This is a genomic window from Mycolicibacterium wolinskyi (assembly GCF_002101965.1).
Taxonomy (GTDB): Bacteria; Actinomycetota; Actinomycetes; order Mycobacteriales; family Mycobacteriaceae; genus Mycobacterium; species Mycobacterium wolinskyi.
Genome location: NZ_LQQA01000015.1, coordinates 631890 through 689560 on the forward strand (window position 1 = coordinate 631890; position 57671 = coordinate 689560).

52 protein-coding genes (2 of these 52 cut by a window edge) are annotated in these 57671 nt (G+C 67.0%); 39 read left to right on the plus strand and 13 right to left on the minus strand.

Annotated features, from left to right (window positions below):
- From AWC31_RS17450 to AWC31_RS17490, 9 genes are all read left to right on the plus strand, one after another.
- Positions 1-1412 carry the 3' portion of a xanthine dehydrogenase family protein molybdopterin-binding subunit gene (locus AWC31_RS17450; RefSeq protein ID WP_085145332.1) on the plus strand. It extends 922 nt beyond the left edge of the window, so 1412 of the gene's 2334 nt are visible here — the last part of the coding sequence; its start codon lies beyond the left edge, outside the window; it ends in the stop codon at positions 1410-1412.
- Positions 1409-2290, plus strand: a complete 882-nt coding sequence (locus AWC31_RS17455; protein WP_085145510.1) for an FAD binding domain-containing protein — start codon at positions 1409-1411, stop codon at positions 2288-2290. The genes AWC31_RS17450 and AWC31_RS17455 overlap by 4 nt, the downstream gene beginning before the upstream one ends.
- Positions 2277-2783 carry a (2Fe-2S)-binding protein gene (locus AWC31_RS17460; RefSeq protein WP_085145333.1) on the plus strand — a complete coding sequence of 169 codons (507 nt, stop codon included), beginning with the start codon at positions 2277-2279 and terminating at the stop codon, positions 2781-2783. Before AWC31_RS17455 ends, AWC31_RS17460 begins: the two co-directional genes overlap by 14 nt.
- A complete protein-coding gene (locus AWC31_RS17465; protein ID WP_085145334.1) occupies positions 2783-3793 on the plus strand; it encodes an FUSC family protein in 1011 nt (336 codons plus the stop codon). The genes AWC31_RS17460 and AWC31_RS17465 overlap by 1 nt, the downstream gene beginning before the upstream one ends.
- Before the next feature lie 85 nt (positions 3794-3878).
- A complete protein-coding gene (locus tag AWC31_RS17470; RefSeq protein WP_085145335.1) occupies positions 3879-5096 on the plus strand; it encodes an amidohydrolase family protein in 1218 nt (405 codons plus the stop codon).
- Positions 5097-5126: 30 nt separating this feature from the next.
- Positions 5127-6317 carry an acyl-CoA dehydrogenase family protein gene (locus AWC31_RS17475; protein ID WP_165765980.1) on the plus strand — a complete coding sequence of 397 codons (1191 nt, stop codon included), beginning with the start codon at positions 5127-5129 and terminating at the stop codon, positions 6315-6317.
- Between the two features lie 49 nt (positions 6318-6366).
- Positions 6367-8526 (plus strand): dehydrogenase E1 component subunit alpha/beta, encoded by a 2160-nt coding sequence (locus tag AWC31_RS17480; protein ID WP_085145337.1) that lies wholly within the window; start codon positions 6367-6369, stop codon positions 8524-8526.
- A gap of 12 nt (positions 8527-8538) precedes the next feature.
- A complete protein-coding gene (locus tag AWC31_RS17485) occupies positions 8539-9771 on the plus strand; it encodes a CoA transferase (protein ID WP_085145338.1) in 1233 nt (410 codons plus the stop codon).
- Entirely contained in the window at positions 9768-10571 is an 804-nt protein-coding gene (locus tag AWC31_RS17490) for an acyl-CoA thioesterase (RefSeq protein WP_085145339.1), read from the plus strand. Before AWC31_RS17485 ends, AWC31_RS17490 begins: the two co-directional genes overlap by 4 nt.
- Here the strand turns inward: AWC31_RS17490 and AWC31_RS17495 are convergent.
- The gene (locus AWC31_RS17495; protein WP_133060183.1) at positions 10455-13022 is read right to left on the minus strand and encodes an AMP-binding protein; all 2568 of its coding nucleotides are present in this window, start codon (positions 13020-13022) and stop codon (positions 10455-10457) included. The two genes, AWC31_RS17490 and AWC31_RS17495, sit on opposite strands and share 117 nt — an antisense overlap.
- Positions 13023-13173: 151 nt before the next feature.
- On the opposite strand from AWC31_RS17495, the gene AWC31_RS17500 reads away from it, so the two are divergent.
- From AWC31_RS17500 to AWC31_RS17595, 17 genes are all read left to right on the plus strand, one after another.
- Positions 13174-15516, plus strand: coding sequence for an arylsulfatase (locus tag AWC31_RS17500; protein ID WP_085145340.1), 2343 nt, complete (start codon positions 13174-13176; stop codon positions 15514-15516).
- A 119-nt stretch (positions 15517-15635) separates the two neighbouring features.
- The gene (locus tag AWC31_RS17505; protein WP_067854298.1) at positions 15636-16004 is read left to right on the plus strand and encodes a YraN family protein; all 369 of its coding nucleotides are present in this window, start codon (positions 15636-15638) and stop codon (positions 16002-16004) included.
- A 1-nt stretch (position 16005) separates the two neighbouring features.
- A complete protein-coding gene (locus AWC31_RS17510; protein WP_085145341.1) occupies positions 16006-17514 on the plus strand; it encodes a YifB family Mg chelatase-like AAA ATPase in 1509 nt (502 codons plus the stop codon).
- Positions 17514-18632: a DNA-processing protein DprA gene (dprA, locus tag AWC31_RS17515; RefSeq protein WP_085145342.1), complete on the plus strand. Its 1119-nt coding sequence runs from the start codon at positions 17514-17516 to the stop codon at positions 18630-18632. The genes AWC31_RS17510 and dprA overlap by 1 nt, the downstream gene beginning before the upstream one ends.
- Before the next feature lie 1033 nt (positions 18633-19665).
- Entirely contained in the window at positions 19666-20274 is a 609-nt protein-coding gene (locus AWC31_RS17525) for an MspA family porin (RefSeq protein ID WP_085145344.1), read from the plus strand.
- Positions 20275-20596: 322 nt separating this feature from the next.
- A complete protein-coding gene (locus AWC31_RS17535) occupies positions 20597-21505 on the plus strand; it encodes a polyphosphate polymerase domain-containing protein (RefSeq protein ID WP_085145346.1) in 909 nt (302 codons plus the stop codon).
- 45 nt (positions 21506-21550) lie between these two features.
- Positions 21551-22228: a DUF4956 domain-containing protein gene (locus AWC31_RS17540; RefSeq protein ID WP_085145347.1), complete on the plus strand. Its 678-nt coding sequence runs from the start codon at positions 21551-21553 to the stop codon at positions 22226-22228.
- A complete protein-coding gene (locus tag AWC31_RS17545; protein ID WP_085145348.1) occupies positions 22228-23679 on the plus strand; it encodes a CotH kinase family protein in 1452 nt (483 codons plus the stop codon). Before AWC31_RS17540 ends, AWC31_RS17545 begins: the two co-directional genes overlap by 1 nt.
- A 537-nt stretch (positions 23680-24216) precedes the next feature.
- Positions 24217-24921 (plus strand): response regulator transcription factor, encoded by a 705-nt coding sequence (locus tag AWC31_RS17550; protein ID WP_085145511.1) that lies wholly within the window; start codon positions 24217-24219, stop codon positions 24919-24921.
- Positions 24899-26431, plus strand: a complete 1533-nt coding sequence (locus AWC31_RS17555; protein WP_085145349.1) for a sensor histidine kinase — start codon at positions 24899-24901, stop codon at positions 26429-26431. Before AWC31_RS17550 ends, AWC31_RS17555 begins: the two co-directional genes overlap by 23 nt.
- 75 nt (positions 26432-26506) lie before the next feature.
- Positions 26507-26827: a hypothetical protein gene (locus AWC31_RS17560; RefSeq protein ID WP_085145350.1), complete on the plus strand. Its 321-nt coding sequence runs from the start codon at positions 26507-26509 to the stop codon at positions 26825-26827.
- A 1749-nt stretch (positions 26828-28576) separates the two neighbouring features.
- Entirely contained in the window at positions 28577-29449 is an 873-nt protein-coding gene (locus tag AWC31_RS17575; RefSeq protein ID WP_085145351.1) for a siderophore-interacting protein, read from the plus strand.
- 24 nt (positions 29450-29473) lie between these two features.
- Complete coding sequence (locus tag AWC31_RS17580; protein ID WP_085145352.1) at positions 29474-30634, plus strand: lactate 2-monooxygenase; 1161 nt, start codon at positions 29474-29476, stop codon at positions 30632-30634.
- Positions 30635-30748: 114 nt separating this feature from the next.
- Positions 30749-30898, plus strand: a complete 150-nt coding sequence (locus AWC31_RS37430) for a hypothetical protein (protein ID WP_165765981.1) — start codon at positions 30749-30751, stop codon at positions 30896-30898.
- On the plus strand, positions 30898-31731 hold the full coding sequence (locus AWC31_RS17585; RefSeq protein ID WP_085145353.1) for a DUF5995 family protein: 834 nt from the start codon (positions 30898-30900) through the stop codon (positions 31729-31731). The genes AWC31_RS37430 and AWC31_RS17585 overlap by 1 nt, the downstream gene beginning before the upstream one ends.
- Before the next feature lie 78 nt (positions 31732-31809).
- Positions 31810-32697 (plus strand): tyrosine recombinase XerC, encoded by an 888-nt coding sequence (locus AWC31_RS17590; RefSeq protein WP_085145354.1) that lies wholly within the window; start codon positions 31810-31812, stop codon positions 32695-32697.
- Between the two features lie 6 nt (positions 32698-32703).
- Entirely contained in the window at positions 32704-33573 is an 870-nt protein-coding gene (locus AWC31_RS17595; RefSeq protein WP_067854365.1) for an alpha/beta fold hydrolase, read from the plus strand.
- Here the strand turns inward: AWC31_RS17595 and AWC31_RS17600 are convergent.
- Positions 33570-34499: a TIGR03621 family F420-dependent LLM class oxidoreductase gene (locus AWC31_RS17600; RefSeq protein WP_085145514.1), complete on the minus strand. Its 930-nt coding sequence runs from the start codon at positions 34497-34499 to the stop codon at positions 33570-33572. The genes AWC31_RS17595 and AWC31_RS17600 overlap by 4 nt on opposite strands.
- Before the next feature lie 55 nt (positions 34500-34554).
- A complete protein-coding gene (locus AWC31_RS17605; RefSeq protein ID WP_207626383.1) occupies positions 34555-35034 on the minus strand; it encodes a M23 family metallopeptidase in 480 nt (159 codons plus the stop codon).
- 413 nt (positions 35035-35447) lie between these two features.
- Here AWC31_RS17605 and AWC31_RS17610 point away from each other — a divergent pair, with 413 nt between their 5' ends.
- The 8 genes from AWC31_RS17610 (at position 35448) to eccE (ending at position 42618) form a co-directional block, all read left to right on the plus strand.
- Entirely contained in the window at positions 35448-35759 is a 312-nt protein-coding gene (locus AWC31_RS17610) for a PE family protein (RefSeq protein ID WP_085145515.1), read from the plus strand.
- 1 nt (position 35760) lies between these two features.
- Positions 35761-37329 (plus strand): PPE family protein, encoded by a 1569-nt coding sequence (locus tag AWC31_RS17615; protein WP_085145356.1) that lies wholly within the window; start codon positions 35761-35763, stop codon positions 37327-37329.
- A 61-nt stretch (positions 37330-37390) separates the two neighbouring features.
- Positions 37391-37684 (plus strand): type VII secretion system protein EsxG, encoded by a 294-nt coding sequence (gene esxG / locus AWC31_RS17620; RefSeq protein WP_085145357.1) that lies wholly within the window; start codon positions 37391-37393, stop codon positions 37682-37684.
- A 29-nt stretch (positions 37685-37713) separates the two neighbouring features.
- On the plus strand, positions 37714-38001 hold the full coding sequence (locus AWC31_RS17625) for a WXG100 family type VII secretion target (RefSeq protein WP_067852580.1): 288 nt from the start codon (positions 37714-37716) through the stop codon (positions 37999-38001).
- 25 nt (positions 38002-38026) lie between these two features.
- Entirely contained in the window at positions 38027-38893 is an 867-nt protein-coding gene (locus AWC31_RS17630) for an ESX secretion-associated protein EspG (RefSeq protein WP_085145358.1), read from the plus strand.
- Positions 38894-38895: 2 nt separating this feature from the next.
- Positions 38896-40311: a type VII secretion integral membrane protein EccD gene (eccD, locus tag AWC31_RS17635; RefSeq protein ID WP_085145359.1), complete on the plus strand. Its 1416-nt coding sequence runs from the start codon at positions 38896-38898 to the stop codon at positions 40309-40311.
- 7 nt (positions 40312-40318) lie between these two features.
- Positions 40319-41698 carry a type VII secretion-associated serine protease mycosin gene (gene mycP, locus AWC31_RS17640; protein ID WP_085145360.1) on the plus strand — a complete coding sequence of 460 codons (1380 nt, stop codon included), beginning with the start codon at positions 40319-40321 and terminating at the stop codon, positions 41696-41698.
- Positions 41695-42618 (plus strand): type VII secretion protein EccE, encoded by a 924-nt coding sequence (gene eccE, locus AWC31_RS17645; RefSeq protein WP_085145361.1) that lies wholly within the window; start codon positions 41695-41697, stop codon positions 42616-42618. The genes mycP and eccE overlap by 4 nt, the downstream gene beginning before the upstream one ends.
- Here eccE and AWC31_RS17650 read toward each other — a convergent pair.
- The 3 genes from AWC31_RS17650 to AWC31_RS17660 are packed head-to-tail and all read right to left on the minus strand — an operon-like array spanning position 42574 to position 46476.
- On the minus strand, positions 42574-43782 hold the full coding sequence (locus AWC31_RS17650; protein WP_085145362.1) for an alpha/beta hydrolase family protein: 1209 nt from the start codon (positions 43780-43782) through the stop codon (positions 42574-42576). The two genes, eccE and AWC31_RS17650, sit on opposite strands and share 45 nt — an antisense overlap.
- Positions 43783-43799: 17 nt before the next feature.
- Positions 43800-45554 (minus strand): glycosyltransferase family 39 protein, encoded by a 1755-nt coding sequence (locus AWC31_RS17655; protein WP_085145363.1) that lies wholly within the window; start codon positions 45552-45554, stop codon positions 43800-43802.
- 43 nt (positions 45555-45597) lie between these two features.
- Positions 45598-46476: an amidohydrolase family protein gene (locus AWC31_RS17660; protein ID WP_085145364.1), complete on the minus strand. Its 879-nt coding sequence runs from the start codon at positions 46474-46476 to the stop codon at positions 45598-45600.
- Positions 46477-46522: 46 nt separating this feature from the next.
- On the opposite strand from AWC31_RS17660, the gene AWC31_RS17665 reads away from it, so the two are divergent.
- The gene (locus tag AWC31_RS17665; RefSeq protein ID WP_085145365.1) at positions 46523-47287 is read left to right on the plus strand and encodes a trans-aconitate 2-methyltransferase; all 765 of its coding nucleotides are present in this window, start codon (positions 46523-46525) and stop codon (positions 47285-47287) included.
- Between the two features lie 52 nt (positions 47288-47339).
- On the opposite strand, the gene cysC is transcribed toward AWC31_RS17665, so the two are convergent.
- The 5 genes from cysC to AWC31_RS17690 all read right to left on the minus strand — a co-directional run bounded on the left by cysC (position 47340) and on the right by AWC31_RS17690 (position 52991).
- Complete coding sequence (gene cysC / locus AWC31_RS17670; RefSeq protein WP_085145366.1) at positions 47340-49211, minus strand: sulfate adenylyltransferase subunit CysN; 1872 nt, start codon at positions 49209-49211, stop codon at positions 47340-47342.
- 31 nt (positions 49212-49242) lie between these two features.
- Positions 49243-50157, minus strand: a complete 915-nt coding sequence (cysD, locus tag AWC31_RS17675) for a sulfate adenylyltransferase subunit CysD (protein WP_067853015.1) — start codon at positions 50155-50157, stop codon at positions 49243-49245.
- Positions 50154-50957, minus strand: coding sequence for a trehalose 2-sulfotransferase (gene stf0, locus AWC31_RS17680; RefSeq protein WP_085145368.1), 804 nt, complete (start codon positions 50955-50957; stop codon positions 50154-50156). Before stf0 ends, cysD begins: the two co-directional genes overlap by 4 nt.
- Positions 50958-51035: 78 nt before the next feature.
- On the minus strand, positions 51036-52415 hold the full coding sequence (locus AWC31_RS17685; protein ID WP_085145369.1) for a sulfatase family protein: 1380 nt from the start codon (positions 52413-52415) through the stop codon (positions 51036-51038).
- Positions 52416-52508: 93 nt separating this feature from the next.
- Positions 52509-52991 (minus strand): hypothetical protein, encoded by a 483-nt coding sequence (locus tag AWC31_RS17690; RefSeq protein ID WP_067853023.1) that lies wholly within the window; start codon positions 52989-52991, stop codon positions 52509-52511.
- 57 nt (positions 52992-53048) lie between these two features.
- Between AWC31_RS17690 and AWC31_RS17695 the strand changes: the two genes are divergently transcribed.
- Complete coding sequence (locus AWC31_RS17695) at positions 53049-53720, plus strand: phosphatase PAP2 family protein (RefSeq protein WP_234816888.1); 672 nt, start codon at positions 53049-53051, stop codon at positions 53718-53720.
- Here AWC31_RS17695 and AWC31_RS17700 read toward each other — a convergent pair.
- Positions 53674-55137 (minus strand): bifunctional phosphatase PAP2/diacylglycerol kinase family protein, encoded by a 1464-nt coding sequence (locus AWC31_RS17700; RefSeq protein WP_067853027.1) that lies wholly within the window; start codon positions 55135-55137, stop codon positions 53674-53676. The two genes, AWC31_RS17695 and AWC31_RS17700, sit on opposite strands and share 47 nt — an antisense overlap.
- Positions 55138-55195: 58 nt before the next feature.
- Between AWC31_RS17700 and AWC31_RS17705 the strand changes: the two genes are divergently transcribed.
- From AWC31_RS17705 to AWC31_RS17715, 3 genes are read left to right on the plus strand one after another with little or no spacing between them, the layout of a single operon-like run.
- Positions 55196-55795, plus strand: coding sequence for a winged helix-turn-helix domain-containing protein (locus AWC31_RS17705; RefSeq protein ID WP_067853386.1), 600 nt, complete (start codon positions 55196-55198; stop codon positions 55793-55795).
- Positions 55786-56613 carry an SRPBCC family protein gene (locus AWC31_RS17710; protein WP_207626371.1) on the plus strand — a complete coding sequence of 276 codons (828 nt, stop codon included), beginning with the start codon at positions 55786-55788 and terminating at the stop codon, positions 56611-56613. Before AWC31_RS17705 ends, AWC31_RS17710 begins: the two co-directional genes overlap by 10 nt.
- A 51-nt stretch (positions 56614-56664) precedes the next feature.
- Positions 56665-57318, plus strand: coding sequence for a L,D-transpeptidase family protein (locus tag AWC31_RS17715; protein ID WP_085145370.1), 654 nt, complete (start codon positions 56665-56667; stop codon positions 57316-57318).
- Between the two features lie 2 nt (positions 57319-57320).
- Here AWC31_RS17715 and AWC31_RS17720 read toward each other — a convergent pair whose 3' ends face one another.
- Positions 57321-57671, minus strand: the 3' portion of a protein-coding gene (locus tag AWC31_RS17720) for a nuclear transport factor 2 family protein (protein ID WP_085145518.1). The gene runs 108 nt beyond the window's last position; the window shows 351 of its 459 coding nt (coding positions 109-459); its start codon lies beyond the right edge, outside the window; the stop codon is at positions 57321-57323.

The following is a 57671-nucleotide window of genomic DNA, read 5'->3' on the forward strand; positions in this document are numbered from 1 at the left end:
CCCGGCTCGCGCTGGACGGCGAAGGCCACATCCTGGCCTGGGCCGATGATTTCGTCGTCGACATCGGCGCCGGAAGCCTGTGGGTCGCAGGCATCATCGCCAACACCGCGATCCATCTGCTCGGCCCGTACCGCATCCCGGCCGCCGACATCGCCGGGCGGGCGGCGCTGACCAACAAGACCCTGGTCGCGCAATACCGCGGCGCGGGCCGGCCGGAAGCCACGTTCGCGCTCGAACGCAGCCTGGACGCCGCGGCTCGCGAGCTCGGCCTGACCGGTGAGGAGATCCGGCGGCGCAACCTGCTCACCGATGCCGACATGCCGTATCCGCGGCCCATCCCGTACCGCGACGGGGTCCCGATCTCCTACGACGGCCGCGACTACCGGGCCTGTCTCGAGTCGGTGCTCGACGCGTTGCCGCGCGACGAGGTGACGCGTTGTGCGGCAAGGTATCCGCAGTACCGCATCGGCTACGGCCTGGCGTCGTACCTTGAGGCCACTGGCCGCGGACCGCACGAGACCGCCCGGATGCGGCTGCTGCCGGGCGGCCGGTTCGAGGTGACCGCGGGGGCGGCATCGGCCGGCCAGGGACACGAGACGGTGTTCGCTCAGGTGGCTGCCGAGGCGTTGGGCGTGCCCATGGCCCATATCGCCTATGTCGCCGGCGACACCGAGCGATTGCCCGACGGGGTCGGGACTTTCGCGAGCAGATCGGCCATCCTGGCGGGGTCGGCCGTGCACACGGCCGCGGGCCAACTCGTCGACCTCGCGATCGATCGCGTCGCCCGCCTGTCGGGTGCCGAGCACTGCGACATCCAATATGCCGACGGGCGTTTTCATGTCGCCGCCGGTCACGCCGTCAGCTGGGAGGAGTTGGCGCGTGCCATCGCGGTGGGCGGTGACCAGGAGGGCGGTGGGGCACTGGATGTCACCGCGGTCTACCGGGTACCGACCGTGACGTGGACGATGGGCGTGCACGCGGCGGTAGTCGGTGTGCACCGCCGGACGGGCATCGTCAAGGTGTTGCGCTACGCGGTTTCTCACGAGGGCGGACGCGAGATCAACCCCAAGATCGTCGAGGGACAGATCATCGGCGGCGTGGCCCAGGGCGTCGGCGGGGCCCTGTTCGAGCACTGGGAATACTCCGATTCCGGCCAGCCCCAGTCGACCACGTTCGCCGCGTATCACCTGCCGTTGTCGACCGACGTGCCGCGGGTCCGGGTGCGGCACCTGCATGTCGACACCCCGGTGAACCCGATCGGGGTCCGCGGTGCGGGGGAGAGCGGCACCATCGCCGTCTACGCTGCGCTCGCCGGTGCCGTCGACGATGCACTCGGCGGCCGGATTCACGTGGACAGCACACCGATCTCCACCGGCGAGCTGTGTCGCGCCCTGGCGAGGACGGCCTCGTGAAACCCGCGCCGTTCCACTACCTTCGCCCCGAATCGGTCGGCGAAGCACTCGAGCAACTGGCGGCATACCCGGATGCCAAGTTGATGGCGGGTGGGCAATCGCTGCTGGCGCTGATGAATCTGCGGTTGGCGCGCCCGAGCGTCATCATCGACATCGGCCGCCTCGACGAGCTCAAGCGAATCTTCGACGACACCGATGACCTGATCCTCGGTGCGCTGGTGACCCACCGCACCGTCGAGGTCGATCCGCTGATCTCGGCGCGCACCCCGCTGCTCGCCGATGCCGCGCGATACATCGGCCACATCGGCATCCGCAACCGCGGCACCATCGGCGGATCGGTGGCTCATGCCGACCCCGCCGCCGAAATGCCCTTGGCGACATTGGTTCTCGGTGCGACATTCCATGTCGAATCGGCGAGCAAGGGGCGACGTGAGATAGGCGCCGACGAGATGTTCGTGTCCTTCTACACCAATGCCCTGGAGCCCGACGAAATCCTGACCTGGATATCGGTCCCCGCCATCCGCGCCGGACAGGGCTGGGGCTTCGTCGAATATGCCCATCAGCACGGCGATTACGGCCTGGCCGGCGCGGGCTGCCTACTCGAGGTCGGCACCGACGGACGGATCGAATCGGTGCGGTGTGCGGTGCTCAGCGCCGCGGACCGGCCGTTGCTGTTCGTCGGTGACGACGTGGTCGGGCAGGCTCCGTCGGTCGCACTGTGGGAGGAGTTGGCTTCGCGGTGGGCCGACGCGACCGAACCGTCCTCGGCTGACCCGGATTACTCGCGCCGACTGTGCGAGACGGCGCTGATCCAGGCGCTCACCGCGGCCCAGCAGCGGATCGGCGAAGATCAGGAGCGAATCCATGCAGGCAACTGAGCTGTCCGAACACGCGGCAGGGGTGGCGATATCGGTCATCGTCAACGGAAGGCTCGTGCAACGCACGGTGCCGCCCCGGCTCATGCTGGCGGACTTCCTTCGCGACGAACTCGGTTTGACGGGTACACATCTCGGTTGTGAGCACGGTGTGTGCGGTGCGTGTTCGGTGTTCATCGACGGGCGCAGCATGCGGACGTGCCTGATGCTGGCGGTGCAGGTCGACGGGCTGCGGGTGACCACCGTCGAGGGCCTCGACGAGTTCGAGGAGACCCGGCGGCTGCGGCAGGCGTTCTCCGAACGAGGCGGCCTGCAGTGCGGTTTCTGCACGCCGGGATTCCTGGTGACCGCCGTCGAATTGCTGCGGGATCCCAACACCGACAAGCCCTTGACTGAAGACACGGTGCGGGAAGCGTTGTCGGGCAACATCTGCCGCTGTACCGGCTACCAGGGCATCGTGCAGGCCGTGCTGGACGCGGCTGACTGTTCTGACTGATGCCGGTCCAGCTCCGCACGCCCGAGCTGCTGCGGCCGACCGGTAACAGCCGCTGGGGTATGGCGGCCGCGCTCGCGTTGTCGCTCGGCGCCATCCTGGTCGTCACCGCGCTCGCCGGCCACGCCGAGCTCGGATCGGCCGTGGGGCTCGGTTTCGTGCTGACCGCGGTACCCGAACTGCCGACCGCGTGGCGGCCTGGGCTTTCGGCCCTGTGCGTGCGGACGCTCACCGTGGTGGTCTGCGCCGGGATCGTCGTCCTATGCGCGCCGTACGAACACCTTCTCGGTGCCGTCACGGTCCTGGCGGCCGTGTTCGGTGCGTTGGTTCCGCGGGTGGGGGCGACGGCGGGGCTCGCGGTGGTACTCATCGCCATCGATCTCGATGTCGGCGATCTTGCGGGCACCGGACGTCTGATCGCGCTGGTCCCGTATGTGATTGGCACGGTGGTGGTGTCGGCCGCGTGGTTGGCGTGGTTCGGGGCGGCCCGGCTCAGCGGCGTTGCGCCGGATGAGGAGCCGGAACCGCGTCGGCCCGATCTCGGCCACGCGGCGCGCGTCGGTGTCGCCGTCGGATGCGCGGTCGGGGTGGCGGCGCTGCTGCCTGCCGACATGGTGGGCGGGCACTGGCTGGTGACGAGCGTGCTGCTGACGATCCAGCCCAGTCAGGGGCAGACCGGTATGCGCTTGGCGCAACGGCTTTCGGGCAACACCGTCGGTGCGGTGATCGCCGCGGTGCTGCTCGGTGCGCAGCCGCCCGCGCCGGTGACGATCGCGCTCACGGTCGGCCTGTTCCTGCTGGCGATGGCCCTGCGTCCGGTCAACTACACCTGGTGGGCCATCACCGGGCCGCCCGTGCTGTTGGTGATCAGCGAATATCCGGAGCTCTTTCCCTGGTACGAGGGTGGGGTGCGGCTCGCGATGAACATCGGCGGTGCGCTCATCGTCGTGCTGGTCGTGTTCGCCGTGCCGCTGCTGACCCTGACGCTTGTGCGGTTACGTGGGCGCCGGTGAGTGCGCGGCAGAAGGAGTCATCGCACTATGCCGCACGCGAATTATCGGATAGTGTATACAAAATCCAACTGACTCAGGGGGGTATGTGACCACACTGCTCGTGGAGGACATCGGTCTCCTCGTGCACGGCGACGCGACGATCGCACCGGTGCGCGACACCACGCTGCTCATCGAGGACGGTCGCGTCGCGGGTATCGGCGTGGAGCACCCGAACCCCGATCGGGTGCTGTCGGCAGCCGGGTTGACCGTGATGCCCGGCCTCGTGGACGGCCATGTGCACCCCACCTTCGGTGAATGGACGCCGGCCCAGAACTCGATCGGGTGGATCGGCAACTACCTGCACGGCGGGACCACGTCGATGGTGTCGGCGGGCGAACTGCACATCCCTGGGCTCGACTTCGGCTCGCTGACACCCGAACTCGTGCTCAGCATCGCGATCACGTCGAAGCACACGACCGGCCGCTCGCGGCCGTCGGGCGTCAAGGTCAACGCCGGAACGGTGCTGCTCGTGCCTGGCATGACCGAAGAGCACTTCGACCGTGCGCACCGCGAAGGTATCGAGCACCTGAAATTCATCTTCTACGACTGGAACCGGTTGGGGGACGGCGAGGCTCAGCGCTACGTCGACTGGGCGCACGACCGTGGCATGACCGTCAAGATGCATTCGGGCGGGGTGTCTCGCTCGGGATCGAGCCGGGTCGCCGGCCGCGACGTCGCGGTCGCGGTACGCCCCGACGTCATCGGGCACATCTCCGGCGGCCCCATCCCGTCACCCGACGAGGACATCATCGGCATCATCGCCGATCTGCCGTCGGCCGCCATCGAGGTGTGCAGCTCGATGAACTACCGGGCCACGAAACTGGTGGCCGAGCAGCTCTCGGCGCGTGGTGAACTCAGCCGGCTGACCCTCGGGACCGACACGCCTGGCGGCACCGGCGTCATCCCGCGCGGGATGTTGCGCAACATCTGCTTCCTGTCCTCGATCTGCGGTGTCGACCCGGTGGCCGCAGTCGCTGCCGCCACCGGCCAGACCGCCAAGGCACACGGCCTCGACACCGGTGTGCTGACCGAAGGAGCGCCTGCCGACCTGCTGGTCCTCGGACCGATCACCGGATCGACCGCAGGTGACGGGTTGGAGTGCTTTGCCCTGGGCGACCTGCCTGGCATCGCAGCCGTGCTCGTCGACGGCGTTCCCCTGGTCAAGACCCGAAGCGAACAGACCCCACCGCCCAGCCGTGCGGTGAGCTGGCGCGGTGAATCCGTGCCGTCGGCGGCTCCGGCGCCGCGCACTGGCTGCTGCTGAACCCGAACCACGACGAGAAAGATGACAGATATGACTGCGTCCCAGCGTGTTTCCGAGCCCGTGACCGCCGATACGCTGATCGGAACCGAGGCGTTGCTCAGTGCCGAGGAACGCGAGATCCGCGACACCGTGCGATCTGTCGTCGACCGCCGGATCCGCCCGGACATCGCGACCTGGTACGAGGACGGCGAGCTACCGGCGCGCGAACTGGCCGTCGAACTCGGCAAACTGGGCCTGCTCGGCATGCACCTCAAGGGCTACGGGTGTGCCGGGACTTCGGCCGTGGCTTACGGTCTGGCCTGCCTTGAGCTCGAGGCGGGCGACTCCGGCATCCGCTCGCTGGTGAGCGTTCAGGGTTCACTGGCCATGTACGCGATCTACGCGTTCGGCAGCGACGAGCAGAAGAACCACTGGCTGCCCGACATGGCCACCGGTCACCGGATCGGCTGCTTCGGTCTCACCGAACCCGACCACGGGTCCAATCCGGCCGGGATGCGCACCCGTGCAACGCGTTCGGGTGACGACTGGATCCTCACCGGAACCAAGATGTGGATCACCAACGGTTCGGTCGCCGACGTCGCGGTGATCTGGGCGCGCACCGACGACGGCGTCCGCGGCTTCGTCGTCCCCACCGACACCCCGGGTTTCACGGCCAACACCATCAAATCCAAGATGTCCCTGCGGGCTTCGGTCACCAGCGAGCTCGTGCTCGACGGCGTGCGGCTGCCCGACAGCGCGCGGTTGCCCGGCGCGACGAGCCTCGGCGCGCCGCTGCGCTGCCTCAACGAAGCCCGGTTCGGCATCGTGTTCGGCGCCCTCGGAGCCGCCAGGGACTGTCTGGAAACCGCGCTCGACTACGCCAGATCACGCGAGCAGTTCGGCCGTCCGATCGGCGGCTTTCAGCTCACCCAACAGAAGCTCGCGGACATGACGCTCGAATACGGCAAAGGCTTCCTGCTGGCGCTGCACCTCGGCAGGCGCAAGGATGCCGGCGAGCTGATTCCCGACCAGGTCAGCCTCGGCAAGCTCAACAACGTCCGGGAGGCGATCGGCATCGCCCGCACGGCCCGCACGATCCTCGGTGCGAGCGGCATCACCGCCGAATACCCGGTGATGCGCCACGCCAACAACCTCGAATCGGTATTGACCTACGAAGGCACCAGCGAGATGCATAGTCTGATCATCGGGCAGGCACTCACCGGAATCGGCGCGTTCCGCTGACGGCACAGCGACCGCATCGTTCAAACCAGCCGCGAGCTCAGGAGGCCAGGTGGCTCGTCCTCATCGAGAGTCGATCGACGAATACTTCACCACGACCGTCTCAGCGCTGCCGGCAGGCACCGAGCCCTGGCCGGCCGGATCGGCGCTGACCGACGAGAAGGCGTTGGCACTGTTCGACGCCCAACTGGCCAGCCGCCACCTCGACCTCGCGGCCCGCTGGCTGCGTTCGCAAGGCAAGGGTTTCTACACGATCGGGTCATCCGGGCACGAAGGCAACGCCGCGGTGGCCGCGGCCCTGCGCCCGACCGATCCGGCACTGCTGCACTACCGGTCCGGCGGCTTCTACCTCGCCCGCGCCGCCCAGGTCCATGGCTCCGACCCGGTGCGCGACGTGCTACTCGGCATCGTCGCGGCGACCACCGAACCGATCTCGGGCGGGCGGCACAAGGTGTTCGGGCGTCACGACCTCAGCATCATCCCGCAGACCTCCACGATCGCCTCCCACCTGCCGCGTGCGCTCGGCGTGGCCTTTTCGATCGCGCGGGCCCGCAAGCTCGACGTGACATGTGCCTGGCCCGATGACGCGGTGACGGTGTGCAGCTTCGGCGACGCGTCGGCCAACCACTCGACCGCCGTCGGCGCCATCAACGCCGCCCTGCACGCCGCCTACCAAGGGCTGCCCATGCCGCTGCTGTTCGTCTGCGAGGACAACGGCATCGGCATCAGCACCAAAACGCCGCGCGGTTGGGTCGCGCGCACCTACGCCCACCGCGAGGGGCTGGAGTACTTCGCCGCCGACGGGTGCGACGTGACCGACGCCTTCGACACCGCACAGGCCGCCGCGAACTGGGTGCGCAGCCACCGCAAGCCCGCGTTCCTGCACCTGCGGACCGTGCGGCTGATGGGTCACGCCGGATCCGACTATGAACCGGCATACCGCAGGCCCGACGAGATCATCGCCGACTACGACCGCGACCCCGTCGTGAACACCGCCAAAACGCTGATCGCGCATGGCATCCTGACACCGGCCGAGGCCATCGAACGCTACGAGGCCAAACGCGCCGAGGTGATCGGCGTGGCCCGTGAGGTGAGCGATCTGCCGCAACTCGACAGCGCGCCCGCCGTGACCAGACCACTGCGCGACACCCTCGACGAGGCCAGAGCCGTCACGGTCACCCCCGGCGGCCCGGACGGCGACGCGCTGACCCTGGCGCTGTCGATCAACCGGGCACTCAAGGACATCCTGGCCGAGCATCCGGAGGCCATCGTCTTCGGCGAAGACGTCGCACGTAAAGGCGGCGTCTACGGCGTCACGCGCGGCCTGCAGAACACCGCGGGCCCGGCGCGCGTGTTCGACACGCTGCTCGACGAGCAGACCATCCTCGGCCTTGCGCTGGGCGCCGGGGTTTCCGGGTTACTGCCGATCCCCGAGATCCAGTACCTGGCCTACCTGCACAACGCCGCCGACCAGATCCGCGGCGAAGGCGCCACCCTGCAGTTCTTCTCCAATCGCCAGTACCGCAACCCCATGGTGGTGCGGATCGCGGGCTACGGATATCAGAAGGGCTTCGGCGGCCACTTCCACAACGACAACTCGATCGCCGCGATCCGCGACATCCCCGGAGTGGTGATCGCATCCCCCGCGCGACCCGACGACGCCGCAGCCATGCTGCACACGTGCGCCGCTGCGGCGAAAAGCGCTGGGGCGGTGTGCGTTTACCTCGAACCCATCGCGCTCTATCACACCAAGGACCTGTATGAGGACGGCGATTCGGAATGGCTGGCGCCCTATCCTCAGCGGCCGGTCCAGATCGGGCGGGCCCGGACGTACGGCGACGGTACCGACCTGACGATCCTGACGTTCGGCAACGGGGTGTGGATGAGCCTGCGCGTCGCGCGCCGACTGGAGCGGTCGGACATCTCGGCACGGGTGGTGGACCTGCGCTGGCTGGCGCCGCTCCCGGTCGACGACATGATTCGCGAAGCCAACGCCACCGGGCGCGTGCTCATCGTCGACGAAACCCGCGAGACGGGCGGTGTCGGTGAGGGGGTGCTCGCCGAGCTGCTTTCGCACGGATATACCGGCCGGGTGGACCGCGTCGCCAGCAGCGACAGCTTCATCCCGCTCGGGGACGCGGCGCTGCAGGTGCTGCTGTCCGAGGACACCATCGAGGCCGCCGCGGTGAAGCTTGCAACCGAACGGGCTTGATAGCTTGGCCGGATGGCCGAACCTGTAACGCCGCCGGATTCCACCCGTCCGCTGGCCGGCGTGCGGATCATCGAGATCTCCAGCTTCGTCGCGGTGCCGCTGGCGGGCATGACCCTGGCTCAGCTCGGGGCTGAGGTGATCCGCGTCGACCCCATCGGCGGTGCCGCCGACTACCGGCGCTGGCCGGTGACCGAGCACGGCGACAGCATCTACTGGGCCGGGCTGAACAAGGGCAAGCGGTCGGTGGCCGCCGATCTGCGGTCCCCCGAGGGGCAGCAGCTGGTGTCACGCCTGATCGCCGAGAGCGGTGTGCTGATCACCAATGTCGCCGGGCGGCAATGGCATTCGTACGACACACTGAGCGCGCTGCGCGCGGACCTGATCCACGTCGAGGTGTCCGGCCGGGCTGACGGCGGTACCGGCGTGGATTACACGGTCAACGCGGGGCTGGGTTTCCCGCTCGTCACCGGGCCTCCACAGCTGTCCACTCCGGTCAACCACGTGCTGCCGGCCTGGGATGTCAGCTGCGGACTGTACGTCGCGCTCGCGGTGAGTGCCGCGCTGCGCCACCGCGACGCCAGCGGTGAGGGCGCACGGATCAGCATCCCGCTGGAGAACGTCGCGCTTGCGACCGCGGGCAATCTGGGCTTCCTCACCGAGGTGATGGTCAACGGAACCTCGCGCGAACGCCTGGGCAACACCCTGTTCGGCACATACGGTCAGAACTTCACGAGCAGCGACGGCGTCGGCTTCATGCTCGTCGCGCTCACCGGCCGTCACTTCCGTGACCTCACCGAGGTCACCGGAACCACCAAAGCCGTTGCGGCACTTGCCGAGGCGCTCGGCGCGGATTTCGGGGACGAGGGCCAGCGCTACCTCCACCGCGACGCGCTGACCGGGCTGTTCACGCTGTGGTTCAGTGAGCACACCGGCGCCGAGATCACCGCCGCCCTGTCGGGAACCTCGGTGCTGTGGGAACGCTACCGCAGCTTCGCCGAGGTCGCAGACGACGAGAGGGTCACGGCCAACCCGTTGTTCCGCGAGCTGGACCAGCCGCGCATCGGGCGCTACCTCGCGCCGGGCCTGCCGGTTCAGATCGGCGGTGCCTACCCGCCGGCCGTCGCCGCGCCCGCGCTCGGAGACGACACCGCAGCCGTGCTCGCCGAACACCTGGGGCTGGACCCCGCCGAGATCGCCGCACTGACCGAATCCGGCACGGTGGCAACAGGTTCCGCAGAGAAGTGAACACACTGCTGCAACTGCTCGACGTCGCGGGCGATGGCGATGTCTGGACCGGACGCGCCAGCGGACCGGCAGGCAAGCGAGCCTACGGCGGGCTGCTCGCAGCGCAGAGCCTGGCGGCGGCGTGCCGGACGGTGGACGGCGACCGGTCGCCGACCAACATGCACATGCAGTTCCTGCGCGGCGGCGACGCGGGAGAGCCCGCCGAATACCGCGTGCACCGCACCTATGACGGCCGCACCGCATCGGCGCGGCGTGTCGAAGCCTTCGAGCACGGAAGGATGCTGACGACGGCCACGGTGTCGTTCGCGACGCCACTGCCCGGCCCGGCGCACGGCCACCGTGCCGACCTGCCGCACGATCCCGAATCGCTGCCGCGCACCGGGCCGCCCGGCCCTGCGCCGTCACTTCCGCTGGACGAACTCGACATCCGGATCGCCGACGACGGTTCGAGTGGCGAGTTCGTGCGGCGGTTCTGGTGGCGGGTCACGACCGCCCTGCCCGATGACCCGACGCTGCACAGGTTGGCGGCGGTGTATGTCACCGACCTGTACGGGATCGATCCGGCGCTGGCCGTGCACGGCCACAGCATGCGGTCGCGCAGCCACCGCAGCGGGACCACCGATTCGTCGATCTGGTTTCACCGCCCGGTGCGGGCCGACGCGTGGAACCTGTTGGAGCAAACCTCACCGGCGGCCGCGCGTGGTCGCGGGATCATCACCTCGAGCCTGATCGGCGTCGACGGCACCATCGCCGCCACGCTGGTGCAGGAGGGGCTCGTGGCCGATCGCACGCCGGACTGACCGGCCCGCCCACCACTTCCGTGCCGAGGTCACGAGATAGGTGAGGGCACACCCGACGATCAGCGACGCCAGCACTCCGACCGCGGGGTGCCCGTCGAACAGCGGGTACACCTGGTAGTGCGTGAGGTAGATGTAGAGCGAAGCCTCCGCCAGCACCCCGCACGCGGCCGTCACCACCGGCGGGCAGCGCAATGCCGGCAACCAGATCAGGAGCGCAAAACCGGCCAGCACCAGCGCCTCCCGATGACTGTTGCCGAAATAGCCGTGCAAACCGACCGCCACTGCCACCGTGACCACCGCGCGCTGCCAGGTGTTGACGGCCTTGGCGGCCGCCCAGCCCACTGCGAAGAACCAGAAGGCCAATACCGTGAACCACGCCTCACGCCCCAGGCCGAACCCGGCCAGGTCGTAACGCAGCGCGAGCCCGAACACCAGGAACGCCGCCGCGAATGCGAAGGGCCGGTGCCGTTCCCAACGGTCGACGCCCGGTAGCCAGCACACCACGGCCAGTCCCACGAGGATCCAGACCAGCACCTCCACGAACCACAGCCGACCCGCGGTCATGCTGTCGGGCGGCCCGAGGAACTTGTTGGCCAGCAACAGATTCGACAGGTGGTAGTCATCGGTGATCACCAGGGCGATGGCGACCCACACGATCGACGGCACCGCAACCCACGCGATCGTGCTGCGCAGGTGCCGCAGACGCTGAGTGCGCGACACCGGCGTCAAGCAGAAACGCCCGAAGTTGAAACCGGCGACACCGAGCAGCAGATGGGCGCCGCCCCACAACTTGAACAGGTCGGCGTGCGAACCGACGATCAGGATGATCGCTGCCGCGCGCAGCGCGATGCTGGTCTCGACCGTCGAGGTCCAGCGGCGCCGCGGTGCGGAGAGCCGTTCGAGTTCGGCGAGCGTCATGCGATGCCAGTTCGCCGGGAGTCGGCCGAGCGCGCGCTCCAGCCGCACCGACATCGCCACATAGGACAGCGAGTTTCCGCCGAGGTCGACGAAACTGGCGTGCGGGTCGATGGCGGCGCGGTCGGTCTGCAACACCTCGGCGAACAGCGCGCGAAGGTCGGTGCCGTCGGTGCTGGTTGTCGCGCGGCCGACGAGCTTGCGCACCGCGGGGTAATCCGGTTTGCCCGAGGGCAGCGTCGGCAGGTCGGCGACCACTGCCGCGCGCACGGCCGCCGCGGGAACGGCAGCCGCCGTCGCGGCGAGCTGCTGCACGTGCCGGATGTCGTGATGGCCTGCCGCGGCGACGGCGATGGCGTCGTCGTCGCCGGTGCACAGTGCTGTCACACCGTGTTCGGACAACGCGGTCTCCACCCGCTGCAGATCGATCCGCAGACCGTACAGTTTCACGAAACGGCTTTTCCTGCCGACGATCTCGTACAGTCCGTCCGGCCCGCGGCGTGCGATGTCGCCGGTACGCAGTTCGTCGACGGTGCGGCCGAGCGCGAGGTCGTCGAGTCGTTGTGCGTAGCCGAGCATCACGTTCGGCCCGCGATAGACCAGCTCGCCGGTGCCGTCGGGCCACCCGTCGAGCGGGTCGATGCGGAACTCGCCGCCCGGTATCGGCCTGCCGATCGCCTCCGGCCGTGAGTGCGCGAATTCCGGTGGCAGATAAGCCATCCTGGCTGTCGCCTCGGTGGCGCCGTACATCACGAAGACCTGCCAGCCACGCTGCTCCCCGAGGGTCGCGAGGTCGCGGACCAGTTCGGGTGCGAGCCGTCCGCCCGCCTGGGTGACATAGCGCAGATGGGGGAGTGGCATCGCGTCGAAGCCGATGCGGTCGAGCAGGTCGAACGTGTGCGGTACACCGGCGAAGCTCGTGCCGCGATGGTCGGCGAACAGCTGCCAGAACTCATCGTCGACCACCGATCGGTCGGTGAGGATCAGAGTCGCCCCCGACAGCAGGTGGCTGTTGACGACCGAGAGGCCGTAGCAGTAGTGCATGGGCAATGTCGTTGCGGCCCGGTCGGTCTCGCGGATATCGAGGTAGTCGGCGATCGCGGCGGCATTGCTCAGCAGGTTCGTGTGCGACAAGCGCACGAGCTTCGGTGACCCGGTGCTGCCCGAGGTCGACATCAGCAGCGCGAGGTCGTCGTGCATCCGGTGCGCGCTCGTGCGCCGTCGATGGTGAACTCCGGCCGCGTCGACCACGGTGTCGGGTGAGTAGGTCTGGGTGATCGCCGAGTGGTCGCCGCCGGCCGGCACGGGCAATGCCACGTGTCCGCCGTCGAGCGCGCCGAGGTAGTGGACCAGGGTGGTGAGATCGTTGCGTGTCTCGAGCAGCACGAGCCGTCGCCCTGGCCCGATGGCGGCGACGGCCGCCGATACCCGATCGGCGAGCTCCCGATAGGTAACGCGCTCGAACTCGGTGAACACCGCAATCCGGTCACCGTGCCGGCGCAGCGCGTCGGAAAGGGAGTTCGAGGCCGACTGCATCACATCCGGCAAACCCTTCCGTGTCGCGCGTATCTATCGACTTTACCGGCGCCGCCGATACCCGGAGACGTCATGCGGGAAGCCGCTGCGACCGGATGTCCGTACGGTAGTAAGCGCGGCTAGCTAACCCGTCCAGCGCTCGAGGAGGCACATGGTGGAATTCGACGGCACGGTCTGCGAGGACATCAGGGACTCGGTGCCCGACTGGGCGCCCTACCGGGGTGCCACCGCACCCGCGGGCGCGCCGAACGTCCTGTATCTGCTGTGGGACGACACGGGCATCGCGACCTGGGATTGCTACGGCGGCCTCGTCGAGATGCCCAACATGTCGCGCATCGCCGACCGCGGAATCCGGTTGACGCAGTTCCACACCACCGCGTTGTGTTCGCCGACCCGCGCCTCGCTTCTCACCGGGCGTAACCCGACCTCGGTCGGGGTGGCTTCCGTACTGAATCTGGCCGACGGATATCCCGGGCACAACGGGCGCATCCCCGCCGAGACCGCGCTGATGTCGGAAGTGCTGGCCGAACGGGGATGGTCGACATATGCCGTCGGAAAGTGGCACCTCACACCGCTCGAGGATTGCCACGCCGCGGGGTCACGCCGCTACTGGCCGTTGAACCGCGGATTCGACCGGTTCTACGGATTCCTCGACGGTATGACCGACCAGTGGTACCCGAGCCTCGTCCGGGACAACCAGCCGATCGACCCACCGTCCACCCCGGAGCAGGGCTATCACCTGTCGAAGGATCTCGCCGACAACGCCATCGGCTTTCTGCGCGACCACCGCGCGGCCGCGCCGGACAAGCCCTGGTTCATGTACCTGTGTCCGGGCGCCGGGCACTCGCCGCACCAGGTCTTTCCCGAATGGGCCGACAAATACCGCGGCCGTTTCGACATGGGCTACGAGCAGTACCGCGAGCTCGCACTGGCCAATCAGAAGAAGCTCGGCCTGGTGCCGCCCGAAACCGAACTGTCCCCGATGAATCCGTACGCCGGAGCCACCAGCCCGGACGGCATACCGTGGCCCGAGCACGAGAACGTCCGGCCGTGGGACTCGCTGTCGGACGATGACAAACGCGTATCCTGCCGGATGGCCGAGGTGTTCGCCGGATTCCTCAGCTATACCGATGCGCAGATCGGACGGGTGCTCGACTACCTGGAAGACACCGGGCAGCTGGACAACACGATCGTCGTCATCATGTCCGACAACGGGGCCAGCGGCGAGGGCGGCCCGATGGGAGCCATCGACGAATCCGTACCCATGTTCGGCAGCGCCGACACGACCCGGGAAGGGCTGCGGCTCTACGACGAACTCGGCGGACCGGCAACGCAGCTCAACTACTCGAACGGTTGGGCGATGGCGTTCAACACGCCGTACAAGCTGTTCAAGCGCTACGCCTCGCACGAGGGCGGGATCGCGGATCCGTGCGTGATCTCCTGGCCGGCCGGGCTGTCACCGCGGGGCGCGGTGCGCGATCACTATGCCCACGTCAGTGACGTGACGCCGACGGTCTACGACCTGCTGGGCATCACCGATGTGGGCGAAGTCAAGGGCATCGCGCAGCGGCCGCTGGAGGGCGTCAGTTTCGCTGCGGCCCTGCACGATCCGGCCGGTGGGACGGTCAAGGACACGCAGTTCTATTCGATGATGGGCACCCGCGGAATCTGGCACGACGGGTGGTTCGCCAACACCGTGCACCCGCCGACGTGTGCGGGTCCGCGGGGCTGGTCGCAGTTCGATCAGGATCGCTGGGAACTGTTCCGGATCGAAGCCGATCGCAGCCAGATCCACGATCTCGCGGCCGAGCATCCCGACAAGCTGGCCGAGCTCAAGGCGTTGTGGCACGAGAAAGCTGTTGAATACCAGGCGTTTCCGCTCAGCGATCTGAGCACCGGGGAACTCATCGGCCGGGGTGCGGCCACCGCCGCGGCGCCGTCGCCGCGCGTGGTTTATTACGCAGGCACGCCGGCGGGGCACACGTCGTTTCGCGGGCTGGTCCGGGGCCGGTCATTCGTGGTGACCGCGGTGGTCACGGTCGAAAGTGACGCCGCAGCGGGAGTGTTGTTCTCGCAAGGCAACCGGTCGGGCGGCCAGGTGCTGTTCCTCCAGGGCACGCGCCTCCGATACGTCTGCAATGTCGGCGGCGTCGAGCGCGCCGTCACATCCGATGAGCCGATTACGGTGGGGCGGCATGTTTTCCGTGCGGAATTCACGCGGACCGGATCGATCGACGGAACCTTCGGCATGATCGGGGACGTCGTGCTGTCGGTCGACGACCGTGTCGTCGGCGCGGCCGAGGGCGTCGCGATCAACGGTCTCGACATCATGCAGACCGTGTCGGCGGGCCGCAGTGTCGTGTACTCGGTGTCGTCGGTATTCGACTCGCCGTATCCGCTCACGGGCGGCGTGCTGGACCACGTCACCGTCGACTTCGCCGGGGACGCCGCGGGCGCGGGCGGAGTGCTCGACGTGGCGTTTCAGCGCGACTGACGGCGAGGTGCCGATGTCCGACCCGCGAACCCTGTGGATGAAGTCAAGGTTGGGGATAACCCGGTGAGTTGAGCCCGTTTCGGGCCGGATCTGTCGGACCGTGGCCGCACGGTGTCGACATGACTTCTTTGACACGGGCCGAGATCGGCGCTCTCGGCGAACAGCTGGCGGTCGACCATCTGACGGCCGCCGGGTTGCGGACGTTGGTCCGCAATTGGCGGTGCCGGTACGGCGAACTCGACGTGATCGCGGAAGACCCGGATGCGCGCACCGTGGTCTTCGTCGAGGTGAAGACCCGCACCGGCGACGGCTTCGGGGGCATCGCCGAGGCCGTGACGGCCCAGAAGGTGCGCACCATCCGCCGGTTGGCCGCGCTGTGGCTGGCCGAGCAGGACACGCGGTGGGCCGAGGTGCGGATCGATGTGATCGGCATCCGGATCGGCCGGCGCCGTGAACCCGAGCTCACCCACCTGAAAGGGGTGGGTTGAGATGGGTTTGGGCAGGGCGTATTCGGTTGCGGTACGCGGGCTCGACGGGGTGATTGTCGAGATCGAGGCCGACATCACGTCGGGATTGCCGGGCGTGCATCTCGTCGGATTGCCCGACGCCGCGCTGCAGGAGTCACGCGACCGCGTGCGTGCGGCGATCACGAATTGCGGCAACAGCTGGCCGATGTCGCGGCTGACGCTGGCGTTGTCGCCTGCGACGTTGCGCAAGGTGGGATCGGTTTACGATCTCGCCCTGGCGAGTTCGGTGCTGTCGGCCCACACCAAGACGGCGTGGCCGCGGTTGGAGAAGACGGTGTTGCTCGGCGAGCTGGCCCTCGACGGGCGGGTACGTCCGGTCAACGGCGTCCTGCCCGCGGTGCTCGCCGCCAAGCACGAGGGCTGGCCGTCGGTCGTCGTGCCCGCCGACAATCTGGCCGAGGCCAGCCTGGTCGACGGCATCGAAGTGCTCGGCGTGCAAAGCCTCGGTCAGTTGAAGGCCTGGTTCGAGGGCAAAGCCGAGTTGCCCGGCCGGGTCGCCGCACCGGGGCGAGCGCCCGAGCCGACCGCCGACCTCGCCGACGTCGTCGGGCAGGGGCAGGCGCGGTTCGCCGTCGAGGTCGCGGCCGCCGGCGCCCATCACCTGATGCTCACCGGCCCGCCGGGTATCGGCAAAACGATGTTGGCGCAACGGCTTCCCGGCTTGCTGCCGCCGTTGTCGTATGCCGAGTCGCTGGAAGTGACGGCGGTTCATTCGGTGGCGGGCCTGCTGTCGGACGACACGCCGCTGATCACCCGGCCGCCGTTCGTCGCGCCGCACCACACCTGCAGTGTCGCGGCCCTGGTCGGTGGGGGCAGCGGGATGGCCCGGCCGGGTGCGGTCAGCCAGGCCCATCGCGGAGTGCTGTTCCTCGACGAGTTCGCCGAGATCGGCGTCAGTTCCCTGGAAGCACTGCGAACACCCTTGGAGGACGGGGAGATCAGGCTTGCCCGCCGCGACGGGGTGGCGTGCTATCCGGCCCGGTTCCAATTGGTGCTCGCCGCCAATCCGTGTCCGTGCGCACCGCCGAACCCCGTCGATTGCATCTGTTCGTCACAGGCCAGGCGACGCTACATGGGCAAGCTGTCCGGCCCGTTGGTGGACCGCGTGGACTTGCGCGTCGAACTACACCCGATGAGCGCGGGCGCGTTCGCGCCGGACGCGGGGGAGTCCAGTGCCACGGTCCGCGAGCGGGTCGCGTTCGCGCGACTCGCGGCCGAGGAGCGGTGGCGGCCATACGGTATCCGCACCAATGCCGAAGTGAGCGGTCCGCTGTTGCGGCGAAAGTTCAGGCTGCCCAAGGCGACGATGGAGCCGTTGCGCACCGCGCTGGAACGCGGCGTGATCAGTATCCGCGGTGCGGATCGTTGTCTGAGAGTGTCGTGGACGTTGGCCGATCTGGCGGGGCGCAGTATGCCCGCGTTGGAAGATGTGACGGCCGCGTTGAGTTTCCGTCAGGCCGGGAGGGTGTGATGGCCGACGAGACGCGGCTCGCGTGGGCGTATCTGTCGAGGGTGGCCGAACCGCCGTGCCCACAGCTGGCGGCCCTGGTCGAGGCGGTGGGCCCGGTCGAGGCGGCAGCGCGAGTGAAGGCAGGTGACGTCGATCCGAGCCTCGCCGAGCGTGTCCAGGCACGGCGTGAGCTGGATTGTGCGGGAAGGGATCTCGATATCCTGGATCGGCTCGGCGGCCGGTTGATCACCCCGCACGACGACGAATGGCCGCTGCTGGCGTTGCGGGCGTTCGACAGCGTGGACAAGTCGAATGCCCACCCACCGTTGGTGTTGTGGGCGGTCGGACCGGAACGTCTCGACGACGTCTCCTACCGGGCAGCCGCGATCGTCGGCACCCGCGCTGCCACCGCGTACGGCGAGCATGTCGCGGCCGAACTCGCCGCGGGTCTGGCCGAGCGCGATGTGACGGTGATATCCGGTGGCGCCTACGGGATCGATGGCGTGGCGCACCGCGCCACGCTGGCATGTGAGGGCACCACGGTCGCCGTCGTGGCCGGCGGCGTCGACAATCCTTACCCGGCCGGGCACAGCGCCTTGTTCCGTCGTATTCGCGAACAGTGCTTGCTCATCAGTGAATACCCGCCGGGTGTCGCGCCCGGGCGGTTGCGGTTCCTCACCCGCAATCGACTGGTGGCCGCGCTGTCCGGCGCGACGGTGGTCGTGGAGGCCGGGCTACGCAGCGGTGCGGCGAACACCGCGGCGTGGGCCAAGGCGATCGGCAGGCCCGTGTGCGCGGTACCGGGTCCGGTGACATCGGCTGCGTCGGCGGGCTGTCACGCATTGTTGCGCGGCGGTGCCACTCTGGTCGGCCGGGCCGCCGAGGTGGTCGAACTGGTGGGCCACATCGGTGAATTGGCCCCCGAACAACAGCACCCGGCCGGTCCGCTGGATGAGCTCGGCACGAACGAGAAACGGATCTATGACGCCTTGCCCGCCCGTGGTTCGTGCACCGTGGACGAGATCGCCGTGTCCGCGGGCGTCCCGCCACACCAGGTACTGGGCCCCCTGACGATGCTGGAGATCGCGGGCCTGGTGGTCGCTGAATCGGGCTGCTGGCGGCTGAGCAAGCGGCGGTAGCCCGTTGGTGCGTTCCCGCGAATTGGCCATCGGTCGGCGAGCCCCCGCCCTGGATCGTGCCATCTCGAGCGAACGATACGCGCATATCTCAACGTCGCCGGCCAAGACGGTGACCTCGCGCGGCTAATCTATGTCTGGGATCGAGATCTGGCGACCGCGGTCTTTGCCGACCTTGCGACTGTTGAGGTCGTTGCGAGACGCAACACACATCGCACACATCGCGCTGACATGCCATCAAGGACTGGGGCAAAGAGAACTTCACTGCTGTCACCGTCGACAGGGTGAAACTTTACGACCTCACCAAACCGTCGGCCGCGGGGTGACTCTGCGAGAACCAGTTCACAACGGCAGGAGCCCGGCACAGCAGCCGCTGTGCCGGGCTCCTGACTCGGCCCTCGTTTAGCAGGGCGTGAACGGCAGGCATGGTCCGCGCCCCGGCCCCGGTGGCGGCAGGCCCGGTCCGGGCGGAGGCATTATGCCGGGTCCACCCGGACCCGGCCCGAATCCTGGGCCTCCCGGCCCGGGCGGCCCGCAAGGCACCCCGGGCGGACACGGTGGCGGGGGAGCCGCTACGGCGACAGCCATTCCGATGGTAGCGCCGGCACTCAGTACGGACACGGCTGCCAGGGCCGATCCGAGCGCCGCCCGACGATTCGTCTTGGGCATAGTCCACATCCTTCTTTCTCAACATCTCCTCGAGGCCAGCGCCGTGGGTATGACATGACGGTGGCAACTCTCATCGTGTCCAGGCCGGCTTGGGGCGAGCTATGTCTTTGCTATCACCAGCCTATGGATAGAGATGGCTGGACAGCCGAATGGCAGAGCTTGAACTCTATGTTGCGAAAGCGAAAAAAGATGTGCCGCAACGTTATCAGTTCGAATCGGCGGTCAATCGCCGGTGTTGGCGACGAATCACGTGGTACATAGCTCGGTCACATCTTCGTCGTGCACGATTGTCGGGCGGTAAGCGCGGCCCCCGCAATCCCGTTTGACCTGTCGTGCAATCGAGACACAGTTATGGTGGTATCCCCCGTTGATCCTCAAGAAATTCATCAGTGCGTCGGCGGCCAGTGTCGGGCTTCTCCTCTTTGCTACTGGTGTTTCGCGGGCGGAGTCGATTCCCGTCCCCGACATCAACCGTTCGATTGACACGGTCGATGGCTGGCGGATGACGTTGGCGCTCACTGGAGTTCGCGTCAACGCGGTGCCCAATATGGCAGCCGCACCATTGACCAGAGAGGGCTATCTCAGCGGGCGTGTGACAGTCACCGTCGATGGTGACGGGGCTGTGCCAGTGACTACCGGGCAATTGGTGGTCGGCGCCCAACTCGGGTGCCAGGCCGACCTGAGCGAGGGGCTCGATCTCGGAATAGATTTCGACACTGACCTATTCGACGATGCTCCGCTCATCGGGGTCGGGCCGGATATCGGGTCGACACTGCACTCGGGAGGGATCACGACCGTGGGTCTCGGGGCCAAGTCGGTGAAAGGCCGAATGGCAACGATCTCGGTCATGGATGCTCACGTTGCGGTCGACGAGTGTGGCGGCGCGGTGACCGTGCGTCTGTTCGCATCGGCGCAGATGAGCACCGATACTTCCGATGACAGTGTCAACGTCTACAGCGCCGTGCTTCCGCTGTGATGCGTGCAAAGAGATTCGCCGTTGCGCTACTGACCATGGCGTCGATCTCATTGGGGTTGGCCGGCAACGCATATGCCGACGACGATGACGACGATGACGACGACAGTGCGAGCCGGTCCTCCAGCTCAGTCGAATCCTGGCCGCCGACAGCCGTCCAGTGGCCACCGTTGGTTCCGGAAAACACGTCCAATTCTGATGAACCGCCGGTGATTCCGATTCCCTAACAGATAGCTGCCCACTATCCGACACTCACGCCGCGCATAGCTTCGCACGCTTAGGTAGGTAAACAGCATGCGAACGTCACTGAAAGGCAGGGAACTTCATGGGTGTGTTCAACTGGTTCGTGAAGACCGCGACGGACCAGCGTGACCGCAGGCATGAGGACGTCCCCACTGAGCCCACCGGCTATCAACAGACGGCAAGCCGGCTGCATTCCTTCAACCGGTACGAGATCAAGTACCTGCTGGACGAATTCAAGGTTCCCGCGCTGCGCGCACAACTTGCCGAGCACATGAGCTCTGACCCATATTCGCCGCACGGTGGGTACCCGGTGACATCGCTGTACTATGACACCCCGGACCTGCGTTTCTACTGGGAGAAGATCGAGGGCCTGCGGTTCCGGCGCAAACTGCGCATGCGACTCTACGGGCAGCCCACAGCCTGCACCGACGACACGTCGGTGCAGGTCGAGATCAAGCAGCGGGTGAACCGGGTGACACAGAAGCGCAGGATTGCCCTGCCCTACGGTGTGGCACGCCAATGGCTCGATGCGCGCCAACAGATCCCGTGCGATCCAGTGCAGCGTCCGTTTGTCGAGGAAGTCACCACGCTTATCGGCAACCTCGACCTGCGCCCCATCGTCACAACCGGTTATCTGCGTGAGGCATTCGTTGGCCGTGACGCTGACCTCGGCCTGCGGGTGACCATCGACCACAAGGTGCACGGGCGCGACCGTGACTTCCACTTTGCCTCAGGGGCACAGAACCGCTACATCATCCCACCCAAACTGGCCATCGTGGAGATCAAGGCCAACGAACGTGTGCCCTATTGGGTTACCGATCTAGCTGCCCGAATCGACATGTCGGTGGTTCGGATCTCCAAGTACTGCCAGTCGGTGCAGGCCTTCGGGCATACGCCGCGGTCGAGATTCGGCGCGCCTGAGGTGGTCGACTACGTGCCGCGACCGGCCCCCACCGAGCTCTTCGGGGAATTGTCCACTCCCAGGGTCTGATTCACCCCCAGAACCGCATCCACCAATCGACAAAGAAAGCCCATCGTGACCATCAACCTGCAGGATCTCAGCGGCACGTTCACCGTCTTCGACGTGATCGCTTCATTGACGTTATCGTTCGTGCTCGCAACGATCATCGGATGGGTCTACCGCTACACCCATAAGAACGTCTCCTACAGCCAGTCCTATGTGCAGACCTTGGTGATGGTCTGCATGGTGATCTCAGTGATCATGCTCGTCGTGGGATCCAACATCGCCCGGGCCTTCGCACTCGTCGGCGCCTTGTCGGTGATTCGATTCCGTAATGCCATCAAGGAAACCCGAGATGTTGGCTTCATCTTTCTAGCGATGGCGATCGGCATGACCACCGGCACGCGGTTCTACGTCCTGGCGATCGCCGCGACGGTCGTCATCTGCCTGGTGCTGCTGATCATGTACCGGTTCAACTGGTTCAAGCTGGACGTACAGCGCCAGGTCGTCAAGGTTCAGGTGCCACCGGAACCCGAGTACACCGCGCGCGTTGAAGACGTACTGATCGAGCACTGCACCGAGTTCGAGCTGGTGTCAACGGAATCTGCTCGATCGGGGGCACTCAACGAGCTCTACTACACGGCACAGTTGAAGAAGGGCCGCAAGGCCGGTGAGTTGATCGCCGCGCTGGGAGCCGTCAATACCGGCCAACGAGTGACAGTGCTGACCGGCTACGACCAGACCGACATCTGATGGACGAAGCCGATCGAGATGTCGAGGGTGTGCAAACGAAACGACGTGTCGTCCACCGGCTACCGGTACGGCTACGTCAGCACTGGAAACTGCTCGCATTACTGGTAGCAGTTGCTCTGGGCCTGACCGTGGCTTTCGGACAGACCACGATCCGTCCCTACATCAGCGGCGACACAACGATATTGACATCGGATATCACCGAAAACATCACCGGCACCGTCGATTTCTTCGACCCCGATGTGGCACACACTCTGACCGTCAACATCACCCCGGCCGAGTACAACGACATGATGTCGGCCTACCAGAATGATGGCGAGAAAAAGTGGGTGACAGCCGATATCACCATCGACGATACGTTCATCAGCGATGTCTCCGTGCGGCTGAAGGGGAATTCGACTCTGGCGTCGATGCGTAGCGGCAAGGACCGACCGCGCGATGCGCCGACGTCGAACGACGCCATGAACATGGTGAGTGCGTCCGCCGACGACCCGACGTCACTCCCGCTGCTGATCAGTTTCGACAGGAATGCCGAAGGACGCGGGTATCAGGGAGTCACCGAATTGTCAGTTCGGCCAGGAACTCCCATAATCAACGAGGCGCTGGCTCTGTCACTCACCGCCGAAACCGGTCAGCCGACTCAGCGCTACGCCTACGCCACTTACACCATCAACGGCCAGACCACCACACGCCTCATCCTCGAGCACCCCGACGAGACGTATGCGAACGCGCTGTTCGAGTCCGATGGTTATCTGTACAAGGCCGATGCAGGGTCCCGCATGGAGTTCGTCGGTACCGACCAGTCCGAGTACGCCAACCAGTTCAAGCAGATCAACAGCGCCGACAACGGGAACCTTCAGCCGATCGTCAAGTTCCTCAAATGGCTGGACGGCGCCGACCAGGACGAGTTCGACACCCATCTGTCCGATTGGTTCGATGTCCAATCCCTGGCGCGTTACCTGGCGACTCAGCATTTACTGGCCAACGGCGATGATATGGGCGGGCCCGGTCAGAATTACTACCTCTGGTACGACCTGGAGACCGAGAAGCTCTCGGTGGTCTCGTGGGATCTCAACCTCGCGATGTATGGGGACGCCACGGTAGGACCCAATGAGGAGCTCAAGATCGGTCCCCCGCCCGGCGACAAAGAGGCAGGCATTCCTCCTGAAGAGTTTCAGGCACTCGGTGGCAGGCGCGGCCCGGCGCACGGCAACCCGCTGAAGACGCGCTTCCTCGAATCGGCGAAGTGGGTGCAGGCGTACAACGACGCGTATTGGGACATCTATGACGAGATGTACGGCGACGGGAAGGCGCATACCGTCCTCGACGGGATCGCTGCGACCATCCCGGTTACCGCCGGGCTCAGTGAGCAAGATCTCGCCGCCGTGGTGGATTCCATGCATCAGTGGATCGACGACCGGATGGCAGCCCTCGACGACGCACGCGCGGAATGATCAGTGCTGCAACGGAACTCACTGAGCAGCAGTATCAATTCCACATCTGGGACATAGCTTCTTGACAATTTCCGCCCACGATCGACCTCTAGATTCTTTGGTGCAACGAGAAATACGACCGAGAGGAGTTCGAGTTGCCAGCACAGAAGAAGCGCCGTCTCAGCTGGATCGCCACTGCCGCCGTTTCCGGGGGGCTTGCTCTGGCTACTGCGGGCATCGGGGCAGGGGTAGCCAACGCAGCCCCGCCGCCGCCCCCGCCGCCATGCGGCCCCGGTGCGCCATGCCCGCCACCGCCCCGCTGATCCTGCGGAAATGAAGCCGATCGCTTGATGGGTAGGACGTGCGGCACGTGCCCCCGAAATACACGTGCCGCACGTCCATTTCTGATGGTGTCGCCGGCAATTACATAGCTGCGCCATAGAATCAACACAGTCGGCGCCTAGAACGGATTATGAGAATTTGACAGTGCCGAATTCTGATGAACGCACGGCTACCTTGCCGGAACAGGCTGCCGGGGCAGCTGCCACACGGGCGACCATGACTCGCGCCGACGGCAGTCCAATCCAGGTCCTTGTGGTGGACGATGAGCCCGGACTGGCCGAATTGGTGTCGATGGCATTGCGCTATGAGGGATGGCAAGTCTCGACCGCTGGGGACGGTGCCTCGGCAATCCGCCAAGCCCAACAATCCCCTCCTGATGTCGTGGTTCTGGACGTGATGCTGCCTGATATGAGTGGCCTTGACGTCTTGAGGAAGTTACGCGAAGCGCAGCCCGGATTGCCGCTACTTCTCCTGACCGCCAAAGAGTCGCTCGAAGATCGAATCGCCGGACTCACTGCAGGTGGCGACGACTACGTGACGAAGCCGTTCAGCGTCGAAGAGTTGGTGCTGCGGCTCCGTGCACTCATGCGGCGGACCGGGGTGTCGGAGGACACCGGGATGGCGAAACTAGTCGTGGGCGATCTCATACTCGACGAGGACAGTCATGAGGTAACCCGGGGCGGAGATGAAATCCGCTTGACAGCAACAGAGTTCGAGCTACTCAGGTACATGATGCGCAATGCGCGAAAGGTGCTGACGAAAGCCCAGATCCTCGACCGGGTGTGGCACTACGACTTTGACGGACGCTCAAACGTCATCGAGCTGTACATCTCCTATTTGCGTCGCAAGATCGATGCCGGGCGCACGCCAATGATCCATACGCTCCGCGGATCCGGATATGTTCTCAAACCACCTCGCTGAAGTTTTCCGGCGCATTCGGCTGAGACGACCGCGCACGTGGGCACTGCAGACGCGGCTGCTCGCGGTGGTCGTGACACTTCTCATCGTCGTCTGCGCCGGTATCGGTGCCGGAACACTGCTGGCGATGAATCGCTTTCTGCTCCAGCAGCTCGACCGCCAAGTGATCGACGCAGGACTCCGGTCGACAGGGTTCTACGATTTCGGACCACCGCCATTCGAGCGGTACGCTGGCCCCGGTCCGCTGTTTCTCGACGGTCCTGGCCAGTCGGTGGACACTGTCGGTGCGGTGATCGTCAACGGCCGGGTCACCGAAGCAGCCGTGGTCGCTGCCGACGGTAATCGGAGCCAGCTGTCGCCGACCGCATTCCGCCAGCTCGCAGACATCAAGGTAGGCGACCCGGTCCGTATCAACCTGGACGGCCTTGGCCACTATGAACTGGTCGGCGTTGCCGCCAGCAACGGAAACACCGTAGTCGCCGGCCTCCCTCTGGCTGGTGTCAACAACACCCTGCTGACGATCTTCGGGTTCTTCAGTGCGGTGGCTGCGGTCGCTCTGATACTGGCAGCCGCGGTGGGAATCTGGATCATCCGCCGCCAGTTCGCCCCGCTGTCCCAGGTCGTGCACGCGGCCCATCAAGTCGCCCAGCTCGATCTCGTACGCGGTGAGGTGAACCTGCCCACACCTTTGGTTCACGTGGACCCTGACACCACTCACACCGAGGTGGGGCAGCTCGCCGCGGCGTTCAATCGGATGCTCAATCGCATCGCCGAGGCACTAGCGGTGCGCCATGCGAGCGAGACAAGGGTGCGCCAGTTCGTCGCCGATGCCAGCCACGAGCTGCGCACGCCGCTGGCATCCATCCGGGGCTACACCGAGCTGGCCCGCCGCCGACTGTCCTCCAGCCCAACTGATCTCGCACACGCGATCGACCGTGTTGACGTCGAGTCCAAGCGTATGAGCCAGTTGGTGGAGGAGATGCTCCTGCTCGCCCGCATGGACGCCGGCCGGCCACTTGACCACGAGCAAGTAGATCTCTGCCAACTCGCCGTCGACACGGTCAGTGACGCTTACGTCGCGGGACCAGAGCACCGTTGGTCGGTCAACGTGCCCGACGAACCTGTGATGGTCATCGGGGATCGAGTGCGATTACACCAAGTGCTGGCCAACCTGATGTCGAATGCTCGCGTGCATACTCCACCGGGAACCCGCGTGAACATATCGCTAACCCACTCGGGCGACGGGCGAGTTGTGTTGACTGTGACCGATAACGGGCCTGGCATCCCTGAACACCAACAACCCGAGATCTTCGAGCGCTTCGCCCGCGGTGATTCATCCCGATCCCGCCGCGCAGGCAGCACGGGGCTCGGTCTGGCCATCGTCGCGGCGCTGGTGAAGGCCCACAATGGCACGGTCGAGGTCCGAAGCGTGCCTGGTGAAACAGTCTTTGTTGTAACACTTCCCGCGATCCCGCTGACCCACCCGCGGCAGGATCTTGTTCAGGCGCATTGACCCGATGTTGTCCAGGCGGGCAGTACTTCCTCCACCGAGAAGGCGGCATCGATAGAAGAAACGGACGCTTCCACGATGACGCCGGAACTCGGTGAAGACGCTGTGGGAGAGGATGAGCCGGCTGCATCGGTTGGAGCATCGACTGAGGCGACCGACAGTCGACTAACTGCCGATGTTGAAACCGCCGCGTCCTCGGACACCAACGAGATCGACGCGACGACCGCCGACGGAACAGCCAGCTTCAAGACCGGAAACAAAGCGGAGCCGGCCGCAACGGGTGATACGTCCGCGAAGGGTGCGGGGAACGCTCGCGGATTCAGCAGGGCCAGCGGTATCGGCGGCAATACCGCCGGCGGGCACAAGGCCGACCGGAACAAGAGTAGCGCGGGCGAGTAAAGCAGGCTTCGTCGGTATCTGGCCCCGCGCATGCGGGGCCAGATGCGTGCCCGTCGATGAACGCACTACTTTGATTACATCCGCAACTCAGGGATGCTGTTTCCTATGAACATGATTCGCGAAGTCCCGCAAAGATGCTGCACTGCAAGAAGTTAACGCGATGACTGGGCGTTGCACGTCGAGGCGTTTCGAGCTGACGACCCTTCAAATCAATTGCACAGCAATAATATAACCGATTCATAGCCGGGAGTTCGTGTCCTCTTCGTGTTACGAATGTGACCGACGTGCTTCAGGGTTTTACTGGCGGAGCGGCTCACGCTCCGGACAGAAAGGAAAATCCCATGCACGTCATCTCACAGCGATTCATCGGGGCAATGGCATTGTCGGGCGGACTGGCTTTTGCCGCCATAGGGTTCGGCGGTGCGCTCGCCTCGGCCCAGCCGCCTCCTCCGCCTGGACCCGGACCGGGGCCCAGCGTGTGCCGACCGTTTCAGCCGTGCCCGCCTGGGCCGCCGGCACCGCCACCGCCTCCGGGTCCGGGAGTTCCTTGGCGCTGAACCGACTGCCATACCCATACCTGGCCTCAACGCAGGGGGTGCGATGCGCGGGTCGCGTCGCACCCCTTGTTGCTACGCCAGTCCCGCCGGATGCGATTCGAGACGGTCGGGTGCTTGCTCGCAGAGCTGTGAAGTCAGATGACGAGGTAAGGACGTGCAGCACAGTAGGATCGCTCGGGGTTGTGTGCCGCACGTCCCGCCCTCATCTACTGCAGGATCCGCCTGGGGGATATCGCCGCTGGTCGGGCGTCGAGCAGGCGGACAACGCACCGAGCGTCGGGCAGCCCGAAATATACCGAGGACATGTCGGTCTCGACCAAGCTGCGGCGCTGCTCTGCGGAGGGCAACCCGACCTCCTTTCTATTGAGCTGACCGTACGCGGAGTGAGACTAGAGACGAACGATTGGTGCCGACTGGCAGGAACATATGAGGTCGATATGGAAATGCCGGGAAGGCGCCTCGCGGCCGCCGAACTCGGATCCAGGAAGGTCCCATGCAATCGCGCGCGAGGGCCGTCTTGCCGAATCTGAGTTCTGGCCAAAGACGGCCCCCGCAGGGCGAGTGGTCAGGGAAGGAATGGCCCCAGTAGAGGTGCCACTGGTCCAAGCAAGCCGACCCCGGGGCCGAACAACGCCGGCCCGGGTCCGAGCGGCCCGGGCCCGATCGGACCTGGCCCGGGCCCCGGTAGGCCGGGCACACCAGGCGCGAACGGGGGTGGTTCAGCGGCCGCGATGCCAGCGCCTAGCACAAGCGTCGCCAACCCGAGACCACCGGTGATCGCAACACCAGCCGCAATTCGTTTCACATTCATTCGAAGCTCCTTCTGCTCGTAGGACGAACTGAACTGCACATGAAATGACGCTATCGATGGTGGGTTGGTGTGGCCTTTGCGCCGCATATCAAGTGGTTAGGTTTCATCGCCGGCAATCCGGTGAAAAGAGCGATGGACCAGCATGATCGATAAACCAAGTGTTGAAAAATGCTGCTGTGGTATCTAATTCGACATTGGCGGTGTGAATCGACTACGCGACACACTCGCCAATCGCATTGCCCCGAGACTGCGCCGCCGCGATCTCTCGCCGTTGTTGTGGTCAGCCGAGCAAGCATCGGTAGCCGCCTCCTGCACCATCCTTTTCCGTATAGTCGATGAGGTCGGCTAATGAACGACCGGCGGATGAGTTTTGGAGGCGGTATGGCGGGACGACCCATACACACGTTCGAGGTGGTGCGGCGCGAGCAGGTGACGCCCCACATGGTGCGAGTGGTGCTCGGGGGAAACGGCGGTGGCGACGGCAACGCGTTCGGCACCTTCAAGCCCAGTGAATACACCGACTCCTACGTCAAACTCGTCATCGTCCCCGACGGCGTCGACGTGGCCGCCCTACCACAGCCGCTCACGTTGGACAGCTTCGGCGAACTGCCTGCCGAGCAGCGGCCGACCGTGCGGACCTACACGGTCCGCCGGGTCGATGAAGAGCGCGGCGAGATCACCATCGATTTCGTCGTACACGGAGATCACGGTGTCGCCGGGCCGTGGGCGGCCGCGGCCACCCCGGGCCAGCCGGCCTATCTCATGGGACCCGCCGGTGCCTATTCGCCCGATCCGGCCGCGGACTGGCATCTGCTCGCCGGTGACGAAGCCGCGCTGCCCGCCATCAGCACCGCGCTGGAAGCCTTGCCCGCCAACGCCATTGGCCGGGTGTTCATCGAAGTCGCCGGGCCTGACGACGAGATCGAGCTGAACGCACCCGCAGGCGTCGAGGTGCGCTGGATCTACAGGGGCGGCCGCGCCGACCTGGTGGGTGACGAGCGGGCCGGCGACAACGCACCGCTGATCGCCGCGGTCAAGGAGTCCCCGTGGTTGCCCGGCCAGGTGCAGGTGTTCATTCACGGCGAGGCTCAGGCCGTCATGCACAACCTGCGGCCCTACATCCGCAAGGAACGCGGCGTCGACGCGAAATGGGCCGGGTCGATCTCGGGCTACTGGCGGCGCGGGCGCACCGAGGAGACCTTCCGCGAATGGAAGGCCGAGCTGGCGAAAGCCGAGGCCGGCACCGCAAGCTGAGCGAAGGCTGGCAAGGTAACCGTCATGGCATACGGCGATTACCAGCTTGAGATCTACCTCCAGGGCCTGTCGGGTGTACTGCCGACGCTGCCCATGGATTACGCGAACCTCGAGGCCAAAGCTCAGGCCGCGATGCCGCCGTCGGTGTGGTCCTACGTCGCCGGGGGAGCAGGCGACGAGCGCACGCAGCGGGTCAACCGCACGGCGTTCGACCGCTGGGGCCTGATACCGCGGATGTTCAACGCCCAACGCGAACGCGACCTGTCCGTCGACCTGTTCGGGCTCAAGCTGCCCTCGCCGTTGTTCATGGCACCGATCGGCGTGCTCGGCATCTGCGGTCAAGACGGCCACGGCGACCTGGCCGGCGCACGGGCGGCCGCGAAGACCGGCGTCCCGCTGGTGCTCTCGACCCTCACTGAGGATCCGCTGGAGGATGTCGCAGCCGAATTCGGCGACACCCCAGGGTTTTTCCAGCTGTACACGCCGACCGACCGCGAGTTGGCGGCCAGCCTCGTGCAGCGTGCCGAGGCAGCCGGATTCAAGGGCATCGTCGTCACCCTCGACACCTGGGTGCCGGGCTGGCGGCCCCGCGACCTGTCCACGTCCAACTTCCCGCAGCTGCGCGGCAAGTGCCTGGCCAACTACACGAGCGACCCCGTGTTCCGCGCCGGGCTGCCGCAGCCGCCGGAGGAGAACCCGCAGGCGACCGTGCTGCGGTGGGTGAGCCTGTTCGGCAATCCGCTGACCTGGGACGACCTGCCGTGGCTGCGATCGCTGACGAAGCTTCCGCTGATCCTCAAGGGAATCTGTCATCCCGACGATGTCCGGCGGGCCAAGGACGGCGGCGTCGACGGCATCTACTGCTCGAATCACGGTGGGCGGCAGGCCAATGGTGGTCTGCCCGCCATCGATTGCCTGCCCGGGGTGGTCGAGGCCGCCGACGGATTGCCGGTGTTGTTCGACTCCGGCATCCGCAGCGGCGCCGACATCGTCAAGGCCCTGGCCCTCGGCGCCACTGCCGTGGGCGTGGGCCGCCCGTACACGTTCGGGTTGGCGTTGGGCGGCGTCGACGGCATCGTGCACGTGCTGCGGTCGCTGCTGGCTGAGGCCGATCTGATCATGGCCGTCGACGGTTATCCGACACTCGCCGACCTGACCCCCGCCACACTGCGCCGGGTCGACTGACCGGAATTGGGGTAGTCGACTACCCGTGTCAGGAGCGTGCTGAGCAGCCGAGCATGAAATCCGACAACGACGTCAGACACCGTCGATGCGGAAGCCTGAGCTGTGGGGTATGCGATGAATGCCGGAACCGCGATCGTGTTGATCGCACTTGTGGGTCCTCTCCTGACCGTTTCCGTGACAGCGGTCGGTCTCGCCGTGGAATGGTGGCGGACCGAGCGTGACATCGAGCCGCCCCATCCGGGTGATCTGGCGCCGGAGAACTGATGGCCCAGCATCCGCCCCTCACGCCGTTGCCGTCCGCGACGACGCTCGATGAGGTCGTCGACAGGATCGATTCGGTGATCCAGTGGTCGATCGAATCATCAAGCCGGCTGGGCTATTTCGCAGCGCTGTACAAACGCATCACCATCGCGGTGCGGACTGCCGTCGCCGACGGCGTGTTCGAAGACGGTCCGCGGTTGCAACGACTGGACGTGGCGTTCGCCAACCGCTACTTCGACGCGTTGAACGGCCACTTTCACCCCGGCAGCTACGCCAAGCCGCCCCGGTCCTGGCAGGTGACGTTCGACGCCGCTACCCGGGCAGAGCCGATCATCCTGCAACACATGCTGGCCGGGATCAACGCCCACATCGGCCTCGACCTCGGAATCGCGACTCAGGAATTGGTTCCGGCTGTTCGATTGTGGCAGCTGAAAACCGATTTCGACCGCATCAACGCGGTGCTCGCGAGCCAGGTCACCGGCATCGTCGTCGACATCAACGAACTGTCGCCCGCCTTGGCCGACATCTACGCCGTTCTGATGGACAACCAGATACTCCTGATCAACGAAGCGGTACGCGGTTTTCGCGACGACGCATGGCGGTTCGCGACTGTCCTTTCGGTGCAGCCGCGTTTCACGCGTCCGGTCACGATCCGGTTGCGGGACGTGCGGGTTGCCCGGCAAGGCGAACTGATCTACGACCCGCCCGGCGTGGTCGGTCTCATCCAGTGGGCGGTCACGGCTGTCGCGGCCAGGGAGAGCCGCGACATCGTGAAGAACATCCGGGTCCTCGACGAGATCGCGAACTCGCCGGCACCCATCGCCACCGCGTTGTGACGGGGCCGTAAGGTCACGCCCCGATCGCGCACCGGCGCGTTGGATGGACACCGGTGCGACATCTGACACGGTGGGGGAGTGCAGGCTCTTCTCGATGAGTTCGACGAGTATCTCGCGCTGCAGCGTGGCCGCTCCGAGCACACCCGCCGCGCCTACCTCGGCGACCTCCGGTCGCTGTTCGAGTACACGAACGGCGGGTTGGAAACCCTGACGCTGCCTCGGTTGCGGTCGTGGCTCGCGGCGCAGGCGGCCGCGGGCGCGGCGCGCACCACACTGGCGCGCCGCACTTCGGCGGTCAAGACGTTTTGCGCGTGGGCCGTACGGCGGGGCCTGCTGGCCACCGACCCCGCGGTTCGGTTGCAGACCCCCAAGGCGCGCCGCACGCTGCCTTCGGTGCTACGCCGCGATCAGGCAGTCGAAGCGATGGAGGCGATCAATGCCGCCGCGCAGGAAGGGGATCCGCTTGCTCTGCGGGACCGGTTGATCGTCGAGATGCTCTACGCCACCGGGATCCGCGTCAGCGAACTGTGTGGGCTCGACGTCGACGACATCGACACCTCGCGCCGCGTTCTCCGGGTGCTGGGCAAGGGCAACAAACAACGCACCGTGCCGTTCGGCGACCCGGCATATCGGGCCTTGGCCTCATGGCTGTCCGACGGCAGGCCTGCCCTGGCGACACCGGATTCCGGGGCCGCGTTGCTGCTCGGGGCGCGCGGCCGCCGGCTCGACCCGCGACAGGCGCGCACGGTCGTGCATCAGACCGTGTCCGCGGTGGACGGGGCACCCGACATCGGGCCACACGGCTTGCGCCACAGTGCGGCCACGCATCTGCTGGAGGGCGGTGCCGATCTGCGCATCGTGCAGGAACTGCTCGGGCACACCACGCTGGCCACCACTCAGCTCTACACGCACGTCACGGTCGCACGGCTGCGCGCCGTCCACGACCAGGCCCACCCGCGAGCCTGATACGTGGTGACCCGGTCAAGCATCGATCTACCGTCGGGCACGGTTTCCTACCTCACCTGGGAGCCAGATGACCCGACATTGTCGGTCGTCCTGTTACACGGCGGGGGCGTGGACAATGCGTCATTGTCGTGGGGCAGCACCGCGCCGCGACTCGCCGAAGCCGGATATCGGGTGATTGCCCCGGACCACCCGGGTTTCGGGCACAGCCCTCCCGCGCGGCTGCCGGTCACTCAGGAGCGCCTGGTCACCTACGTGGCAGAGCTGACCGAAGCCCTCGAACTCGACCGGTATGCGATCGGTGGACTGTCCTTGGGTGGGGGAATGGCCATCGGCCACGTACTGGATCGCCCTGATCGCGTGACCGGCGCCATGCTACTGGGCAGTTACGGCATCATGCCGCGGCTGTCCGACGGTCGGTGGTCGGCGCTGCGGCAACTGGTCACCTGGGTCGCACTTCGTAGCGGCCTGCTCGGCGCGACCACGCGGTGGGTGGGCGGCAACCGGGCAGCGATGATGCGCAGCATGCAAGCCCTGATCAAAGATCCGGCGCAACTCACCGGGGAGCTGATGGACGAGATCATGGCCGCCGCACGCCAGCCGGGTGGTTTCGAGGCTTTCGAGCAGTGGCAGCGCGACCAGGTCAGGTGGAACCGGCAGCGCACCGACTACACCTTGCAACTGGCGTCGTTCCCGTGCCCCGCGCTCATCATTCACGGTGAACGCGACGCCGGAGTTCCGGTCACGCACGCTCGCACCGCCGCTCGGCTCATTCCGAATGCGCATCTGAAAATCGTTGCCGGTGCGGGGCATTGGGTGCAGCGAGATCAGCCCGACATCGTTGCAGAGGCGATGATCGGATTTCTCGACGCACGCTAGCGCAGCAGCTTGATCACCTCGGCGATGTCGGGCATGGCCGACTCCCGTCCTGGCCAGGCGTCGAACACGGTCCAGTAGCTGATCCCGAAGCGGCGTTGCCGTTCGGACAGCGCCTCGGCCATCTGCTCGTATGTCCCCAGCAGTACGAACGGGGATTCGAGCACGAGCTCGGGATCGGCGCCGAGCGGCGCGGCGAATGCCTCGGCCGCGGCGGCCCGGTCATCGGTTCGAATCACGACCTGGATCAGGCCGTTGAGTTCGATCGCGTCGAAGCGATCACCGGCGGCGTCGTGCACGACCGCGATCCGGTCCAGCAGGCCCGCGGGGCCGAAGTGGGTCAGCCGCACCTCGGTCGCGTCGCGGTTGTGGCTGAAACCCGCCAGCCCGGCGATGTCGGCGACGCGACCCGCCAACTGCAGGACCCTGGTGCCGTTGCCGCCGATCAGGAGCGGCACCGCGACGCCGGGCGCCGCGACGAGCTCGCCGGCACCGGCCCGCACACAGTAGTGCGCACCGTCCACGTCGACGGCCGTACCGGCCAGCAGTGGCCGGATCACCTCGACGGCCTCGATCAGCCGGTCCACGCGGACACCGCCACGGTCGAACTTGAGGCCGGCCGCGTCGTACTCGGATTTCATGTGCCCGGCGCCGAGCCCGAGCTCGAACCGGCCGCCAGAGAGCATCGCCACACTGGCCGACTCACGCGCCGTCTCCACCGGATGCCGCAGATCGTTGTTGAGCACGAGCGTGCCCGTGTGCAGCCGCGTGGTGTGCGCGCATGCGGTCGCCGCGCCCGCGAATGGGGACAGCGACGCAACGAGATGGTCGGGGATGGTCAGGACGTCGAACCCGGAACTTTCGACCTCGGCCGCGAATTCGGCGAAATCGGTGGCCCGTGGCAGTGCGGTGTGCAGGCCGAAGCGCATGGTTCTGTCGCGATGGGCCTTCGCGGCCGCCGGGGTGGTCACCTCTTCGAGGGTATTAGCCCGGCACTGGTTTGAGCCGGATCGGCGTCTCGACCAGCAGGCCGAGCGGATCGACATAGTCGGCTCGCGAGGCCGGGCCCCACATTGCGCCCCAGTGCAGACACGCCGCCACCGGACAGCCGGGATGGCCCGCCATGAGTTCGCCAACAACTGAACCGGACGCGACGAGCTGGCCCGTCGTCACCGCAGCCCGCACCGGTTCGTAACTGGTGCGAAGGCCGCCGGGGTGGGCGATGGACACCACCGGTCGGCCGGCGAGGACGCCGGCGAACACCACGGTGCCTGCCGCGGCGGCGTACACCGGTTGTCCCGGTGCGGCGGCCAGATCGACACCGCGATGCCCGCGCTGCCAGTTGGGGGTAGGGGCGTCGAAGCCGCGGGTGACAGAAGGTCGGGGCGCAACCGGCCACTTCAGCCGGTCACCGTCGGCGTATGCCGGCGCCGCCCATACCAGAGCGAGGGCCCACAGCGCCATCGACAGCAGAACAGCCAGGTATTTCACCCGTTCAGTCCACCGAAACCCGCGGCGTCGCAGTAGTCCGAATCGCGCCGGTTGTGGATAAGTACCGAAAACCGGGGGGCAGGCAAACGGGTGTACATTGCTGGGCGATGGGGTGTGGGCGGTCGCAGCTATGTATCCCGGTGCCCGTATCGCCGTTTCAGCGTCAAGCGCCGCTGTGGCCGGATTGTGGCGGTTAGCCTCGCAAACCGCGTGCCGCGGAGGTAGGGGTCGACAGCGACCGCCGCTACTCGTACAGTGGCCGCAGCAACATGGCAAACAAGAGTGGAGCCGGGGGAGGCTCTGGATTGTTGTGAGGTAGCGAATTCTCACCGGGTGTCTGGTGGCCCGGTGACCGGCGGCTTGTTCGGTGAACGGGGAGGATGACTGTGACATTGCGGGTTTTGCCTGAAGGTTTGTCCGCTGCCGGTACGGCGGTGGAGGCGTTGACGGCGCGGTTGGCGGCCGCGCATGCGGCGGCGGCGCCGGTGGTGTCGACGGTGGTTCCGCCTGCCGCTGACGCGGTTTCGTTGCAGACGGCCACGGGATTCAGTGCGCACGGTGCGCAGCATTCGGCGCTGGCCGCCCATGGTGTGGAGGAGCTGGGCCGGTCCGGCCTCGGCGTCGGCGAGTCGGGCGCGAGCTATGCGACCGGTGATGTGATGGCGGCGTCGTCGTACCTGATCGCGCGCGGCGTCTGAGATGACCGCGCCGATCTGGATGGCCCTGCCGCCGGAGGTGCATTCGGCGCTGCTGTCCAGCGGGCCGGGCCCGGGGTCGTTGTTGGCCGCGGCGGGGGCTTGGCAGTCGCTGAGCGCTGAATATGCCTCGGCGGCAGCCGAATTGACGACGGTGCTGGGCGGGGTGCAGGCCGGGGCGTGGGAGGGGCCGAGCGCGGAGCAGTACGTGGCGGCCCACGGCCCGTACCTGACCTGGCTGGCGCAGCAGGCGGCGAACAGTGCTGCGGTGGGGGTTCAGCACGAGACGGCGGCGGCAGCGTATTCGACGGCGTTGGCGGCCATGCCGACGCTGCCGGAACTGGCGCTCAACCATGTGGTGCACGGCGTGCTCGTGGCGACGAACTTCTTCGGTATCAACACGATTCCGATCGCGCTCAACGAGGCCGATTATGTGCGGATGTGGGTTCAGGCCGCGACGACGATGAGTACGTATCAGGCGGTGTCGGGTGCGGCGGTCGCCGCGACACCGACGACCTTGCCGGCGCCCTTCGTCCTCAAGCCGGGTGTGGGCGAGGCGGGCACCGCATCGGCGAATGCGCAGCAGATGGCCGCACAGGGGCAGGCTACGGATTCCGGTACCGCGCTGCAGAATTCGAACATCATCAGCGATCTGCTTGAGCAGTATCTGCAGAATGTCCCGGGCGGACAGGAGATCATCGACTTCCTGAAGGACCCGATCGGCAATCTCGGCAAGCTCATCGACGACTTCATGACCAACCCGTCGGCTGCGCTCGTCACGTGGGGGCCCTTGCTGTTCGCGGTCGCCTATCAGGTGTTCTTCAACCTCGTGGGCTGGCCGACATGGGCCATGATCTTGGCGTCGCCGTTCCTGATCCCGGCTTTGGTCGCGCTCGGCATCACCGGTCTGGTGCTGCTCATCGATCACCTCACGCAGCCGCCCGCCGACATTGCGCCCGAAGACAATCCCGCGGCCGTGACCCCGCGTGCCGAGCAACAGAACCAGTACCCGCTGGCCGGGCTGCCCGCTCCCGGTGGTGGAGCGGTTGGCACCGTGGGCGCACCCGGTGGCGGCGCGTCAGCGGCGACGGCCCCTGGCGCACCGGCCGCGCCGGCCGCTCCGTTGCCCATGTATGCGGTCGCGGGCCGCGATCCGGGTGAGGGGTTCACGCCGACGTTGCGAGACAAGTCGAGTGTGCAGGCTCCGGCGTCGGGGGTTCCGGCGGCGGCTTCTGGGGTGGCGGCGTCGTTGGCGGCGCGGCGTAAGCGGCGGCGTAAGCGTGGTGCTGAGGTCGAGGAGCATGCGTATGCCGATGCCTATATGGACTATGAGGGTCCGGGTGCTGATCCGGCGCCGGAGCCGCGGACGGGGGTGCGGGCTTCGGAGCGGGGTGCGGGGGCGATGGGGTTCAGTGGTACGGCGGCGCGGTCGGATGCGGCTGCGGCGGGGTTGACGACGTTGTCGGGTGACAGTTTCGACGATCGGCCGGTCAGTCCGATGCTGCCGGGCACCTGGGACCCCGACGCGCCCAACGTGATTCCGCCCGATCCGGGAGGGGGTTCGCGCAACTGACCGGACCGCTTCTGCACTTTCGCATGCACCACATACCGCTATCGATTCGAAAGGAACATCCATGAGCATGTTGGACGCTCACATTCCCCAGCTGGTTGCCTCTGAGGCGGCGTTCGGGGCCAAGGCTGCGTTGATGCGCAGCACGATCGCGCAGGCCGAGCAGGCGGCGATGTCGTCGCAGGCGTTTCACATGGGTGAGGCGTCGGCGGCGTTTCAGGCTGCTCATGCCCGGTTTGTCGAGGTGTCGGCGAAGGTCAATGCGCTGCTGGATATCGCTCAGCTGAACTTGGGTGATGCGGCCGGTACGTATGTGGCCCAGGATGCCGCCGCGGCCAGCACCTACACCGTTATCTGACCGGATCTCGAACGGATATAGGAGTTTTCATGTCTCAGATCATGTACAACTACCCGGCGATGCTGGCGCATGCTGCCGAGATGAACACCTATTCGGGTGCGTTGCATGCGGTGGGTGCCGATATCGCTGCCGAGCAGGCGGCGTTGGGCAGTGCTTGGCAGGGTGACACCGGGATGACCTATCAGGCGTGGCAGGCGCAGTGGAACCAGGCCATGGAGGAGCTGGTGCGTGCCTACCGGTCGATGGCGGCCACCCATGAGACCAACACCATCTCGATGAACGCCCGGGACCAGGCCGAGGGAGCCAAGTGGGGCTGATGTTCGGTCTTTCAGATAGGACATAGTGGGAGCCAACGCAGTCGAGCTGACCACCGAGCAGGCCTGGTACATCGCAGATGTGCTCGGGGCCGGGGCGTTTCCGTGGGTGCTGGCGATCACGCCGCCCTACAGCGAACCGGCTCAGCGGTCCGGCTTTGTCGCCGAACAGACCGCAGAACTGACTCGGATGGGTGTGCTCAATTCCGGTGGCGAGGTCAATCCTCTTGTCGCCCAGTGGGTCAGGCTGACCTGCCGGGCGGCGCAGTGGCTTGACCTGCGCTTCGTCTCGGGGCCTGGTGATCTGTTGCGCGGCATTGTGGGGCGCCGCGACGGTCGTACCGTCGTCGCGTTGCGCAACGCGCAGCTGGTCACGTTCACCGAGATGGACATCAGCCATCCGCACGCCCTGGTACCGGTGCTCACGGCGGGTCTGTCGCAGCGCCGGCCGGCGCGGTTCGAGGAGTTCGCGCTCCCGGCCGCCGCAGGCGCCCGCGCCGACGAGCAGATCCGCAACGGCACCCCGCTGGCTGAAGTGCTGGGATTCCTCGGAGTCCCGGCATCGGCCCGCCCCGTGGTGGAATCGGTGTTCGAAGGCCGGCGCACCTACGTCGAGATCGTTGCCGGAGAGCACCGTGACGGTCACCGTGTCACTACCCAAGTGGGCGTCAGCGTGGTTGACACCCCACAGGGCCGGATCCTGGTCTCACCGTCGAAAGCCTTTGACGGGGAATGGATCTCGACCTTTACGGCGGGCAGTGCCGATGCGATCGCCGCGGCGATCGAGCGGCTGACCGCATCCCTGCCCAGCGGCTCGTGGTTCCCCGACCATCCGCTCACCCGCGACTTCGACGAAGCCGCGGCACCTCACCGAGAAATACCCCAGAAAGCATAGGAATGTCCGAGAACACTGTGATGCCGATCGTCCGGGTGGCCGTGCTGGCCGCTGGAGACGACGGTGGCCGGCTGACCGAGATGGCGTTGCCGTCCGAGTTGCCGCTGCGCGAAATCCTGCCCGCGGTCCAGCGCATCGTGCTGCCCGCAGGCGGCGATGACGGCGCGAGCGCCCCGGACCCGGTGCGGCTCAGCCTGGCCCCGGTCGGCGGAGCACCGTTCAGCCTGGACGCCACGCTTGACACGGTCGGTGTCGTGGACGGCGATCTGCTTGCCCTGCAAGCGGTTCCGGCCGGTCCGCCGGCACCGCGCATCGTCGAAGACATCGCCGACGCCGCCGTCATCTTCTCGGCCGCCCGGCAGCATCCCTGGGGTGCCCCGCACATCGCGCGGGCAGCCGCGCTTGCCTTGATCGGGTTGATCCTCGTCGGCACGGGCCTCGCGGTCGCCCACCGAGTGATCACCGATGAGATGCTCGGGCTGTTCGTCGTGAGCGGGATCGCCGTCGCCACCGTGCTCGGTGCGCTGTCGGTGCGCGGCCGGTTCCCGGTGTTCGGCACGGCCCTCGCGGTCACCGCGCTGGTGCCCGTCGCGGCGGCGTTCGCCCTGGGCGTGCCAGGCGAATTCGGTGCGCCCAATGTGCTGCTCGCCGCCGCCGGGGTGGCCGCGTGGTCGCTGATCAGCATGGCGAGCTCCGGCGACGACCGCGGCATCGCGGTGTTCACCGCCACTGCGGTGGCCGGTATCGGCGTGCTGCTGGTGGCCGGTGCTGCCGCGCTGTGGGAACTCTCGTCGACCATCCTCGGCTGCGCACTGGTGCTGCTCGGGCTGCTCGTCACCGTCCAGGCCGCGCAACTGTCGGCGATGTGGGCGCGCTTCCCGCTCCCGGTCATCCCGGCGCCGGGCGATCCGACGCCGGCCGCCCAGCCGCTGTCGGTTCTGGCCGACCTTCCGCGTCGGGTTCGGGTGAGCCAGTCGCACCAGACCGGTGTGATCGCGGCCGGTGTGCTGTTGGCCGTGACCGGGTCGCTGGCGTTGGTCGGTTCGGCCACGGCCTCGCCGTGGGCCTGGTACATCGTCGTGGCAGCCGCTGCGGGTGCCGCCCTGCGGGCCCGGGTATGGGATTCCGCGGCGTGCAAGGCGTGGCTGCTGGGCCACTCGTACCTGCTGACCGTCGTCCTGCTGGTCGCCTTCGCGATCGACGGACGCTACGAGGCGGCATGGTGGGCGCTGGCCGTGCTCGCCGCGCTGGTTCTCGTGTGGGTCGTCGCGGCGCTCAATCCGGCCATCGCCAATCCCGAGACGTACTCGCTGCCGATGCGTCGGCTCGTCGGTTTCCTGGCTTCCGGTATCGACGCTTCACTGATTCCGGTGATGGCCTTCCTCGTCGGGCTGTTCAGCCTGGTTCTCGACAGGTGATGAATCGGTGATCCAGAAAAGCCTGGGCGTCCTCACGACGGCCGGTCTCGTACTGCTGATGGGCTGCCCGTCCGCGGGCGCCATCAGCCCGCCGGAGGTCGACCCACAAGTCGGCCCGCCGCCGGGCACCGCTGGGCCGGTGCAACCGATGATGCAACGCGGTGAGTGCACGACCACCACGACCATGCCCGGCACCGATCCCGGTGCCGTCAGCCCGAACCAGTTGGCGCTCAACCTGTCCGGTGCCTGGCAACAGAGTCGCGGGGAAGGGCAGACGGTCGCGGTCATCGACACCGGGGTGCAGCCCGGGCCGCGGCTTCCCAACGTCGAAGGCGGCGGTGACTTCATCGAGTCGACCGACGGCCTGACCGACTGTGACGGGCACGGTACGTCGGTCGCCGGCCTGATCGCCGGACAACCAGGGCCCGACGGATTCTCCGGTGTGGCACCGGCCGCCCGATTGATCTCGATCCGGCAGAACTCGCCGCGGTTCGCGCCCCGCACACCGGGGGCCGACGCTGTCGAGGCCCGCGCGGCCGGCGACGTCGTCAGTCTGGCGCGGGCCGTCGTACGCGCAGCAGATCTTGGCGCCCGGGTCATCAACATCTCCGTCGTGACGTGCCTGCCCGCCGACAAGACCGTCGACCAAACGGAACTCGGCGCAGCGCTGCGCTACGCCGCGGTCGAAAAGGACGCCGTGATCGTCGCGGCCGCCGGAAACAACCGCGGTGGCGTCTCCACCGGATCGGCCTGCGAATCCAATCCGCTCGGCAACGCGGGCAACGCCGGTGATCCGCGCAACTGGGGTGGCGTCACATCGGTTTCGATACCGTCGTGGTGGCAGCCCTATGTACTGTCCGTCGGATCGCTGAACGCTACGGGGCAGCCGTCCGGATTCAGCATGGCCGGCCCCTGGGTCGGGATCGCCGCCCCTGGCGAGAACATCACGTCGGTGAGCAATGCCCCCGACGGTGGGCTGTCCAACGCTGTTGCGTCCGAACAGGATCGGCTGATCCCGCTGAGCGGCACCAGCTACGCCACGGCCTACGTGTCGGGTGTCGCGGCATTGGTGCGCAGCAAGTACCCCGATCTCAACGCGCGCCAGGTGGTGCATCGCCTGACGACGACGGCGCAGGGCGCGGCGCGGTCGCCGTCCAACGTCATCGGTGCCGGTGGGGTCGACCCGGTCGCGGCACTGACCTGGAATGTCGCCGACATCCCGCTGGACGGGCCGACGGCTCCCGAAGGCAAACCCATTGCGGCACCGCCAGAACCCGCGCCGCGTGACAACACTCCGCGAATCATCGCGTTCGCCGGTACCGGAGCACTTGCGTTGGTGGCTGTCGCCGCCCTTGTCGCATACCGTCGGAAGGACAAGACCACATGACCGCCCGTATCGCGCTGGCGTCCCTGTTCATCGTCGCGGCGGTGCTGGCCCGGCCATGGCAGACCACCACCGAACGCTGGGTGCTCGGTGTCTCCGTCGGCGTCGTGATCGTGCTGTTCGCATGGTGGGGCGGCATGTTCTTCACGACGATGATCGGCCGCCGAATCGCGATGTGGCGGCGCAATCTCACGAAGAAGGAAACCCGGGAACGCGAGGATGCCGCGACGGTCGTGCTGCGCGTCGATCCGGCCACGCCCGCCCAATTGCCGATCGTCGTCGGCTATCTGGACCGGTACGGCATCCGGTGTGACAAGGTCCGGGTCAGTCACCGCGACGCCAACGGTGCCCGGCGCAGTTGGATCAGCCTTACCGTCGCCGCCACGGACAACCTCGACGCGTTGCGGGCCAGGTCATCGCGAATCCCGTTGCGGGACACCACCGAAGTGGTGGGTCGCCGACTGGCCGATCATCTGCGTGAGCACGGCTGGACGGTCACGATCGTCGACGGTGTCGACACTCCGCTGCCGGTGCCGGGCAAGGAGACCTGGCGGGGGGTGCGCGACGAGACGGGTTACGTCGCGGCGTACCGCGTCGCGGTGAAAGACAATGTGGATCAGACGCTCGCCGCGATCAGCGCGCTGCCGTCCGAGGAGACCTGGACGGCACTGGAATTCACCGGATCCCCGACGCATCCGCTGCTGACGGTCGGATGCGCGATCCGCACCGCCGACCGGCCCGCGGCCAAGGCGCCACTGACCGGCCTCACCGCGGCCCGCGGCACCCACCGTCCGGCTCTGGCGGCGCTCAACCCGTTGTCGACGCACCGGCTCGAAGGCAAACCGACGGCGCTGCCGAAGGCGTTGCTGCCGCGGCCGTCAGTCGAACATGAAATCCCGCAGGAAGCGGGTCATCCGGCGTAGGTAGTCCGGCTGGCTCACGTGCAGTAGGTGGTTGCCGGGGAACCAGTGGAACGCACAGCGATCCCAGTGTTCCCACAGCAACTCGGCCTGCTGCGGCGGCGCCAGCCGGTCACCGAGGCCGGTGATGATGAGCCTGCGCTCCTTGGCGACGAGCGGCCGGTAATTCAGCGGCGAGGCGTAGCGGGTCGCCGCCTCCGACAGCGCCGGATCGGTGCGCGCGACGAAACGCTCAAGTGCGACGAGCTTGTTGGCCGGGAACCACTCGTCGACCGTGCGGTCGGGCGTCACGACGGGCACGTTCGGAATCACGGCTTGGATGCGATCGTCCACGCTGGCCAGCAAGGCCGACGTGAAACCGCCGAGCGAGATGCCCGTGAGTGCCACCCGATCGACACCGGTGAACTCCAGATAGTCGATGATCGACCGGAAATCGTGCACTGCCTGGGCCATGCCCTCGGCGAATCCGCCGAAGCCGTGCGCGAAGAAGCCGTGACCGCTGAAAGGTGAGAACTTCTCGGCGCGCCGGCCGTGAAACGGCAAGGTGTACAACAACACGTCGTAGCCCGAGCGGTAGAACCACGGCAACGACAGAAACAGTCCATTCGCCAGATACGGCGATCCCATGAACCCGTGGATCACGCAGAGCGTGGGATGCGGGCCGTCATCGTGGCGCCAATGTTGGGCCCGGACAACGTTGTTACGGGCGAAGCCCGCGCACTGGTCGCGAAGCGCGGGGTTGACGGCGGTGAAGCTGCTGGCGAACCGGATGTTCTCGACACGTCCGTGCGCAATCCATTCTGCGATCGGATTGGCCGGCCGCGACGAGACACGCGGCGGTTCGGTGGGGGCCGGGAACGAAACCGCGGGGTCTCGCGCGGCGGCCAGATCGGCGTAGAACCGCATGTGCTCGTGTTCGGTTCGCGAACCCGACGGCCGCGCGATCGACGCCAGCGTGCGCGGCACCATGGACGCCGCGACGATCGACGCCACCCCGGTGCGCAGTACGAGATCGGCTGCGGCGGACGCGTCGACGATCGCGCGTTGGCGTACGGTCAGATCGACCCGTCGGGGCAGGCCACGCGAGCTCGCATCCGCCCCTGGCACATCGGGAATCGGGATGGGAGGTTCAACCGGATCGACTCGGTCAGCATGGGACGACTCCACGCTGCCGATGCTAACCGTCAGATCAGCCGGTAGACGGTAGATGAGCCCATCGGGACGGGGGTGAAATGAGCGGCGACCCAGTCGGCGATCTCGCGGGTGTGGGCATTGGTGCGGTTGGGTGCACGGATGACCTCAGCGTGCAGCCGCCGCCCGGCCTCGACGTAGTAGGTGATCCGGCCGGCGTGCACGTCACCGATGAACTGCTCCAACGTGGGCACCGGATCACCACTCCACCCGCCGACCGCCATCACGGCAGTGCCAGACGCGATCTCCAGTGCGGCCGCCGGTTGTGAGCCGTTGGTCGCCGCCGACCAGGTGGTGCGGGTCGCGGCCAGCATCTCCGCGAGTTCGCGGTTGGCCGCGAGATCACCCAGCCAGCCCGCTGACTGGTTCACCGTGACCGGCTGTGTGCCATGGTGGGGCGTCGCCGCAGTGGCCACCGCGAAACCGGTGACCGGAATCAAGCCGGCCACCCCCGCGAGTATCAGGCCCGCAACCGCCACTCGATGCCCCACGACCAACGCGGTCACCGCGAGCACCGCGACCGCGGCGATCACCCACGCCGACCACGTCGGCCCGAACTCGTTGCGGTGCAGTAGGTTCACCCCGGAGAGTGCGGCGGTCGCGGACAGCACCGCCAGGGCGATCCGGGCATCGAGGTGGGCCCGCAGCCGCCACGCCCACGCCACGCCACAGCCCAGCAGCGCCGCGATCGCCGGTGCGAGTGCGACCGTGTAGTACGGGTGCAGCATGCCGTTCATGTAGCCGAGCACGACTGCCGTGGTCACCAGCCAACCTGTCCACATCACAAGCGCGGCCAACTCCGTGCGCGGAAGACGATGCCGCGCAGCCAGATACAGCCCGAAACCGGCGGCGACCACCGCGGCGGGCAACAACCAGCCGATCTCGTTGCCGACCTCTGCGGTGAGCAACCGGGCGAGGCCATGGCCGTATCTGGCACCGGCATGGTGTTCACCACCGACGATCCGGCTGATCCCGTTGTAGCCGAACGCGAGATCGAGCTCGGTGTCGTCGGTCGATCCGCCGATGTAGGGGCGGTTGCCCGGTGACACCAACTGAACCGTCAGCACCCACCAGCCCGCCGCGACCAACACCCCGCCGGCGGCGGCCAGCAGGTGACACAGCCGTCGACGCCAGGATGCGGGTGCCAACAGCAGATACGTCAGCGCGAACGCCGGCAGCACGAGAAAGCCCTGCAGCATCTTCGTCAGGAAGGCCGTGCCCACCACCGCGCCTGCCGCGATCAGCCAGCGCCAGGATGCCGTCTCCACCGCGCGGGTCAGGCAGTTAGCCGCGGCGACCAACAGCAGCACCAGCAGGGCGTCGGGATTGTTGAACCGGAACATGAGTGCGGCGGCCGGGGTGACGGCCAGCACGGCGCCGGCAAGCAGTCCGGCATGTGTGGCGTACGGCTGCGTGGACATCGACCGCCGCACGGTCGCATAGAGCACGGCCACTGCCGCAACGCCCATCAACGCCTCGGGCACGAGCACCGACCACGGGTTCATCCCGAACAGCCGCACAGACAGGCCGGTGATCCACAGCGCCGCAGGCGGTTTGTCGACCGTGATGAAGTTGTTGGCGTCGAGCGCGCCGTAGAACCAGGCCGACCAACTCTGCGCGCCTGCCTGCGCCGCCGCGGCGTAGAAGTCGTTGCCGTATCCGTTGATCGACAGATGCCACAGATACAGCGCCGCGGTGGCCGTGAGCAACGCGAGCAGGCAGGCGTGCTGCCACCGCGATGTCGTCATGCGCAACACCGTGCCTGACCTGGCTGTAAACCGCCTGTGAGAGCTAGTTCAGGTCGAACAGCCGCGCGGCGTTGTCGTGCAGCACGTTGCGCAGCCACTTGTCGTCGACGCCGGGCAGATCGATGAGCGTCTGCACGGCCTCGGCGTAGCCGTACGGAATGTTGGGGAAATCGCTGCCGAACAGGATGCGCTCGCCCAGGGCATGCAGGCGGCCCGTATCGGCGGCGGGAAACGGCATGGTTGACTCCACGAATGGCGTGAACGCCATGGTCGTGTCGAGTCGCACCTGATCGAATTGCTCGGCGAGGTCGAGGAATTCGGAGTATTCCGGCATGCCCATGTGCGCGACGATCAGCACCAGCCGGGGATAGCGGCGCAACAGTCGAGCGATCCGGTCCGGGCCGGTGAAGTCGCCGGGCACCGGGCCCGAACCGCAGTGGATCACGACGGGAACCGCCGCGTCCTCGATGGATCCCCACACGTCGTCGAGCAATGGGTCGTTGGGGTCGTAGCGGCCGACCTGAATGTGCGCCTTGAACACCTGGATACCCGCTGCGACGGCTTCGGCGACATAGCGCGCCGCACCCGCCTCGGGATAGAACGTGGCCGTGGCCAGGCAATCGGGGGTGGCCTGCGCGAAGCCGAACGCCCACTGGTTCAGCCAGGCAGCCATGTCCGGTTTGTGTGGATACACCAGCGACGTGAACCGTCGCACGCCGAAGGAGCGCAGCGTGGCGACCCGCTGCTCCTCGTCGGCGCGGTACGTGATCGGCCATTCGCGGCCGATCAGCGGGCCCTGGCTGTCGAAGTACTGCCACACCTTGTCCATCACGTTCTTGGGCATGAAGTGGGTGTGGACGTCGACGATGCCCGGCAGGCCCAGTGATGTCCAGATGTTTTTCACTGATTGCGACTCGTCCATCGTCAGCGATGATGTCACCCCGCACGCGAGGAGGAAGATAGGGGCTGTGTGGAACCCTGACACCTATCTGGCCTTCGCTGATCACCGTGGGCGTCCGTTCTACGACCTGCTGTCGCGGGTGGCGGCGGTCGACCCACGGCGGATCGTCGACCTGGGATGCGGGCCTGGCAACCTGACCGAGACCCTGCGGCAACGCTGGCCCGATGCGGCGCTCGAGGCGTGGGACAACTCGCCGGAGATGGTGGCTGCGGCCCAGGCACGCGGCGTCGATGCCCACACCGGTGCGATCGAGGACTGGGTGCCACGACCCGACACCGATGTGGTGCTGTCCAACGCCGCGCTGCAATGGGTGCCGACACACCGCGAGATCGTGGTGCGGTGGGCGCGTGAGCTACCTGCGGGCGCCTGGATCGCGTTTCAGGTGCCCGGCAACTTCGATTCGCCATCACACGAGGCCGTGCGACAGGTGGCGCGCAGCGCGCCGTTCGCCGAGGCCCTGCGGGACATGCCATGGCGCGATACCGGTCAGGTGGACACCCCGGCGGAGTACGCGGGGCTGCTCACCGATGCGGGCTGTGCCGTCGACGCCTGGGAAACCACCTATGTGCACCAATTGACCGGCGAGACACCCGTTTTGGACTGGATCACCGGAACGGCACTCACCCAGGTCAAGAGCCGGCTCACCGAGGAGGCGTGGCAGGACTATCGCCGAGCCATCATCCCGCTGCTGGCTGCCGCCTATCCGGCCCGGCCCGACGGCACGACGTTCTTCCCGTTCCGGCGCGTGTTCGTGGTCGCCCTAGTCGAGTGATTTGTGCACCTTCCGTAACGCTGACCGTTACGGCAGGTGCACAAATCACAGGTCAGCGGCGGGTGTTGAGCAAGGCGATCACCTGATCGACGAGGTCGTCGATGTCGGCGCCGGTGGTGTCGAGCACGAGATCGGGATTCTCGGGCGCCTCGTAGGGTGCGTCGACGCCCGTCAGGCCTTTGAGCTCGCCGGCTTTGGCGCGCGCGTAGAGGCCCTTGGGATCGCGGCGTGCGCATTCCTCGACCGGGGTCGCGATGTGCACCTCGATGAACGGCAGCTTGGCCGCGTCGTTGAGCGCTCGTGCGGTCTCGCGGTCGGAGCGCAGCGGGGACACGAGCGAGGCCAGTGCCACCACGCCCGCATCGGCCAGCAGGCGCGTGAGATGCCCGACGCGGCGGATGTTCTCGGTCCGGTCGCCCGCCGAGAACCCCAGATCGTCGGATAGCCCGTGCCGGAGGTTGTCGCCGTCGAGCAGGTAGGCGACCTGGCCGGACTCGACCAGCGCGCGTTCGACGGCCACCGCCACGGTCGACTTGCCGGAGGCGGGCAGGCCGGTGAACCAGATTGTCGCGCCGCGCTGCCCGGTCTTGTTCCAGCGGTAGTCCCGGTCCAGCGATGACGGATGCCATTTGATGTCGGACCGGTTGTGGCCGCTCGGCTTGACCTCGCGGGCGTCGAGGATGATGCCGGCGCCGACGGTGTCGTTGGAGACCTCGTCGATCAGGATGAACGCGCCGTTGTCGCGGTTGTCGGCATAGGGATCGGCGATGACGACCGAGCTGGTCCGCAGGGTCACCGACCCGATGTCGTTGAGCGCCAACTCGACTGGGCCATCCACCTCGTCGAGGGTTTCCGGGTCGAGTTTGGTGTGCAACTCCTGGACGGTGGCCCGCACGGTGCGGGTGCCCTGCTTGAGCGCGAGCCGGTCGCCGGCCCGCAGCGGGTTGTCGAAGAACCAGCACACCGTGGCATCGAGCTCGCGGGCGAGTACCGGCAGCACGGCATCGTCGGAGCCGCTCACGAACACATCGCCGCGACCGACATCGATGTCGTCGGCCAATTCGATCGAAACCGACAGTGGCGCAACACCTACCGTGCGGTCGTCGTCGAGCGTGTCGACCGCGGTCACCGTCGACCGGGTGCCGGCCGGCAGGCTCACCACGGGATCGCCGACCCGCAGCGTGCCCGCGGACAACCTTCCGGTGTAGCGGCGGCGCTGCTCGGCGGTGGGCCGGGACACCCACTGCACCGGCAACCGCAGGCTAGTGGGCTCCGGATGCGGCGCGGACAGTTCGACGGCCTCCAGGTACTCCAGCAGCGTGGGGCCGTCATACCACGGCGTGTTGTCCGAGCGGTGCACGACGTTGTCGCCGAGTTTGGCCGCGATCGGGATGACCGTCAGCTCGGCCCCGGATGCGGCGAGGCCGAGCCGGTCGGCGACCTGCTGCAGTTCCCGCTCGACCTCGGCGAAGCGTTCCTTGTCGAAATCGACAAGGTCTATCTTGTTGACGGTTGCGACGAAGTGCTTGATCCCCAACAGTTTTGCGATGCGGGCATGGCGGCGGGTCTGGCGCAGTACACCGGCGCGGGCGTCGACCAGCAGGATCGCGACGTGGGCGTTGGACGCGCCGGTGAACATGTTGCGGGTGTAGCGCTCGTGTCCCGGTGTGTCGGCAAGGATGTAGCTGCGGGTGTCGGTAGAGAAGAACCGGTAGGCGACATCGATCGTGATGCCTTGTTCGCGTTCGGCGCGAAGCCCGTCGGACAGCGCGGCCAGATCGGCCACGCCCTCGGCATCCGTAACCGCTTCGAGGTGGTCGATGGGCAGGCTGTCGGTATCGTGCAGCAGCCGGCCGATCAGTGTGCTCTTGCCGTCGTCGACCGATCCGGCGGTGGTGATGCGCAGCAGTTGCCGAGTGCTCATCAGAATCCTCTGTTCTTCGCGCAAGCGCTCATCAGAAATAGCCTTCCCGCTTGCGGTCTTCCATCGCGGCCGCGGAAGTCCGGTCGTCGGCGCGGGTTTCGCCGCGTTCGGACACGGTCGCGGCGGAGATCTCGGTGATCACCCGCTCGATGTCGGTGGCCTGTGACCGCACGGCTCCGGTGATGGTGAGGTCGCCGACCGTGCGGTAGCGCACCCATTCGACCGTCGCGGCCTCGGAGCCCTGGGGCTGCGCGTAGTCCGACACCGCGAGCAGGATGCCGTCGCGCTCGAACACTTCCCGTTCATGGGCGAAGTAGATCGACGGCAGCTCAAGGTTTTCCAGCTGGATGTAGCGCCAGATGTCCAGCTCGGTCCAGTTCGACAGCGGGAAGACGCGGACCTGCTCACCCTTGCGGATGCGCCCGTTGTACAGCGACCACGGCTCGGGGCGCTGCGCGCGCGGGTCCCATTGGCCGAACTCGTCGCGGAAGCTCAGGATGCGTTCCTTGGCGCGGGCGCGTTCCTCGTCGCGGCGAGCGCCGCCGAACGCGGCGTCGAATCCGCCGGCTTCCAACGCATCCAGCAGGGTGCGGGTCTGTTGACGGTTGCGCGACGCCCCCGGGCCCGGATCTGCGACGCGGCCGCTGTCGATGGTCTCCTGGACCGAGGCCACGATCAGTTTGTGGCCCGCACCGGTGACGCGGCGGTCCCGGAACTCGATGACCTCGGGGAAGTTGTGCCCGGTGTCGACGTGCATCACGGGAAACGGCAGCGGCGACGGACGAAAAGCCTTCTCCGCCAACCGAAGCAGCACGATCGAGTCTTTGCCTGCCGAGAACAGCAGCACCGGCCGCTGCAGTTCGGCCACCACCTCACGGATGATGTGCACCGCTTCGGCTTCGAGTAACCGAAGCTCGTCGACGTGTACGAGGTCTGTCACGGTCACTGCGGCAGGCCTTCCTTCTCGGCGTCGGACCGGTAGCGGTCCACCCATTCGTCGGAACGCTGGTCGGCCTGGCGTTCGAGCACCGGCGCGGGAGCCAGTCGCGGATCCTGGCCGAGCGCCTCGAGAACCGTCGCGACGACCTGCGTGAGGTTGCGCCACAGGTACGGGTAGGAGATGTCGAGAGGCTTGACGTCCTCCTCGGCGAACCAGGCCCGCCAGCCTTCCTCCTGAGCCCGCAGCATCGTGACGACATGGGCGATCGCGCCGGCGTGGTACTCGGCGCGGGCATCGCGCGCGGGATCCGGCCTGCCCCGCCACACCCGCGTCTGCACGGCGCGCCAGAACGACACCGCCTGCGACACCACGTCGGGGCGGTACACGTGGATGAGCACCGGATCGCTGCCGACGACGTCGCGGATCGCCGACAGCAGGCCCGTGCCCGACCGGTCCGGGAGTCCCTGCGCCCGGTCCAGCAACAGCGGCGTCTGATTCCACATCAGCTTGCCGCCCCACACCCCGTTGGGCGTGCGGCCCACGGTCTGGATGTAGTCACGCCAGATGTGCGCGGGAGCGAGGTCCGGCTTTCCCTCGTCCAGCGGATCGAGCAGCCGCAGAATCGACTCGTCCTCGACCCCCTCGAACCACTGCCGCGGCTGCGGGGATTGACTGGTGCTCGGCAGGTACTGGAAGAACTCCTGTGGCTCGCCGGCTACGCCGGTGGCACGCAAGGACTCCACCAGCAAGGTGCTGCCGCTGCGCTGGGACGCGAGCACCAGATAGGCGGTCGGATGGTCGGACATGGCCGTGACTCTAACTGCCATTGATTTGCGGTACCTATTCCAGAAGCCGTCAAGGTTTTGTGTTCGCCGTGATCGAAACTATTGGTCGGCTTGCACGGCGTCGTCGATACCGCGATCCGCCGCTATCGCCGACCTACTGGTGGCGGGGCGGCCGTGGATATGCAGATATGTCTCGGTGAAACGTTCGGAAATGCGCGTGCCCGCGAAATCGGACGGTATGACGTCGTTCGTCTTCTCGCGCCAGTCGTTGAGCAGTAAGGCGAGATCGTTGGCGACCGCCTCTGCCTTGTCCGTCGCACCCGGTCCGAGCAGGTTGTTGGCCTCAGTGGGATCGTCGATCAGGTCGTAGAGTTCCCGCGCGGGCCTCGGCTCGAGCGCGTCAGCTGCGACAATCCGGCCGGGCGGGCTGTCGGCGATATCCCAGGGCAGATCCAACAATGGCCGCGCCGCGTAATTCTCGATGTAGCTGTATTCCTTTGTCCGAATTGCGCGAATTGGGTCGAATGAATCGTGATAGGTCTTTGTGGTGTAGACCGCGGTGCGTATTTCCGGGACATCTTCGGTGGCGCCCGTCAGGTTGCTGGCATGTGACAAACCGTCCACCTCGTCGGGAATCTCGACACCGAGCAGGTCGAGCAGCGTGGGCAGCAGGTCGACACCGCTGAACAGTTCGTCGTAGCGGCGGGGCGCGACGCCGGACCCGCGTGGCGGCCGGACGATCAGCGCGATGCCGGTACCCGCGTCGTACAGCGTCGACTTGGCGCGGGGAAGCGCCGGGCCGTGGTCGGTCACGAACACCACCCACGTGCTGTCGTCGAGCCCGGCCGCGGCCAGCGCGTCGAGCAGTTCGCCCACCTTCGCGTCGGCAACGGCGATCGAGCCGTAGAACTCCGCGAGGTCGGCCCGTACCTCGGCGGTGTCGGGCAGGTAATCGGGGACGGTCACGGTCTCGGCTTCTGCGGGCTCATAACGGTCCCGCGGGTACGGACGATGCGTCTCGAAGAAACCCGTGGTGAGCAGGAACGGCTCGGACGGTGCGTCGGCCAGCCAGCGAGTGGCCTGTTCGACGACGTACTCGCAGTACGAGTTCGACACGTCGAACTCGTCGAAACCCAGCCTCGACGGATACGACGTTTCGTGCTGCATGCCGAACAACGCGGTGTGCCAGCCGGCCCGGGACAAGATGTGGGGAAGTGTGCGCACCCCGCTGCGGTACTCCCAGCCGTGGTGGGCCAAGCCCATCAGGCCGTTGCTCTGCGGATAGCGGCCGGTGAACAGCGAACCACGCGACGGCGAGCACAGCGGCGCGGTCGCGTGCGCGCGGGTGAACAGGATCCCTTCGGCGGCGAGCTGATCGAGCCGCGGGCTGCTCACATCCGAATGGCCGTAGGCGCCGAGGTGGCGCCCGAGGTCATGCCAGTGCACGATCAGCAGGTTCTGCCGTTGCGGCTCGGTCACGTCACATCCTTTCCTGTCACCCACCGACCGAACCGGCTGCAGCGCAGTCGAGCAAGCGTTTGGCTCATCGAGAACAACTATCCCGCGGCGCCCTCACGGGTGGTACGGCACGCCGATCGCGCGGAACACGTACTCGGGCGGCACATCGAACGCCAGTGACCGAAGGGGCACCCGCATCAGGACATCCTCGGGTATCTCGGTCTTGTAGTGCATCGACAGCTGCCCCTGGCAGCGCGGATCGACCTCGGCGAGGTCGGTCTCCAGCGTCAGCCCCGACGTGCTGAGTTCGGCCTTGACCGCACCGGACTGCGGCGCCGCCCAGGGTTGGTCGATGCTGCGGCCGGCCAGCTTGGGAATGGTGGACATGGTCGCGAGCACGCGGTGGTTGGTCAGTACCAGTGAGCCGGCGTAACTGGCGATGCTGCCGGCGGATCGTTTGCCCGGGATGGAGCCGGTGAAACGTCTGGTGACCGGGACGTATTCGGCGATGAAGAGGATGCCTTCGGATTCGGCTTCCGCACGCAGGTCGCCCGGTAGGCCGCCGATGCGCAGCAGCTTTCGCAGGAACAGTGCCATCTCTGCACCGTAGCTCGCCGGAGTTGGAGATCTATTGGACCTGGTAGAGATGGTCGAGTGGGGACACGTACCGGATTGCTGATCACGACGGCGGTGGCGGCCGCGGCGGTGTACGCGCTGATGTGGGTCGGCTACGGCGCGTCCTGGGGCTGGGTGGTCCGGCTGGACGACGCCGGCCTGGACCGGCCGTTTCGGTATGGCTCCACTCATCCGGGCTGGGTGATGGCGTGGGATGTGTTCTGCACAGTGTTCGGGCCCATGGCGTTTCGGTTGGTGGGCGCCGTCATCATCGTGGTGGCCCTGGTGCGCCGCCACTTCCGGGTGGCACTGTTTCTGCTGCTGACCGTCGAACTCAACGGCATCGTGATCCAGCTGGCCAAGATCATCGCCGATCGTCCGCGTCCGTCCTCCGCGCTCGTCTACGCGTCGTGGTCGTCGTTCCCGTCCGGGCATGCCCTGGGCGTGCTGGTCAGCGTGCTGGGGCTGCTGGTGGTGGCGTGGCCGGCGCTGCGTCCCGCTCTGCGCCGCTGGTTGCCGATTGCCGGTGCGGTGTTGGTCATCGCGATCGGCGTCGGCCGCGTGGTGCTCAACGTCCACCATCCGTCCGACGTGCTGGCGGGCTGGGCGTTGGGCTATGCGTACTTCGTCGTGTGCCTGGTGCTGGCGCCGCCGTATCCGGCGGTCAGCGCAACGGACGAAACACCGGTAGCGCTCGGTAGCGAACGCTGAAGCTGGCTTGAGTGCACGTCTCACCGACCTCGCCGTCGTGGGCGAGCACCGTGGGACCGTCGACCGTGGTGAACCGGAACTCCGGCACCTGCATCTCGTGGTAGAGCGGGCTGCGGACGAGGCGGCCGAGTGCCACGGCCGTCGCGATGCGCAGACGGCTGAACTTCCTGCCGGTCTCCAGGATTCGCACGTCGATCAGACCGTCGTCCATGCGCGGGCGTAGCGCGGGTGCGAAGCCCGACGGAAAGTACGTCGAGTTTCCCAGGAAGAACAGCGACGTCTGAATCGTCTTGTCGTCGTAGGTGATGCGCACCGGCTCGTCCCGGCGCAGGGTCAGATACAGCGCGTATACACCGGCCAGCCGCTTGCCCATCCGGTGTTCGAGTTTCTCGCGCATCCGCACGTACTTGGGGTAGGCGCCGATGCTCGCGGTGTTGATCACGAGCTGCTTCTCGTTGAGGCACACCAGATCGACATAGGCTGCGCTGCCGCGGCGGATGGTGTCGACCGTGCGGGCGACCGAATCGCAGCCGATGTCCTTGGCGAAGTGGTTGAACGTCCCGCCCGGGAACACCGCCAGCGGCACGCCGGCCTCGACGGCCACCCCGGCCGCGCAGGCGACTGTGCCGTCGCCACCGCCCACCGCGAGCACCTCGCAACGTTCGGCGGCTTCGCGCAGCACCTTCTCGATGTCGTCGTCTTCGGCGATCTCGACGATCTCGGTGCGGGGCAATGAGTTTCGGACCTCGTCGACGACGCGGGCGCCGGTACCGCCACCGGAAGCCGGGTTGATCACCAGCACGACACCGGCCCCGTCCGACCGGGGCTCGGTCTTGTACCGCAGCGGATCGGACGTCGGCAGGCTTGCGGTCGGAAGCGTGGGCACCACCCGGGCGCCGAGGATCGCGATGCCCGCGCCGATGCCGAAGCCGGCGAACACGTCGCCGGGATAGTGCGCGCCGGTGGCCACGCGGGACAGCCCGACGAGCCCCGCGAGCAGCGCCATCGCCAGACCGGCCGGGGGGCTTTCCAGCCCGACCCCGACGGCGAACGCGGCGGCGCTCGCCGAGTGACCGGACGGCAGCGACGTGGAAGTCGGGACGCGGCGCGTGCGGCGGGCCGCCGGGATCAGCGTGCGGTCCGGCCGGGGCCTGCGCCATATCCGCTTGGCGACCTGGTTGGTGACCAGGCTCGTGACGGCCAGGCTCAGGACGCCGCGCGCGGCACCGCGCCGCACCGACGTGCCGCCCACCGCGCCGAGCCCGGCCGCGATCGCGAACCACAGCTTCGAATGGTCGGCGGCCCTGGTGAGCCGGGGCATGACGGTGTCGAGCAGCGGGCTCGGTGATTCGGCGACTGCCTCGAAGACCTCGCGGTCCAGCGTGCCGAGCCCTCTGCCGATTTTGCGCACGTCCATGCAGTCAACCTATCCGGATGCCTTGACAAATAAACTTGTCAAGGCGCACGATGCCCGTGTGCTGGAACTCGAGGTCATCGACGATCCGTCGGCGGCTGTCATCGCGCTCGACCCGATCCGCAGCCGTCTGCTGGCCGAACTCACCGAGCCGGCCTCGGCGGCTGCGCTGGCCGCGCGGGTGGGGATCACGCGACAGAAGGTCAACTACCACCTGCGCGCGCTCGAACAGCACGACCTGGTCACCGTCGCGAGCGAACGGCGGTGGGGCGGGCTGACCGAACGCCTGCTCGTGGCGACCGCGTCGTCCTACGTCGTGTCACCCGGGGCGCTCGGACCGGCGGCCGCCGACCCGGGCCGCACCGGTGATCGGCTCTCGGCGAGCTATCTGATCGCCCTGTCGGCGCGCGCGGTGCGCGAGGTCGGCGAGATGTGGCGAGCCGCGCGGACGAAGAACAAGCGACTGGCCACGTTGTCGATCGACACTGTGATCCGGTTCCGCACGCCGGCCGACCGTGCGGAGTTCACCCGCGAATTGTCCGATGCGGTCCTGTCTTTGGCGGCCCGCTATCACGACGACACCGCCGCCGACGGGCGCGAGCACCGACTGGTCGTCGCGGCCTATCCGAAACCGAAAACCGAGGAGCCGAAATGCCGTTGAAGAAAGACGATTCCGGACGTCGTTGGGTCGAGATGGAATTCCTCGTCCCGGGAACTCCCGAGCAGGTGTGGCAGGCCATCGCGACCGGACCCGGGATGAGCGCCTGGTTCACCCCCACGACCGTCGAGGAACACGTCGGTGGCGCAATCACATTCGACTTCGGCGACGCCGACTGCGGCGACCCGTCACCACCCGGAGTCGTCACGGGTTGGGAGCCGCCCGTCCGCTTCGCCTATGAGGAGCCCGGATGGAACGGTGACGCTCCTCCGGTGGCCACCGAGGTGGTGGTCACGAGCCGTTCCGGGGACAGCTGCGTCGTACGGATGGTGCACAGCCTGTTCACCGAAAAAGACGACTGGGACGACGAATTGGAGAGCTTCGAGGGCGGTTGGCCCGGCTTCTTCGAAGTGCTGCGGATCTACCTCACGCACTACGCGGGGCAACCCGCCGCGACGGCACACGCCATGGCCGGGCACCCCGCTGACATGCCGACGCTGTGGAGCCGACTCACCACCGCGCTCAACGCCAAGGGCGCGATCGTGGGCGATCGCATCGAAACCCCTGCGGATTCTCCTCGGCTGTCCGGTGTCGTCGAACGCGTCAAGCAGGACGCTCAAACCTGCGAGATGATGCTGCGGCTGGACGAACCCGGCGCGGGCGTCGCGGTTCTCGGCAGCTGTCCGGTCGGCGCGGAGACGCGGGCCATGGTGACGCTCTTCCTCTACGGACCCGACGCCGCCGCGACGGCGGACACCGAACGGCCCAGGTGGACAGGTTGGCTCAGCGAACTCGTGGCAGGGGACAAAGCCGCGACCTGATCGTGTCCGAACCTTGACGCCCGCGATAGCCGCGGCGTCGACGATGGACGGGTGCGTCGACTGCTGGTACTGCTGTGCGCGGCCGTGCTGGCGTTGATGTGTGCGCCTGCCGCCGTCGCGGTCAACGCGCCGTGGTTCGCCCGCGCGGTCGGATCGGCCACACAGGTGATCTCCGTTGTCGGTGTGGGCGGGTCCAAGGCGAAAATGGATGTGTGGCAACGCGGCTCGGCCGGTTGGCAACCCATCGGCGTCGGTATCCCCGCCAACATCGGGGCCAACGGCATGGCCGCCAAGACTCATGACGGCAACATGGCGACGCCGATGGGGATCTTCACGCTCGACTTCGCATTCGGTACCGCACCCAACCCCGGCGGTGGGCTGCAGTACGTCCAGGTGGGCCCCGACCACTGGTGGGACGGCGACATGAAGAGCCCGACCTACAACACCATGCAGGTGTGCAAGAAGGCGCAGTGCCCGTTCGACACCGATCCCGCCAGCGGCACCGAGAACCTGCAGATTCCGCAGTACAAACACGCTGTCGTGATGGGCGTGAACAAGGCCAGGGTGCCCGGCAACGGTGGTGCGTTCTTCGTGCACACCACTGACGGCGGGCCGACCGCGGGCTGCGTGGCCATCGAGGACGCCACGCTGGTGCAGATCATGCGCTGGCTGCGCCCTGGCGCGTTGATCGCGGTTGCGAAATAGCGTCAGATGTTGAGCGCCGCGCCGGGTTTCAGCTTGAAGTTCAGGTTCTCCAGCGACATCGTGGCGTCGTAGGTGCGGTCGTAGCCCGTCGCGCTGATCTTCCAGCCTTCGCTCGTGCGGCGGTAGGAGTCGTGGTAGAACGCCGCGCCGATCAACATGAAGTTGAAGTCCGGCGCGATCACCCGGTCCTGCAGGTACCACGTTCCGGTGGCCTCGTCGCCGTCGACGGTGATCTCGGGGTGCGCGACCCGGTGCTCGGTGATGATCTCCGGCCCGAGCGACCGCTTCATGAAATCGACCAGCGCCGTGCGGTCGGTGAAGTGCAGCGCCTCGCCCAGCGACTGCCCGTAATC

What these genes read in the sequence shown, in the direction of transcription:
- AWC31_RS17460 (WP_085145333.1), top strand. Translation starts at nt 2,277, where the DNA reads ATGCAGGCAACTGAGCTGTCCGAACACGCGGCAGGGGTGGCGATATCG.
- AWC31_RS17465 (WP_085145334.1), top strand. Translation starts at nt 2,783, where the DNA reads ATGCCGGTCCAGCTCCGCACGCCCGAGCTGCTGCGGCCGACCGGTAAC.
- AWC31_RS17475 (WP_165765980.1), top strand. Translation starts at nt 5,127, where the DNA reads ATGACTGCGTCCCAGCGTGTTTCCGAGCCCGTGACCGCCGATACGCTG.
- AWC31_RS17485 (WP_085145338.1), top strand. Translation starts at nt 8,539, where the DNA reads ATGGCCGAACCTGTAACGCCGCCGGATTCCACCCGTCCGCTGGCCGGC.
- AWC31_RS17495 (WP_133060183.1), bottom strand. Translation starts at nt 13,022, where the DNA reads ATGCAGTCGGCCTCGAACTCCCTTTCCGACGCGCTGCGCCGGCACGGT.
- AWC31_RS17500 (WP_085145340.1), top strand. Translation starts at nt 13,174, where the DNA reads ATGGTGGAATTCGACGGCACGGTCTGCGAGGACATCAGGGACTCGGTG.
- AWC31_RS17505 (WP_067854298.1), top strand. Translation starts at nt 15,636, where the DNA reads ATGACTTCTTTGACACGGGCCGAGATCGGCGCTCTCGGCGAACAGCTG.
- AWC31_RS17510 (WP_085145341.1), top strand. Translation starts at nt 16,006, where the DNA reads ATGGGTTTGGGCAGGGCGTATTCGGTTGCGGTACGCGGGCTCGACGGG.
- dprA (WP_085145342.1), top strand. Translation starts at nt 17,514, where the DNA reads ATGGCCGACGAGACGCGGCTCGCGTGGGCGTATCTGTCGAGGGTGGCC.
- AWC31_RS17535 (WP_085145346.1), top strand. Translation starts at nt 20,597, where the DNA reads ATGGGTGTGTTCAACTGGTTCGTGAAGACCGCGACGGACCAGCGTGAC.
- AWC31_RS17545 (WP_085145348.1), top strand. Translation starts at nt 22,228, where the DNA reads ATGGACGAAGCCGATCGAGATGTCGAGGGTGTGCAAACGAAACGACGT.
- AWC31_RS17550 (WP_085145511.1), top strand. Translation starts at nt 24,217, where the DNA reads ATGACTCGCGCCGACGGCAGTCCAATCCAGGTCCTTGTGGTGGACGAT.
- AWC31_RS17555 (WP_085145349.1), top strand. Translation starts at nt 24,899, where the DNA reads ATGTTCTCAAACCACCTCGCTGAAGTTTTCCGGCGCATTCGGCTGAGA.
- AWC31_RS17560 (WP_085145350.1), top strand. Translation starts at nt 26,507, where the DNA reads ATGACGCCGGAACTCGGTGAAGACGCTGTGGGAGAGGATGAGCCGGCT.
- AWC31_RS17575 (WP_085145351.1), top strand. Translation starts at nt 28,577, where the DNA reads ATGGCGGGACGACCCATACACACGTTCGAGGTGGTGCGGCGCGAGCAG.
- AWC31_RS17580 (WP_085145352.1), top strand. Translation starts at nt 29,474, where the DNA reads ATGGCATACGGCGATTACCAGCTTGAGATCTACCTCCAGGGCCTGTCG.
- AWC31_RS37430 (WP_165765981.1), top strand. Translation starts at nt 30,749, where the DNA reads ATGAATGCCGGAACCGCGATCGTGTTGATCGCACTTGTGGGTCCTCTC.
- AWC31_RS17585 (WP_085145353.1), top strand. Translation starts at nt 30,898, where the DNA reads ATGGCCCAGCATCCGCCCCTCACGCCGTTGCCGTCCGCGACGACGCTC.
- AWC31_RS17600 (WP_085145514.1), bottom strand. Translation starts at nt 34,499, where the DNA reads ATGCGCTTCGGCCTGCACACCGCACTGCCACGGGCCACCGATTTCGCC.
- AWC31_RS17605 (WP_207626383.1), bottom strand. Translation starts at nt 35,034, where the DNA reads ATGGCGCTGTGGGCCCTCGCTCTGGTATGGGCGGCGCCGGCATACGCC.
- AWC31_RS17615 (WP_085145356.1), top strand. Translation starts at nt 35,761, where the DNA reads ATGACCGCGCCGATCTGGATGGCCCTGCCGCCGGAGGTGCATTCGGCG.
- esxG (WP_085145357.1), top strand. Translation starts at nt 37,391, where the DNA reads ATGAGCATGTTGGACGCTCACATTCCCCAGCTGGTTGCCTCTGAGGCG.
- AWC31_RS17625 (WP_067852580.1), top strand. Translation starts at nt 37,714, where the DNA reads ATGTCTCAGATCATGTACAACTACCCGGCGATGCTGGCGCATGCTGCC.
- eccD (WP_085145359.1), top strand. Translation starts at nt 38,896, where the DNA reads ATGTCCGAGAACACTGTGATGCCGATCGTCCGGGTGGCCGTGCTGGCC.
- eccE (WP_085145361.1), top strand. Translation starts at nt 41,695, where the DNA reads ATGACCGCCCGTATCGCGCTGGCGTCCCTGTTCATCGTCGCGGCGGTG.
- AWC31_RS17655 (WP_085145363.1), bottom strand. Translation starts at nt 45,554, where the DNA reads ATGACGACATCGCGGTGGCAGCACGCCTGCCTGCTCGCGTTGCTCACG.
- AWC31_RS17660 (WP_085145364.1), bottom strand. Translation starts at nt 46,476, where the DNA reads ATGGACGAGTCGCAATCAGTGAAAAACATCTGGACATCACTGGGCCTG.
- cysC (WP_085145366.1), bottom strand. Translation starts at nt 49,211, where the DNA reads ATGAGCACTCGGCAACTGCTGCGCATCACCACCGCCGGATCGGTCGAC.
- stf0 (WP_085145368.1), bottom strand. Translation starts at nt 50,957, where the DNA reads ATGTCCGACCATCCGACCGCCTATCTGGTGCTCGCGTCCCAGCGCAGC.
- AWC31_RS17690 (WP_067853023.1), bottom strand. Translation starts at nt 52,991, where the DNA reads ATGGCACTGTTCCTGCGAAAGCTGCTGCGCATCGGCGGCCTACCGGGC.
- AWC31_RS17700 (WP_067853027.1), bottom strand. Translation starts at nt 55,137, where the DNA reads ATGGACGTGCGCAAAATCGGCAGAGGGCTCGGCACGCTGGACCGCGAG.
- AWC31_RS17710 (WP_207626371.1), top strand. Translation starts at nt 55,786, where the DNA reads ATGCCGTTGAAGAAAGACGATTCCGGACGTCGTTGGGTCGAGATGGAA.